The sequence below is a fragment of the Pseudomonas sp. B3(2017) genome (genome assembly GCF_002113595.1).
Classification (GTDB): domain Bacteria; phylum Pseudomonadota; class Gammaproteobacteria; order Pseudomonadales; family Pseudomonadaceae; genus Aquipseudomonas; species Aquipseudomonas ekonensis.
Window position 1 is genome coordinate 1 of record NZ_NEIU01000027.1, and the last position, 54,956, is coordinate 54,956.

The window sequence follows — 54,956 nt, forward strand, 5'->3', positions numbered from 1 at the left end:
CATGTACGCTGGTGTTGCCATGGGAGGTGCTCCTTGCGGATTGAGTTAGGGTGCCCGGGAGGCGGAATCGCCCGGTGGGTGCCTGACTGTTATCAAGGAGCGTGCCAGAAATGAAAAACCCATATAAATCAGTGTTTTATATGGGTTTCTCTAGATGGTGTCCGATCAGGCCGGCGAAATCCTTGGGAAAGTGCGCAAGAAGTTGCGCAGTGCTGCGCAACTTCTTGCGCACTCGGCTGGAGGCCGCGTCGCTTAAGGCTTCCAGCGTGCCGTGTCAGACGTTTTGCGGAATGATTGCGCAACTTCTTGCGCAGCATGGCCACCTGACCTCAGAGACGTTTCAGACCCAGTGCCTCAGCGCACGCCTCCAGTGAACGCCGCTGGGTGTCGGCATACAGCGCCAGTTCATCGATGGTCGTGCGGCCCAGCGCCTGCTCGAAGGCCTGACGGTTCGAGTGTTCGCCGTAATGCGCCTGCGCCGCATCCCCCAGGTTCGACTGAAAGATCCCCGCCGCGCTCACCGGCAGGAAATCTTCGTACACCAGCGGCTCCGCTTTCACATGGCCGTCGCGCAGCAGTTGGGCCAGCGAAGCCTCGCCGGGACGCTCCGCCAAGCCCTGTTCGGTGGCGAAATAGCGGAAGTAGGCCAGTTCCTGTTCCCGCATGCCGTCGAGGCTGTCAGGAAATTCGCTGAAATGCTGGGTCATCAGCGCGTTGTAGCGTGCGGCATTGCCCTCGTTGGGGAAGTCGCCGAGCTCGTCCCGGGCGGCGTTCAGCAAGCGATCGTACAGGGCGCGGCCCTTGGGCGTCAGTGCGGCGCCGCGTTGCTCGATCTCGCCGAAGCGGGCGCTGTGGCTGCCATGGGTTTGCGCTTGGTCGGTGAAGGCGACCGGTTCGTCGAGGGCCTTGAAGCTGGTCTGGCGCAGCAGGATCGGGCACTGCCGGCGCGGCGGGCCTTCGACCACGGCTTTGGGGGTGATGCCGTGCAACGGCATCTGCGCCTGCACGATGTCGATGTCCAGGGTGCGCGGGGTCAGGTGGTTGATGTGCGGGCCTTTGAAGGCGACGACGTCGGCGATCAGGCGGTGCTGGGCACTGAGGGTCTGGTACTGCGCGGCGGTGACGGTGGCGCTGTGGTGCCAGCGAAAGGTCTCCAGCGCTTGCAGGACAAATGCCTCGGCCTCGGCTTCGGTGAGGCCGCCGGCGGTTTCCGCCTGTTCGATCAGGCGCAGGGCGGCCGGGGTGAAGATCGAGCGCCGATCCAGCACGGACTGGGCGAACGCCCGCAGTTCAGGATCCTCGATCAGTTCCAGGCGCAGCAGCGAGGTGAATACCCGGAACGGACTGACCTGCAACGCCGCCTCGTGCACCGCGCGAAACGCCGTGGAATGAACCGGCACCCCCGCCGGCGTCAGGTCGTAGTAGCCCACCGGCTGCATGCCCATCACCTGGAACAGGCGGGCGAGGGTGGCCAGTTCCGTGGCGGTGCCGACGCGGATCGCGCCGTGGCGCTCCATGTCCAGCCGCTGGATTTCGCCGGTGTCGGCCAGTTGCCGGGCAATGTGCGGATCCCGGGCGAGCACGTCGCGGTTGGTCTGTTCCACCAGTTCCATCAACGCGCCGTACAGCGGCACTTCTTCGCGGTACATGTCGGACATCGCCTTGGAGAAGCGTTGACGGATCAGGTCGGGGCTGACGAAAGGCTGCACGGTCATGAAAAAAATTCCTGGCACGGTCACGTAAAGGATGGAGGAAAAGATCGCAGCCTTCTCCTGCGCGGGCAAACGAAGAATCCTACGGACTTCATTCTGCCAACGACTGATCCACCAGTTCGATCCAGTGCTTCACCGGCGTGCGTCCGGCGCCGGCCAGATGGCTCTGGCAGCCGACATTGGCGGTGACGATCAGATCCGGGCGGCCGCTTTCCAGGGCGTTGAGGCGGTTGTCGCGCAGTTGCCGGGCGAGCGTCGGTTGGGTCAGCGAATAGGTGCCGGCCGAGCCGCAGCACAGGTGGCCGTCCGGCACCGCCGTGAGGTTGAAGCCCAGACGGGTCAGCAAGGCTTCCACGGCGCCGCCCAGTTTCAGCGCATGTTGCAGGGTGCAGGGGCAATGCACGGCGATGCGGCGTTGGCCGGCGCTGCACATCTGTTCTAGGGGCTCTTGCGCCAGGACCTGCACCAGATCCAGCGACCGTTCGCTGACCTGCCGGGCCTTGTCCGCGTAGGCCGGGTCGTGCGCCAGCAGATGCCCGTAATCCTTGATGAACGCGCCGCAGCCGCTGGCAGTCTGGACGATGGCCTCGGCGCCGCTCTCCAGGTGCGGCCACCAGGCGTCGATGTTGCGGCGGGCACGCTCCAGCCCCTTGGCCTGGGCATCGAGGTGGTAGTCGAGGGCGCCGCAGCAGCCGGCTTCGCTGACCGGGGTGACGCTGATGCCGAGCCGGTCGAGCACCCGGGCCGTCGCGTCGTTGGTGTTGGGCGACAACCCGGGCTGCACGCAACCTTCCAACAGCAGCACCCGACGCGGGTGGCGCGGGATCGGGCGCGTGCCGTTCGCCGAGGAAGGCGCCGGCAGCTTGTCCTCCAGAGGACGCGGCAGCAGCGGACGAAACGTGGCGCCGATCCTCAGCAAACCCTTGAACACGCCCGGATTGGGCGCCAGGGCCCGCAGGCTTTCGCGCAGCAGGCGCTGGCCCGGCGGGCGCGGCACGGCGCGGTCGACCATGGCCCGGCCGATGTCCAGCAGGTTGTGGTAGTCGACCCCGGATGGGCAGGTGGTCTCGCAGTTGCGGCACGACAGGCAGCGGTCCAGGTGCAGTTGGGTCTGCGCGGTCGGCGGTGCGCCTTCGAGCACTTGCTTGATCAGGTAGATGCGCCCGCGCGGGCCGTCCAGTTCGTCGCCCAGCAGTTGATAGGTCGGGCAGGTGGCGTTGCAGAAGCCGCAGTGCACGCAGGTGCGCAGGATCTTTTCCGCTTCGGCTGCCCGGGGCAGTTGCCGGGCCTGTTCGCTGAGGATGGTCTGCATGGTTAGAGCTCCGCGTACATCCGGCCGGGGTTGAACAGCCCTTGCGGGTCGAGTTGCGCCTTGAGCTGGCGGTGGTAGCGCATCAGCGCCGGGGCCAGCGGCTGAAACGGCGTGTCGCTGGCGCCATGGCTGAAGCAGGTGGCGTGGCCGCCGAGCTCATGGGCGATGCGCTGAACGTCGGTCGCATCGGACTTCAGCCAGCGCTGAGCGCCGGCCCAGTCGACCAGTTGCGCACCAGGCAGCGCCAGCGCTCCGGTGGTAGGGGGCAGCGAAAGGCGCCACAGCGGCGGGCCTTCGTCGAAAAAGCTGAGGCGCTGTTCGTTCAGGTCCGACCAGAAGGCCGAATCCAGCGGATCGCCGCCCAGCCGTTGATGGGCGGCGGACACCGAACCTTCACCGCCTTCAAGGCGCAGGTACAGCGCCACTCCGTCATGGCAGGCGCCGCTGATCGGCAGCGCTTGCCGGCCCCAGTCGACGAGGTTGGCCAAGGCCCGCGTGCAATCGATCTCCAGACGCAGGCTCAGGCACTGCCGGGGTGTGGGCAGCACCTTCAGCGAGACTTCGGTCAGCACGCCGAGGCAGCCGTGGCTGCCCGCCAGCAAACGGGAAAGGTCGTAACCGGCGACGTTCTTCATCACTTCGCCGCCGAAGCGCAGGTGCTGACCGAGGCCGGTGATGATCCGGGTGCCGAGGACGAAGTCGCGCACCGAGCCGGCCCAAGGGCGCCGCGGCCCCGACAGCCCCGTGGCGATCATGCCGCCGACCGTGGCGCAATCGCTGAAGGACGGCGGCTCGCAGGGCAGCATCTGCCCGGCGGCGTCGAGTGTCGCCAGCAGCTCATTCAGCGGCGTTCCGGCCCGCACGCTGACCACCAGTTCCGACGGTTCGTAGCGCACGATGCCCCGGTGGGCGCGGGTGTCGAGCACCTCGCCGGCCACTTCGCGTCCGAGAAACGCCTTGCTGTTGCCGCCCTGGATCTTCAGCGGCGTGGCGTCGGCCCTGGCCCGGTTGACCTGGTCCAGCAGCGCGTCGGCCGCATCCAGATCGGCCATCAGAAGCGCTCCAGGTCGGGAAACGGCAGTTGCCCGGCATGGATGTGCATCGCGCCGAATTCCGCGCAGCGGTGCAGGGTGGGGATGTTCTTGCCGGGGTTGAGCAGGCCGTGGGGGTCGAACGCCGCTTTGACGGCATGGAACGCGCTCAGTTCGTCGCTGTTGAACTGCGCGCACATCTGGTTGATTTTCTCGCGGCCGACCCCGTGCTCGCCGGTGATGCTGCCGCCCACCTGCACGCACAGTTCCAGGATCTTTGCGCCGAGGGCTTCGGCGCGCTCAAGCTCACCGGGCCGGTTGGCGTCGAACAGGATCAGCGGGTGCATGTTGCCGTCGCCGGCATGGAACACGTTGGCCACCCGCAGGCCGTACTCCGCGCCGAGCCGGGCGATGCCGTGCAGCACGCCGGGCAGTTCGCGGCGGGGGATGGTGCCGTCCATGCAGTAGTAGTCCGGCGACAGGCGCCCGATGGCCGGGAAGGCGTTCTTGCGTCCGGCCCAGAACTTCACCCGTTCGGCTTCGTCCCGCGCCTGGCGCACCTCGGTGGCGCCGGCCCGTTGCATTACCTCGCGCACCCGTTGGCAGTCGTCGTGCACATCGGCTTCGACGCCGTCCAGTTCGCACAGCAGGATCGCCTCGGCCTCCACCGGGTAGCCGGCGTGGATGAAGTCTTCGGCGGCGCGCAGGGCGAGGTTGTCCATCATTTCCAGGCCGCCGGGGATGATCCCGGCGGCGATGATGTCGGCGACCGCACGGCCGGCCTTTTCCACCGAGTCGAAGCTGGCCAGCAGCACCTTGGCCACCGGCGGTTTGGGCAGCAGTTTGACGGTGACTTCGGTGATGATCCCCAGCAGGCCTTCGGAGCCGGTGAACAGCGCCAAAAGGTCCAGGCCGGCGGAATCGAGGGCGTCGCTGCCTAGGGTCAGGCGTTCGCCCTCGACCGTGAGCACTTCCAGCTTGAGCAGGTTGTGCACGGTCAGGCCGTACTTGAGGCAGTGCACGCCGCCGGCGTTTTCCGCGACGTTGCCGCCGATGGAACAGGCGATCTGCGAGGACGGATCCGGCGCGTAGTACAGGCCGTACGGCGCGGCGGCCTGGGAGATCGCTAGGTTGCGCACGCCGGGCTGAACCCGCGCGGTGCGTGCGTCCGGGTCGAGGTGCAGGATCCGGTCGAAGCGCGCCATCACCAGCAGCACGCCCCGGTCGAGCGGCAGCGCGCCGCCGGACAGTCCGGTGCCGGCCCCGCGCGCCACCACCGGCACCCGCCGCTGGTGGCACAGTTTGAGCAACGCCTGCACCTGCTCCAGCCGACGGGGCAGGGCGACCAGCATCGGCGTGGTGCGGTAGGCGGAGAGGCCGTCGCACTCGTAGGGCTTGAGCTCTTCTTCGCGCCACAGCAGATCCAGGTCCGGCAGGGCCTGCCGCAAGGCCTTGAGCAGTTCGCCCTTGTCGACATCGGGCAGGGGGCCGTCGAGACGCTCGTCGTAGAGGATGTTCATCGCAGGGTGCCCAGGAACTCCCGGTACAGCCGCGCCGTGTTCGCCGGCTGTTCGACCATCGGCATGTGCCCGACGCCGTCCCACACGTCGACCCGCAGGTTGGCGATGCCCTTGCTCCACACCGGCACGCTGCTGACGTCGATCAGCCGGTCCTTGCGGCCCCAGAGCAGCAGCGCCGGGCATTTGATGTCGGGCAGTTTCGGCTCCATGGGCGGGCTGGCGCGGAAGTCGCGGAAGATCTCTTCCAGTTCGTCGCGCTGGTTCTCGTAGCGCTGGGCGATGGCGTCCAGCACCAGCCCCGGCACCCAGGGCGGCGACGCCATGGTCATGGCGTAGAAGCGTCGGAACTCCTCGCGGGAGTTGATCAGGAACGGGTTGTGGCCCCGGGCCAGGTGCCGCTCCATGTCGCTGGCCTCCGGCGCGGTGACGCCGGCGGGGTCGACCAGCGCCACCGAGGCGATGCGCTCGGGGTAGGTCGCCGCCAGCCACGCGGCGATGTAGCCGCCCATCGAGTTGCCGATCACGTGCACTTTCTCCACGCCGCAGACGTCCAGCAGCTGGATCATCCGCTTGGCCTGCACCGGGATGTCGTAGCCGCCGCCGGCCTTGAAGCCGGTTTCGCCGTGGCCCGCAATGTCCGGGACGATCACCCGGTACTGGCTGACGAAATGCCGGGCGAAGCGCAGCCACAGGTTCTTGTCGGCGCTGAAGCCGTGCAGCATCAGGATCGCGCTGGACGCCTCGTAGGGCCCGCCTTGCCAGGTCGATACGCTCATTTCGGCGATGGGCACCTCAATCTTGTGCAAGCGGTACAGCTTGGCCTCGGCGGCCGTGCTCAGGTCGTAGAGCCAATGGCCGACCGCCGGGTAGCTCAACCAGCTCCAGGCCACGAAAACCGCGAGAGCGACAAAGAGCACAAGCATCGGACGTCTTCCTTATACGTGTTCAGGACAGAATGTGGTCGGCCGGCTTCAGCGACCGCGTCAGGCGGTGGTAGCTGAAGCTGAACCCCGGAAACATCGCGATCACATGACCGCTCCTGCTTTGGTACCAGCTGTGGCAGCCGCCGGTTTTCCAGACCGTGCGCTCCATTTCCCGGTGGATCATCTGAGTGTAGGTACGTTCTGCCTCGGGGCGGACTTCGATGCTGCGCAGGCCCCGGGCCTTGAGGGTGCGGATGCAGTCGAGGATGTAGTTCATCTGCGATTCGATGATGAACAGCGCCGAGGTGTGGCCGATCCCGGTGTTGGGGCCGGTGACGATGAACAGGTTGGGGAAGTCCGGCAGGCTGGTGCCCAGGTAGGCGCGCGGGTACTGCGCCCAGACGTCGCGCAGCCGGACGCCGTTCTTGCCGCTGACCGGGTAGGAAATCACCCCGTCGGTGGCGTCGTAGCCGGTGGACCAGACGATCAGGTCCACGTCGATGTGCTGGCCGTCGGTGGTGACGATGCCGGTTTCGTCGAGGGCGGCGATGCCCTGTTCGCGGCTGTGCAGGGTCACGTTCGCGCGGGTCAGCGCGGGGTAGTAGGTGCTGGAGAGCAGCACCCGTTTGCAGCCGATGGTGAAGTCCGGGGTGAGGCGCTGGCGCAGGTCCGGATCGGCCACCTGGCGCTTGAGGAAATTCAGGGCCTGGCGCTGCACCAGGTGGATCGCCGGCTTGGAGTACTTGAAGGCGATCACCCGGGTTTCGAACTGCCAGTAGATCAACCAGCGCAGCAGCTTGTAGGCCGGTTTGAGGCCCAGCAGCCAACGCTGGAAGCGGCCGAAGGTGCGGTCGGCCCGCGGCAGCACCCAGTGCGGCGTGCGCTGGAACACATGCAGTTGCGCCACCTCCGGGGCAATCGCCGGAATCACCTGCGCTGCGCTGGCGCCGCTGCCGACGATCGCTACCCGTTTGCCCCGGTAGTCGTAGGCGTGATCCCAGTTGTTCGTGTGAAAGCTCTTGCCCCGGAAGCGTTCCGCGCCCGGAAAGTGCGGGATGACCGGCTGGCTCAGCGGCCCGGTGGCATTGATCAGGAACTGTGCGTGGAACGTTCCTTTGGCGACGGTGTGCACGGCCCAGCGCTTTTGCGCGTCGTCCCATTCGATGCGCTCGACGTTCGCGCCCAGCTCCACCCGCTCGCGCAGGCCGAACCGCTGCGCCACGTGTTCGGTGTAGCGGTGCAGTTCGGCTTGCCCCGCGAACATCTGCGTCCAGGGGTAGGGCGCGAACGACAGCGAATACAGCGGCGACGGCACGTCCACCGCCGCGCCGGGGTAGGTGTTCTGGCACCAGGTGCCGCCGAAGAAGTCCCGCCGTTCCAGCAAGCGAAAATCGTCGATGCCGGCCTTGAGCAGATTCACCGCGGCGCACTGGCCGCCAAAACCGCTGCCGATGATCAACACTTGATAGGTCTGCATGCGCCTCCTTCTTATAGTCGTTTTTCCGTTTTCCTCCTTTCATGTATAGCCAATCATTTGCCCGGTGTCGGGCCCGGGCAGTGCGATCGGTGGCCCGCTGGCCGGTGATGGCTAATTGAGGGTGCCCTGTTAGACTCTCAGCACATCCGTCTTCCGATGCGCGCAGTAGAGGCCCCTATGGAAAAAGCGGGAGGTCAGGGAAGAAAAGGACTGTCGTTGGCCAGGAGGCTGCATACGTCGCGAACCCTCGGGCTGGCGCTGGGGCTCCTGTGTGTGGGGGCGGCGATGCATCCGCTCGGTCCACCGCCCTGGGTCTGGGCGCTGATGCTGTTCAACGGGTTGTTGTGGCCGCACCTGGCCTTTCAATGGGCCCGCCGGGCCCGCGTGCCTTACCATGCCGAACACCGCAACCTGCTGATCGACGCGTTTCTCGGCGGCTTCTGGGTCGCCGCCATGCAGTTCAACCCTTTGCCCAGCGCCACCACCGTCTCGATGATGGCGATGAACAACGTCGCCATCGGCGGGCTGCGCTTTCTGCTGGCGGGACTGGCGGCGCAACTGTTGGGGATCGGCGTCGGGCTGGTGGTGTTCGCGCCGGCGTTCGTGCCGCCGACCACGCCGCTGCAACTGTATGCGTGCCTGCCGCTGCTGATGCTGTATCCGCTGGCTTTGGGCTGGATCTGCTTTCGCCAGGCCTACACCCTGGGCCTGCACAAGCGCGAGCTGCTGGCCCTGAGCCGTACCGACAGCCTGACCGGGCTGCTCAACCACGGCGCCTGGAAAGACCGGCTGCAGATCGAGTTCCAACGCTGCAAGAGCCTGCAGAAGGGGGCGGCGATCGCCCTGATCGACATCGATCACTTCAAGGCCATCAACGACACCTACGGCCACGGGGCCGGCGACATCGTGCTGCGCCAACTGAGCAAGACCCTCAGGCAGAACCTGCGCAACGCCGATGTGGGCGGGCGCTACGGCGGCGACGAATTCTGCGTGATTCTGCCGGACATGCCGCTGTTCAACGCCGCCCAGGCCATGGAGACCTTGCGCGAGCGCTTTTCCTTTCTGGCGTATGAGCAGAACCCGGCGTTGAAAGTCAGCCTGAGCATCGGGCTGGCGGCGTTCGACCCGTCCCACGCCGAGGCCACCCAATGGCTCGACGACGCCGACCGGGCGCTCTACGAGGCCAAGAGCGGCGGGCGCAACCGGGTGATGTGCTACAGCGACGGCAAGCACCGGCGCGAAGCGCTCGGTTCGGTCTGAAGGGGCGGGCAAGCGGCTGCCCCCGCCTTGGGGAGTGTTGAAGAACAGCGAGACGGCAGTCCTTGCGGACTGCCGTCGGGCGAAGGGTGGCTTGCGCTGGCCTTACTTTTGTTGAGGCAAGTTCCAGAACTGCTTGATTTCGTGGATGTTGCCCACGTTGTAGCGCGGCATGAAGCTGGCGCACGGGGATTGGGCTGCGGTCTTGACCGGCGTGTTGATCAGCTCGGTGCCGGCGCGCAGCAGTGGTGTTTGGGTCCAGTTTTCGAGTGGCGTGTTCATACAGATTTCCTTTCTGGTTGAGCGGACGCAGAGTGCAGTCCGCGTTGGAGCAAGGACAGCAGGTTCTCAAAGACCGCTGTTTCCTGCGTGGCGATGCCGGGGTAGGTCGGCACCAGGTTCTCGTCGAAGCACCAGGCTTCTTCGGTTTTTGTCGTCTGCCGAGGATGAATGATCAGGCTCAGCGAGGCGGACATCGTTTCGGGTGGAAGCTGGCGGTGAATGTCATACAGCGGCGACATGTGCAGAACATGGCCGGGTGCAAGTTTCACGCTGCGCTCGTCCCCCAATGAGGGTTTTACGCCGGCTTTCAATGGCGTGCGGTCAAGGATTGCGCGCAATGTCGTTGTATAGCCGTCACCGCTGTAGCCGACCGCATACATTTCAAAGTCATGCGAATGGTAAAGGTCATAAATGAATGTCTGTTTTTCATCCGTTGATATGACCGGTGACCAGAATCCGAGGCGCAGCGTATATAAGTCGTTGTAGTGCAATACAAACGCATAAGGGCTGTAAAGGGTGTTGCGCGTGCTGAAACCGTTTTGCTGAATGGTGTTGTAGAGATGCTCGCTCAAGAGTGTCCGGTTTGTCGCAAGTTGTTTGAGGTCTTCGATGATGCTCGACTTGTCGACACTGGGGTCGTAATTCGCCATACGCTCGATGAATGTCTGCAGTTTCATGCGGCTTCGCTCCGTCGTTCGAGCAATTGGTCGAGACGTGGGTTGTTCAGTTTCCTCAATAGCGGCACATATCGCCGGGCTGTGTCTTGAGCGTGCTGATCGATGATCTGAAACGCTTTCCACGCAACGGCCGGGTGGTAGTGGTGGATCAGCTCTTCGGCCACCCTGACGGCCTCCGGATCCTGTGCCGCCTCAAGCAGTTCGAGGCTGACCAGGTAGCGCGCGGCGCTGTCGTCGTGGGGGAACCAGGCGACCTTGCGTAGCGAGGACCGGTCAAACACGCTGATGTCGGCGCTGCGAACGGGCAGGTTGATGCTGCCGACCAGCACGGGCGTAGGGCCCTCGGACGGGACGCACTCATACAGGGTATGTCGGCCGTCGATGAGCAATGGATCGCGATCCGTGACGGTCACGCGCCTGGCGAGACTCAGCCGGTCGCCTTCGATGCCGTACAGCTGGACAGAGAAAGGCTCAGAGTGGACGGGAAAGAGGATGCTGTGTCCCGGCACTGAATAAAGAACGGTCGAACTGGTGCTGCTCAGGGTTCTGACGCTGATGTTCGCGTCATCGGTGCAGTGCAATGTCAGCGTTTGGGTGTACGGATTGACGTTGTCGAGAATGGTTGCCCGCTGCTGTTGTTTGGCAGAGGTCTTGATGTTGCTGTAGAGATGGTTGGAAAGTTCTTGGATTTCTATTGTCAGGTTTAGGTTCTTTATTGCTTCGGCTAATTCTGCAGGGGCCGAATTGTAGTGTTTGAGCAGGTTGATCATGGTGGCGTTTTTAGGTTTGTTTATATGCCGCCATTCTCTTGTTGAGGTGTTGTTTGTGCAATGTTTGGGTTGTTATCGGATGTTTGGAGTTGTTGTCTTTTATGTAAGCCCAAGGCTGCATTGACCCTGCCCGGCGACATTGCGTCGACCGGTCGGATCAAACAGTGCGTTTCAAATCTTGAAGAAGTTACTCCTTGACGCTCATGTATTCCTTCGCCCAGAGGATGTAGTCCTCAGGCTGCGTATAGGTGTGCGTCAGTTCGGTGGCGCTCAGGTCCGAGGCCTGGGTGAAGATCTGCCGCTGTTCGCGCAGGCTGTCGTAGGTCGCCTTGATGGCCGCGAAGTAGGCGCCGTGGCCGTCGATGGCTACGCGCACGCCCAGTTCGGCCAGGCGTTTGTCGTCGCGCAGCGCCGGGTTGCCGTAGGTGACCAGCATCAGCGGCACGCTCAGGTGCTCGGCGATCTGTTCCAGTTGGTCGAAGTCCTGCACGCCGACCATGCAGATGCCGTCGGCACCGGCGGCCTGGTATTGCTTGGTGCGGCTGATGATTTCCTGGTTGGGCAGGATGCCGGCGTTGGTGCGGGCGATGATGGCCATTTCCGAATCGACCCGGGCCTCCAGGGCCGCGCGGATCTTGCCGACGCCTTCGGCGACCGAGATCAGGTCGGTGGACTTGCGGCCGAACTGGGCCGGCAGCAGGGTGTCTTCGATGGTCAGGGCGGCGACGCCGGCGCGCTCCAGCTCGACGATGGTGCGCATCACGTTGAGGGCATTGCCGTAGCCGTGGTCGGCGTCGGCGATCACCGGCAACTGGGCGACGCGGCCGATGCGGGTGGCCTGTTCGGTGAATTCGCTCAGGGTGATCAGGGCGAAGTCCGGCGCGCCCAGCACCTGCAGGGACGCCACCGAGCCGCCGAGGATCCCCACTTCGAAGCCCAGGTCGGCCGCGATGCGGGCGGACATCGGGTCGAACACGGAAGCGGTGTGGTAGCAGGCGCCTGAGGCCAGCAGCTGACGGAAGTTACGGCGCAAATCTTGATGGGAAAGCCTGGACATACTGATTCCACCAATACAAGGGAATGGAAAGGCTTGAGCAAAGGTGTCAACGCCGAAGAATCAAGAGGCTATCACGCGAATGGGTCAAGGATCATGACGAATTTGCAAGGCGGGAGAAAGCGCACCGCAGCGGGAGCAAGCGCCCTCGCCGCTAAGGGTCAGGCTGCGGCGGCCTGCTGTTGTTGGTTGGGCAGCAGCACCGCCCGCACCGAGTCGCCCGGCTGCAATTGCAGGCGCTTGGCAGTGAGGCGGTCGACCACCAGGCTGCCGCCGACCCGGCGGGCCTGGGCGGCGGTGATGCGGCAGTTCTCCAGACGGCGGTTGTGGATCAGCCACTGGGGCGCCTGGTCGTCCGGCGTGCCGAGGGCCAGGGTCAGCTCCAGGCTTTCGCGCACCGTGCGGATGCTGTGGACGGGGGCTTCGATCACCGGACCGCCGTCGAAGATGTCGATGTAGCCTTTGTGGATGAAGCCCTCGGCCTGAAGGATCTTCAGCGCCGGCTCCGTGGTGGGGTGCGGCTGGCCGATGACCGCCTGGGCCTGCTCGGTGAGCATGCAGGTGTACAGCGGCTGGCGCGGCATCAGTTCGGCGATGAAGGACTTGTTGCCCAGCCCCGACAGGTGATCGGCGTGGCTGAAGTCCATCTGGAAAAAGTGCCGTCCCAGGCTGTCCCAGAACGGTGAGCAACCCATCTCGTCGGCGCTGCCGCGCAGTTCGGCGATCATCTTTTCGCCGAACAGGTGCGGAAACTCGGCGACGAACAGCAACCGCCCCAGCGACAGCAGGCGGCCGTTGCTGCCGTGGCGCTGGTCATGGCCCAAGAACAGCGAGCACAGTTCCGATTGGCCGGTCAGTTCATTGTTGAGGAACAGCGTCGGGATCTGACGCTGGATGCCCAGATCCGGTGCCGAACTGACGGTCAGCCCCACCCTGTAGTTGTACCAAGGCTCGCGCAGGCCGATGGCGCCGGTCAGGGCGCTGACGCCGACCACGCGCTGTTCGTCGTCCTCGAGCACGAACAGGTAGTCCGCGTCGGCCCGCTCGACCTGCCCGCAGAAGGCGCGCCGGGCCCAGCGCACCCGGTGGGCCAGACGGTCTTCATTGGCCGGCAGGGTGGTGAACCCCGGACCGGCCTGGCGCACCAGCGCCATCAAGGCCGGCAGGTCGCTGACGTGAACCGGGCGGACAATCATGCTGCAACTCCTTCTGCGCGCCTGCTGGGACGCTGGTTCGGGGCAAGGTTCACAGTGCGGTCACCCGCACGCTGTCGCCATCGGTGACGCCCAGTGCCGCACACAACTGCGGGGTGAGGGCCAGCGGCTGTCCCGGTCGGTCGTCCAGTTCGGCCACCACCGCGCGGAATCCCTTCAGGGCGTCGTTGCAGACCAGGCAATGGCCCCGGGCGTCGATCTGCGCCTGACGCCGCACCGTGACGGCCCGGCTCTGGCCGATCGAGCGAATGTTCGCGGTGCGGGCGTACAGGGTGGGGCCGGCGTCGAACAGGTCGATGTAGCTGTTGGTCTCGAAGCCTTCGCGCTCAAGGATGTCGAACGCTTCCTGGCCGTCGGGGTGCACCCGGCCGATGCAGTCTTGCGCGGCCTGGGGCAGCATCGGCACGTAGATCGGGTACTGCGGCATCAGTTCGGCCAGGAACGTGCGGTTCTGCAGGCCGCACAGGCGTTCGGCCTCGGCGTAGGGCAGGTCGAAGAAGTGCTTGCCCAGGGCGTCCCAGAAGGGCGAACGCTGCTGGTCGTCGCTGTAGCCGACGATTTCGGTGATCACCGCGTCGGCGAAGCGCCGGCCGTGGATGGCGATGAACAGCAGCCGTGCCCGCGACAGCAGTTCGGAGTGGGGCGAGCGCACCAGCGCGGCGTCGATGTGAAAGCCGCGCAGCAGGGTGTGGCTGTTCAGGTCCTGGCACAACGACAGCGCCGGCACGCCGTGCTCGATGTTCAGTTCCCGCGAGGCGCTGGTGAAGTGGCGGTTGCGCAGGCTGTAGAACGGGCCGTCGCAGCCGGCGGTGGCGACGATTTCCGAGCAGCCGACCAGCCGGCCCTGTTCCTGGTCTTCCAGCACGAAGAAATAGTTCTCCGAGCCTTGGGCCTGCGTCTCGCTGTCGAACGAGGCGCAGGAGCTGGCGATCCTTTCGCGCAGGCGGTCGCTGTCGTCCGGCAAGGAGGTGACGCCCACGAGGCTGTCGCGGGCCAGCTGTTGCAGGTGGGGCAGGTCGGTTGGCTCGACTGGGCGTAAGACCAGCATGGATGCACTCCTGTATCGAACGGTTCGGCGTCATCGCCGAACCTGACTATCACTGTCGGTTTCCACGCGTTAAATCGGCGGTCGCCTGATTCTTTGTCAGACGCCGCTCTTTTTCTTGTCAGCCATTGCTCGGGTCAGGCAGGGCGGTGCCGGCGCCGAGGCGGTTCAGGAAAAACAGGTACACCAGGCCCAGCGCGATCCAGATCAGGCCGAGTTTCTGCGCATCGACGCCCATGTTGTACATGATGGCCGCGACGATCCCGAAGCCGATCACCGGGCAGATCAGGTGACGCACCACCTGCCCGGACTTCTGCCGGCGCCAGTAGTGGTTGATGACGGTCAGGTGCAGCAGCATGAAGCCGCTCAAGGCGCCGAAGTTGACCAGCGACGTCAGCGTGTCCACCGAATCGATGAACAGGTAGCAGATCACCAGCGACAGCACGGCCACCAGGTAAATGCTCAGGTAGGGCGTGTTGTGGGTCGGATGGACCTTGGCCAGCACCTTCGGCAGCTTGCCGTCGCGGGCCATGCCGAACAGCAGGCGCGACACCGCTGCCTGCGAGGTGATGGCGACCGCCACGCCCCAGGCCAGTGCGGTGGCGACGCCGGTCAGGGTCGCCAGCCAGCTGCCGGCGGCGATTTCGGCGATCTCGTAGAACGCGGTGTCGGCGGACTTGAAGCCCATGCCGGCGGCCAGGTCGGTGGCGATCCAGGTCTGCACGACGAAGATCGCGCCCATCACCACCAGGGTGATCAGCGCGGCCTTGCCGACGCTGCGGCCCGGGTCGCCCTTGATCTCTTCGGCCAGGGTGGAGATCGCATCGAAGCCCAGGAACGACAGCACCGCGATCGACACCGCCTGCATCAGCAGGGCGAAGTTGAACGTCTGCGGGTGGTACAGCGGCGCCAGGGTCAGTTGGCCGTTGCCGGCGCCGTTGTGCAGGGCGTTCCAGGCATAGAACAGGAAGATGCCCAGCACCGCCAGCTGCGCCAGCAGGAACAGGATGTTCATGCGTGCGGTGAAGGTGATGCCGCGCAGGTTGACGAAGGTCGCGCTGACCAGGAACGCCAGGATGAATCCGACCTTGGGAACCTCAGGGTAGAGATGGTTCAGGGCCATGGCCGCGTAGACGTACAGCAGCGGCGGGATCAGCAGGTAGTCGAGCAGCATCAGCCAGCCGGCGAGGAACCCCACGTGCGGGTTAAGGCCCCGCTGCGCGTAGGAATACACCGAACCTGCAACCGGAAAGGCCCGGGCCATGCTGCCGTAGCTCAGCGCGGTGAACACCATCGCCACCATGCCGATGATGTAGGCCAGCGGCACCATCCCCGGCGCTTCGGCGTTGACGTAGCCGTACACGCCGAACGGGGCGATGGGGATCATGAAGATCATCCCGTACACCACCAGGTCGGTCAGCGTCAGGCTACGTTTCAACTCCTGCTTGTAGCCGAACTGTTCTATTTCCATGAAGCTCAACTCCTTGTCAGCCAATCGTTCGATTTTTAGTTGTTATGTCGGTCCATCGTTTACGGCAACAGCAAAAAGACTACAGCAGAGGGGCCAGATAACCGGCCCAGCGCGCCACCGCGTCGGGGCTGCGCAGCAGGTCGTTGCGCACCTCGATCAGCACTGACTCCAGGCCCCGGGCATCGCCGTGCACCGGCACGGTCATGTCGCCCAGCGGGTCGACCCGGTAGGGCTGGTTGCCCGCCACCTTCAGCGGGTGCTTGCCCAGGCCATCGAGCAGACGGTGGGCGTAGGCCTTGGCATGGCCGAACAGCACGCCCGCCTCCAGCTCGCGGGGCTGGCCGTAGTACACCGGGGTGAAACTGTGGATTCCCACCACCCGCACCGGACGGCCGGCGGCCAGGCGGGTGTCGATCAATTGCTGCAACCGCGAATGAAAGGGCTTGAACAACGTCTGACGGCGGTACTCGCGGGTGGTTTCATCCAGGTCGCGGTTGCCCGGCACCTGATAGATCTCGCTCTGCGCCGGAATGCTGTCCGGCGCGTGCCGGGGCCGGTTGAGGTCGATCAAGAGCCGCGAATAGTTGGCGCTCAGCAGCGTCGCGCCCAATTGCTCCGACAGCCGCTCGGCCAGCGCCAGCGCGCCGATGTCCCAGGCGATGTGCTCGCAGGCGGCGGCCTCATCCAGGCCCAGGTCGTTCAGGGCCTCGGGGATGTAGCGGCTGGCGTGCTCGCACACCAGGATCAGCGGGTGCGTCGAGTCTTCGCGGCTCAGGTTGTAGACCGGTCGGGTATACAACCCAAGCTCGGCAGGTTCAGTACAGGCGTGCATAGTGCTCACACAGGTCAGCGGGCGAGAGCTGTTCCGTCAGCGCCAGTTCCTCGGTCTTAAGGGCGAAATACGTATCGAGCAGCGGCGCCGGCAGGGCCAGCGCCAGCGCTTGACTGTTGCGCAGGCAATCCAGTGCCTGGGCCAGCGAGCCGGGCAGGGCGACGATGCCCCGCTCCTTGCGTTGTTCGTCGTTGAGTGAATCGGGAATTTCGTCGGTGACCGCGTTCAGCGCCAACTTGCGCTCGATGCCCAAGCGCCCGGCGATCAGCAGGGCGGCCATCGCCAGATGCGGCGAGGCGGTGGCGTCCATGGCGCGGAACTCCAGGTTGAATTGCTTGGCCACAGGCTTGTCGCCCAGCGTCACCGTCGGGCAGATCCGCAGCGCCGCTTCGCGGTTGCGCTGGCCGAGGCAGGCGTAGGACGCGCTCCAGTGGTGCGGCTGCAGGCGCTCGTAGGAGACCGGCGTCGGCGCGGTCAACGCGCACAGCGCCGGCAGGTAATGCAGCACGCCTGCCGCCCAGTGCTGGCCGAGGGTCGACAGGCCGTTGCTGGTGCCGGCGTCGTAGAGCACCGGCCGGCCTTCGAGGTCGAGCAGGCTGAGGTGCAGGTGCACGCCGTTGCACACGGCGTCGGCGGCGGTCTTGGGCGCGAAGCTGACGTCCAGCCCCATCTGCCGGGCGATCTCGCGGGTGATCTCGCGCACGTTCACTGCGCGGTCCGCCGCCGCCACGCCCAGGGCCGGGCGGCAGGTGATCTCGTACTGGTGCTTGCCGTATTCGGGCAGGAACATCTCCGGCTCGACCTGCCCGGCGCGCAGCGCACTGAGCAGCCAGCCGCCGAATTCGGCGCCCTGGCGCTGGGATTCGAGGGAGAAGGCCAGGTGTTCGGCAAAGCCTGCGTGCAGGTTGAATTCGTGCTCGAACGCGGCATTGATCTGCAGGCCGAGCCCGTCGCGGTAGCGTTCGACCTCATCGCGCAGCAGGGTGCGCGGACAAGCACCCCATGCTTGGCCGTCGGTTTCGCGGATGTCGCAGTGGATGAAGTCCAGCGCCGGGGCCGCCGCGTCCGGGCCGTTGCCGACGGTGACGCGGCTGGTCAGGTCAGGAATCAGCCGCAGGTCGCCGTAGGCGCCCCAGGGGTTGGTGCTGGCGATGATGTCCTGCGGGGTCAGCGCGCTGTTGGCCGGCACCCAGCCGCAACCGGCGGCGCGGTAATGTTCCAGCTCATCGGTGGGGAAGGAGCGTCCCCGGGTGATGCCGGTCAGGTCGGTGGTGACCAGGGTGGTCATCGGCAGTGGCGACAGGCGTTCGCTCATGGCTGCATCTCCCGCAGGCGGCCCAGCACGGTCTGGGTGTCGGTGATCCAGCAGTAGCCCTTGATCGCGTTCAGGCAGGCCTCGTGCCGCTCGGCGGAGTAGGTGGCGCAGGCGTCTTCCACCAGGGTCACCAGGTAGCCGCGGTCGGCGGCGTCGCGCACGGCCATGTCGACGCACTGGTCGGTGACGATGCCGGCGACGATCAGGTGGCGGGTCTCGAGGTTGCGCAGCACATAGTCGATGTTGGTCGAGTTGAAGACCCCGGACGAGGTCTTGGGCAGCACGATTTCGTTTTCCGAAGGCGTCAGTTCAGCGATGACCCGGGCCTGGGCGCTGCCCTTGGGCAGGTGCATGTCCGACAGTTTGTGGTCCAGCGATCGGTCGCGGCCGTCGGCGGTCAGGCTTTCGATGATCGTGTGCAGCACGTTCTGCCGCGCCCGGCGAAAGGCGTTGAGCAGCATCTGCTGGTTGGGCACCACCTGCGCGCGGGTACGGTTGAGGAAGTACGCGGCGTCCGGGCCTTCGAGGTGCGGGTCGAACTGCGGTTCGAGCCAGGCCCGCTGCATGTCCACCAACAGCAGTGCGGTGTGGCCCGTGACGAACGGCAGATCCCGTGGCGAGCGGTGGGGAAGGCTGAACATCCTTATTTATCCTCCAGCAGGTGGGTGTCGAAGTCGTTGCGCATGGCGTCGATGCCCTCCAGGCGTTCGGCCAGGTTCGGGCAGCGCGGGGTCAGGCTGGCGATCAGCGCTTCGACCTGCGCCAGCGCCGGCACCATGGTGTCGAACGGCGAGGCGGACTCGACCGGGGCGCTGATGATCATGTCGGCCAGTTCCCGCAGCGGCGAGGCGTAGATGTCGGTGAACAGCACCACCCGGGCGTTGTTGTGCTTGGCCGCGCTGGCCACGCGCAGGGCCTGGGTCTGGTAGCGGCGGTAGTCGAACACCAGCACCACGTCCTGGCGTTGCAGGTCGAACAGCCGGTCCGGCAGTTGGGCGTTGTCTTCCAGCGCGAAGCAGCCGGGGCGCAGCAGGCGCAGGTGATTGAGCAGGTAGTTGGCCATCAGGCTGCTGAAGCGTCCGCCGAAGCAGTGCACCTGATGGCGCGTATCGAGCAGCCAGTCCGCCAGGATCCGCACGTCTTCGGGTTGGGTCAGGGCCTGGGTCTCGACCAGCAGCCCGTGGCTGTGGGTCAGGTAGTGGCTCCAGGGGTCGTCGCTCTTGTGCTGCGAACGCGGCTGCAGCAGGGTGCGCGGCGAGCGCAGGCGATGATCCATGTCGCTGAGGAGCGCGTCCTGGAAGTCGGCGTAGCCGCCGAAACCGAGCTTTTTCACCAACCGCACGATGGTCGGGTCGCTGACGCCGGCGTGTTCGGCCAGGCGTGCCATCGGCCCCAGGCCATTGCGCGGGTACTGATCCAGCAGCGCACGCACGACTTTGCGCTCCGAGGGCGTCAGGTCGAGGCCGGGATCGGTGATCAGGTCTCTGAGAGGGGGCATCCGGGCTCCTGCTGGATGGGGGTGTAGAATTTGTTTCACAATCCGTTAAAACAGTATTTATGTAACTCACGTTACATGTCTAGTGAATTTTCAGCGTATGTCTGCAAGCACCCAAACGGGGCAAGATGCCCGGGCCGTAAGGGCTAGGCGAGTTTCTTTCTCGCTTGTAGGCCATTGCCCATTCTCGTGTCAGACATTGTCGCTTCGTGGCGGTAGACTCCTTCATCCCGCACCCCGCGAACCTTTTGTTTACGGCACAATGGCCGTCATCGTGGCGTTCAACTGTTCTCGCATTCTCTTCCTCACCGAGTGATTTACCGTGCTGGCCATCCGCCTGACCCTGGTTTGCCACGCGCGAACCGTCGCACAAAAACTGGCGCGTTTTCCTACGGATGAGCCGATCGAGCAAAGGACGCTGGCCGACGCCGCGCTGGCAGCCCGGCTCGACGCCCCGTACCGGTTGGTCTGCGGCCCCGAGTTGCGCACCCGTCAGACCGCCGAAGCGTTTGGCCGTGAAGCACAAGTCGATGAGGCGTTGCGCGATTGCGACTGGGGGCGCTGGCAGGGGCAATCGATCAAGGCGCTGCAGCAGAACGAACCCGAGGCGCTGCACGCCTGGCTGGAGGATCCGGGGGCCGCGCCCCATGGCGGGGAATCGGTGACGCAGTTGGGCGAGCGGGTGGCGGCCTGGCTGGCCGCTCTGCAATCCCGCCCCGGCCACACCGTGGCGATCACCCATCCGTTTGTGATCCGTGCGGCGCTGGCCCACGTGGTTCAGATCCAGGCCTCCCAGTGCATCGATGTCGAGCCGCTGGCCCTGGTCGATCTGCGTTTCGCCGGCCGCTGGCGGCTACGCTTGCCCGGCATCGACCTGGGAGGAGCCCTTTGATGAAACGTTTGCTGGTCATCGGCATCGGCGCCGGCCATCCGGACTACATCACGATGCAGGCCGTGAAGGCGCTCAACCGGGTGGATGTGTTCTTTCTCATGGACAAGGGCCAGGCCAAGGGTTCGCTGATCGACCTGCGCCGCGAAATCTGTGAGCGCTACATCACCGATCCTGCGTACCGTTTCGTCGAAGCCCACAGCCCTGAGCGTGAACGCGGGGATGTGGACTACACCGCCAGCGTCGAGGATCTGAACCGTGCCAAGCAGGCGTCTTTCGAACGACTGATCAACGAAGAATTGGCTGACGGCCAGTGCGGCGGTTTTCTGGTGTGGGGCGATCCGGCGCTGTACGACAGCACGATCCGCATCCTGCAGGCAATTGTGCTGTCGGGCCGATGTGTGTTCGAGTTCGAGGTGATCCCCGGCATTACCAGTGTCCAGGCGCTGGCGGCGCAGCACAGGGTGCCGTTGAACGGCATCGGCCGCTCGGTCGAAATCACCACGGGACGGCGCCTGGCGGCGGGGCAGGTGAGCAATGCGGACACTGTGGTGGTGATGCTGGATGCGCAGGACGCGTACCGTCAGGTGGCGGATCCGCAGACGGAGATTTTCTGGGGGGCCTATCTGGGGACGCCGGACGAGATCCTCATCAGCGGCCGGCTCCAGGACGTCGCCGATGAGATCGGGCGGGTGCGCCAGGCGGCGCGGGCGGAGCACGGGTGGATCATGGACACCTACCTGCTGCGCAAGCCTTGAGGCCGGCCCAGCCGGCATCAAGGCCTCAGGACAGTGTCCGCACCTCGCGCCCGAACCGCTCGCGGTACACCGACGGCGGCACGCCCACCACGCTGCGGAACGCCACGCGAAAGCTTTCCACCGAGCGGTAGCCGCAGCGCAGGGCGATCTGCTCGGTGTTCTGCCCGCTGCTCTCCAGCAGTTCCCGCGCCCGGGCCAGCCGCTCGTGCTGCAGCCAGGCCTTGGGCGACTGGCCGCTGGCCTCGGTAAAGCGCCGCAGGAAGGTGCGCTCGCTCATCGCCGCCTCGCTGGCCAGGTCGCGCACTTCCAAAGGTTCATGCAACCGCTCGCGGGCCCATTGCATCACCCGCGACAGGTCGCTGCGCGGTGTCGGGCTGACCGGGGCGGGAATGAACTGGGCCTGGCCGCCGGTGCGCTGCGGCGACATCACCAGGCGCCGCGCCACCGAGTTGGCGACCTGGGTGCCGAAGTCGCGGGCCACCAGATGCAGGCAGGCGTCGATGCCCGCCGCACTGCCGGCCGAGGTGATCAACTGTCCGGCGTCGACGTACAGCACGTCCGGGTCGACCTCGATGGCCGGAAAGCGCTCGGCCAGTTCCGCCGTGTAGCGCCAGTGGGTGGTGGCGCCATGCCCGTCGAGCAGGCCGCTGGCCGCCAGCACAAACACCCCGGAGCAGATCGACAGCAGCCGCGCGCCGCGGGCGTGGGCCTGGCGCAGCGCAGTCAGTAAGGCCTCAGGCACCGGGGCGCTGCGGTCGCGCCAGCCGGGGATGATCACCGTGCGCGCCTGCTCCAGCAGTTCCAGGCCGCCGTCGGCCAGCACCCGGATGCCGCCCATGGCCCGCATCGGGCCCGGGTCGACGGCGGCGATGCAGTGCTCGTACCACGGGAAATCGAACTCCGGCCGGGCCAGGCCGAAGATCTCGACGGCGATGCCGAATTCGAAAGTGCAGAGGCCATCGTAGGCGAGGATGGCGACCCGGCCGGGCGAATCAGTCATTTGGCGGAAAATTCCCGATGAGTGTCTTGTGCGCCACTGTAGCGGCAAGCGACGCCCCGATAAAGTCTGTTCACACCCACAGACGCAGGAGCTTTCCCCATGACCAGCCTGGTTCGCCAAATCCCGGCCGCTTCCTCGGCCATCGCCTTGATGCATTTCAGCAACCGTCTGACGTTCGAAACCGATTGCTCCGACGTCTTCAGCAGCCAGGAGGCCGGCGAAACGGACTTCGTGCTGGTGGATGTGCGCGGGCCGCTGGCCTTTGAGCGCGGGCATGTGCCCGGAGCGGTCAACCTCCCTGGACGTCTGCTGACCGCCGAGAGCCTGGCCGGCTACCCGAAGGACACCTTGTTCGTCGTCTACTGCGCCGGCCCGCACTGCAACGGCGCCAACAAGGCGGCGGTGAAGCTGGCGGCGCTGGGGTATCCGGTCAAGGAGATGATCGGCGGCGTCACCGGTTGGCTGGACGAGGGGTTCCAATTGAGCGTGGCGATGCAGCGTCCGGCGAGCGCCGCGATCGGGTGCGAATGCTGATCCCGGCCTGAAGGACGAACGTCCGTTGTGGTGAGGGAACCGGTTCCCTCACCACAATAGCCCTCGATCCTGGTGAGATTGAGGGTTTGTCCTACAGTCCTTGCACTGTGATGGCGCACACCTTTCCCACCTGCCAGGCACTCGCCGATTTTCTGTAAGTATTTGTCGCTTAAACACAATTTGCCCCGTGCGAGCCGCCATAGACTGCCGGCCACTTCGGATTCTTTGCCATCACTGGCAAGGCCGAACCCTGACAATCGAAAGCTGCCAATAAAAGCCTCCGCACACGGGAGAAATAAATGAAAAAGCTGATTATGTTCGGTGCCCTGGCACTGTCGATGCTGTCCCTGACCGCCGTGGCCGACGAGGCCAAGCCGATCCGCATCGGCATTGAAGCCGGTTACCCTCCGTTCTCGATGAAAACCCCCGACGGCAAGCTGGCCGGTTTCGACGTGGACATCGGCGACGCGCTGTGCGAACAGATGAAAGTCAAATGCACCTGGGTCGAGCAGGAGTTCGACGGCCTGATCCCGGCGCTGAAAGTGAAGAAGATCGACGCGATCCTGTCGTCCATGACCATCACCGACGACCGCAAGAAAAACGTCGACTTCACCATCAAGTACTACCACACCCCGGCGCGCTTCGTGATGAAGTCGGGCTCCGGCGTCAAGGATCCGCTGACCGAGCTCAAGGGCAAGAAAGTCGGCGTGCTGCGCGCCAGCACCCACGACCGCTACGCCACCGACGTGCTGGTGCCGGCCGGCATCGAGCTGGTGCGCTACGGCTCGCAGCAAGAGGCCAACCTGGACATGGTGTCCGGCCGCATCGACGCCATGCTGGCCGACTCGGTCAACCTCAGCGACGGTTTCCTGAAGACCGACGCCGGCAAAGGCTTCGAGTTCGTCGGCCCGACCTATGAAGACGCCAAGTACTTCGGCGGCGGCGCCGGCATCGCAGTGCGTAAGGGCGACACGGAGCTGGCGGAAAAATTCAACACCGCCATCAACGAGATCCGCGCCAACGGCAAGTACAAGCAAGTGCAGGACAAGTACTTCGACTTTGACGTGTACGGCCATTAATACGCTGTAGAAGAGTGGCCTGCGCCTCGGCGGGGCCACTTTTTTCGTTTTCGCGATTGCAAGAAACCCTTGCGGGAGCGAGCCTGCCCGCGATTGCCCACGGACATGACCGGCCGCCATCGCGGGCAGGCTCGCTCCCACAGGCGTTTACCGCCGCTTCGAGATTCAGGAGTTCCCCATGCAACGCATCGATCACCAGTTGCCCTGGAGCCATCTGGGCAGTGAACGTTCCCTCAGCGTGTTCCGCTTCGGCGCAGGCCCGCGCAAGGTGTACATCCAGGCCAGCCTGCACGCCGATGAATTGCCGGGCATGCGCACGGCCTGGGAGCTCAAGCAGCGCCTGGGCGCGCTGGAGCGCGAAGGGCGCCTGCAAGGTGTGATCGAGCTGGTGCCGGTGGCCAACCCCATCGGCCTGGACCAGCACCTGCAAAGCGCCCACATGGGCCGCTTCGAACTGGGCAGCGGCAAGAACTTCAACCGTGCGTTCGTCGAACTGAGCGCGCCGGTGGCGGCCCTGGTCGGCGAGCGTCTGGGCGATGACGCCGCCGCCAACATCGCGCTGATCCGCCAGACCATGGGCCAGGTGCTCGACGACCTGCCGGCCCCGGCCTCGCAGCTGGAAGCCTTGCACCGTCTGCTGCTGCGCCACGCCTGCGACGCCGACATCACCCTGGATCTGCATTGCGACTTCGAAGCGGCCATTCACCTGTATGCGTTGCCGCAGCACTGGCCGCAGTGGCAGTCCCTGGCCGCCCGCCTGAAGGCCGGCGTGGCGCTGCTGTGCGAGGACTCCGGCGGCAGCTCGTTCGATGAATCCTGCTCGTCGCCGTGGCTGCGCCTGGCGCGGGCGTTCCCCGAGGCGGCGATTCCGCCGGCCAACCTGGCGACCACCCTGGAGCTGGGCAGCATGGGCGACACCCGGGTCGAACAGGCCCAGGCCAACTGCGAGGCGATCCTGGGCTTCCTGGCAGAGCAAGGCTTCATCGGCGGCGAATGGCCACCGGCGCCGCAGGAATGCTGTGAAGGCATGCCGTTCGAAGGCACCCAATACCTGTTCGCGCCGCACCATGGCGTGGTGAGCTTCCTGCGGGACGCGGGGGAGTGGGTCGAGCGGGGAGACGCCCTGTTCGAAGTGGTCGACCCGCTGAACGACCGGGTCACCACCGTGCGCGCCGGCACCAGCGGCGTGCTGTTCGCCCTCGACCGCGGGCGCTACACCCAGCCGGGGATCTGGCAGGCGAAAGTGGCCGGGCGCGAGCCGATCCGGGCCGGGAAGCTGATCAACGACTGAGTGTGTGTTTGACTCAAGGGCCTCATCGCGAGCAGGCTCGCTCCCACAGTCGACCGCGTTCCCCTGTGGGAGCGAGCCTGCTCGCGATAGCGGTTTTGGTTGCGACACAGAATGCGGATCATGCCAGGCTCTGCCCCTGATACGGCCCACCGCCAAGGACGCCCCATGCTCAAGACGCTAGCCCTGTTTGCCCTCCTGGCCTGCGGCACCGCCCAGGCCCAGACCACGCTGCAGACCGATCTGCCGCTCAATTACCTGGCCCAGGTCCACCCGGATGCCGAACCGCGTCCGCTGGTGGTTTTCCTGCACGGCTACGGCAGCAACGAGGCGGATCTGATCGGCATGAAGTTTCAGCTGCCGGCGCAGTACAACTACCTGTCGGTGCAGGCGCCGATGGCGCTGGGGGAAGGGCGTTTCCAGTGGTTTCGCAAGAAGGGCGAAGGGGCCTACAACGGCGAGCCCGATGACCTGAAGGCCAGCGGGCAGAAACTGCGGGCCTTCGTGACGGCTGCGGCGCAGAAATACCACGCCGAGCCGAACAAGGTGTACCTGGTCGGCTTTAGCCAGGGCGCGATGATGAGTTACGAAGTGGGCTTGCGCCAGCCCGCAGTGGTGGGCGGATTCGCCGCATTGAGCGGGCGCTTGTTGCCGGTGCTCAAGGCCGAACTCGAAGCCGCCGGGCCACCGGCTCCGGTGCAGGTCTTCATCGGCCACGGCACCGCCGACGACCGTGTGCCCTATCGCGACGGCACCCAGGCCGATGCATTGCTGAAGCGCTTGGGCTACGCGCCGCAGTTCCACGCCTACCCCGGTGTGGGCCACAGCATCGGCGCGGCGGAACTGCGGGATTTGAGCGCCTGGCTGCAGGGGCTCAATCCCTGACGGTCACTTCTCCTTGAGGATCGCGTTGACCAGTGTTTCGTGGCCGCTCTTGTCGCTGGCCCGGGAAATCACCTGAACCAGCGCCATCCGGGTGCCGGAGCCGGCCATCAGCGTGGTGTTGAGGGTCTGGCCGCCGCCCTGGGTGGCGGTGCTGTCCACCTGGCGCAGGCCCAGGCCGTTGCCCTTGCGGGTGATGCTTTTCTCACTGAGCTTGTTGAAGTCCGGCAACGCCTTGCGCTGGCCTTCGATGAAGTCCGTCACGGTGGCGTCGAGGAACGCGCTGTCGTTGTCCTTGACGTTGTTGCCTTCGGGAATCTGGTTCTCTGCGGCGATGACCACCGTGCGGGTAGCCTGGTTGGTGTACATCGTGCCCTTGGCGCCGGTCGGGCCCGGCGGCAGCGGGTCGGCGACGAACCCCTTGGGCAGCGTGAAGGTGAGCTTGCCGTCGAGCATCGAGACCTTTTCGCCGGCGGGCTTGTCCTTGGGTTTGGCGGCAGCCTGAGCGTTGAACGCTCCAAAGGCTGTGACGGCCGCCAGCAGTAAAACGGCGGCTTTCTTAAGAGGCAACGACATTCTGATCTCCAAGGATGGTCACGTGTGGCGCGGATCATCCCATGGCTGGCGCTTGATACTCCAGTGCGGGGCGGGCGAGTGCCCGTCCATCGGAACTGTAATTTCTGTCAGGTGCACGGAAGTCTGTCGGGCCTGAAGAATGGCGCGTAGCTGATCGAACGGCGATCGGCATTGGAGTCACGGACATGGCCAACGAAAAAATCATCATCAGCACCATCAAGCAGGAAGGGTTTTTCCAGACTGTCTACGGCACTACGCCCAAGACGGCCGCACAGGATCTGCAGGCCTCCTACAAAAACGCTTCGGGCCAATGGATCCCGATGGGGAGTGCACAGAAGTACGACACCCGGGATTTTCAGATCAATCTGACCAATCCTCCGGCCAAGGGGAAGTTCGATGTGAAGGTTTGCCCCAAGGATGCTCCTTCAAGCCCGGAGTGTTCAGATCCGTACCCTTATGATTTTGTCGACTTCGGCAACTGGTGAGGGTCAAGCCGAGTCCTGATAGGGATGTGTTTCAGGCTCCCATTCCAGCGATGGGCGCCTGGGCTTGAGTCAAGGCCGGTCGGCCAATCCGGCGTGCTTATGGTTCGCGCTTGTCACAAGTTGTCGAGTCACCAGCAGCATGGCCAGAGAGACGGCGACTCCCATCGCAAACCCCCACCAGCCCAACCTCGGCAGCGTCAATGCCAGCACCAGGCAAAACGCCGAGAACGAATACATCCCCGTCGCCGTCGCCCGCAGCAGCGCGGCGGTGAACGCCGGGCCGCGGGTCTGCTGGGAGAACACCGCCAGCAGGCCGCTCCAGCGTTCGCCCACGGTGCTGGCCAGCAGGGTCACCACCAGCGTCAGCGCCGCGCCGGCGACCATCCGCCAGATCAACCGATCCGATTTCGGCGCCGGGCCGCCCACCACCGGGTGCACGTCGGGGAACAGGCGTGGCGCCGCCAGCAACGCCGTCGCAGCGGCCGCCACCGAGAACGGCAGCGACGGCGGGATCAGCGACAGCGCCACCGCCAGCAGCGCCCAGACGCTGAGGGAAACCGCCAGCGCCCATGGCCAGTTCGCCCGTTGCGCGACCTGAGCGTAGGTGACGCAGAACGCAATCATCGCAAGCATGGCCGACAGCGCCGCCACCGCCGATTGCGCGGCGAACGCCAGGCCCTGCTCAAGGGCGAGGAACAGCAGGATCGGCCCGACCACCACCGGCAACCCCGACAGCCAACCGGCCACACTTGGCCCCCAGCGCTTGCCGGCCAGGGAAATCAGCAGCAGGAAACCGGGGATCAGCAACAGTTTGAGGATCAGCACGCGAAGGGCTCCGTCGGGTGAGAGGGGCCACGGTAGCATCGCGGCGAGGGGATTGCTTCAGGAAAATACAATTTTTGTATACAAAAATACGCCCCCCGAAAACTCGGCACATCGTCCCTTGGGCACGGCGGGCGAAACGTCTAAGCTGCGAGCCTTTCCCACTTGTTTCTGGATGTGTGCGTGAAATTCAGTCTGCCCAAGGTCGGCACCGCGCCGTTCTGCCCGCCGGAAGTGGCCGGCAGCGTCGCGGTCGATCCGAGTGCTTCATTCTTCAAGCGTGTGCTGCGCTTCGCCGGCCCCGGACTGCTGGTGTCCATCGGCTACATGGATCCGGGCAACTGGGCGACGGCCATCGAGGCGGGGTCGCGGTTCGGCTACAGCCTGCTGTTCGTGGTGCTGCTGACGAGCCTGGCGGGGATGGTCGTCCAGTGCCTGTGTTCGCGCCTGGGCATCGCCACCGGGCGGGATCTGGCGCAATTGTCCCGTGAGCGCTACAGCACCAGCACGGCACGGCTGCAATGGGGGCTGGCGGAGATTTCGATCATCGCCACCGACCTGGCCGAAGTGTTGGGCTGTGCGCTGGCATTTCATTTGCTGCTGGGGTGCTCGCTGAGCGTCGGCATCGCCCTCACGGCGTTCGACACGCTGCTGGTGCTGGCCTTGCAGAACCGGGGCTTCCGGCGGCTGGAGGCGATCATGCTGGTGCTGGTGGGCACCATCGGCGTGTGCTTTTTCGTGGAGTTGTTGCTGATCAAGCCGTATTGGCCGGACGTCGCCCAAGGCTTCAAGCCGTCGCTGTCGGCCATCGGCGAGGCGGCGCCGCTGTATCTGGCGATCGGCATCCTCGGCGCCACGGTGATGCCGCATAACCTGTACCTGCACACATCCATCGTGCAGACGCGGCTGATCGGCAAGGACCTGGCCAGCCAGCAGGACGCGGTGAAACTGGCGCGCATCGACACCATCGGCTCGTTGGCGCTGGCGCTGCTGGTCAACGCAGCGATCCTGATTCTCGCGGCGGCGGCGTTTCACCAGTCCGGGCACACCGACGTCACGGACATCCAGGACGCCTATCACCTGCTGGATCCGCTGGTGGGCGGGGCGCTGGCCAGCGTGCTGTTCGGTGTGGCGCTGCTGGCGTCCGGGCAGAGTTCGACGTTCACCGGCACCATCGCCGGCCAGGTGATCATGGAAGGGTTCCTGAACCTGCGGATCCCCTGCTGGCAGCGGCGCCTGATCACCCGGGGGCTGGCGCTGATCCCGGCGTTCATCGGCGTGTGGCTGATGGGCGACGGCGCGGTGGGCAAGCTCTTGGTGCTGAGCCAGGTGGTGCTGAGCCTGCAACTGCCGTTCGCCTTGTACCCGCTGATCCGCATGACCAACGACCGACAGCTGATGGGGCCGTTCGTGAACCGGTTGCCGACCCGGGTGTTGGCGTGGGGGTTGTTTGCGGTGATCAGCGGGGCCAACAGTTGGCTGATCCTGCAGCTGGTTGCTTGACCTTCACTGTTGCAGGGGCTGCACCATCCCCATCGCGGGCAAGCCAGCTCCCACAGGGGCCGGCGGCGTTCGCGGCATTGGCGGGCCACCGCAAGATTCTGTGGGAGCCAGCCTGCTGGTGATGAGGTCGGCACACCCGACATCCTCATTGCCTGACATGCCGCCATCGCTGGCAAGCCAGCTCCCACAAAGGTCAGCGGCGTTCACAGAAATGGCAGCCCAACGCAGAATCCTGTGGGAGGTAGCTTGCTAGCGATGAGGCCAGCACAGCCGACATCCTCGTTGCCTGACATGCCGCCATCGCTGGCAAGCCAGCTCCCACAAAGGTCGGCGGCGTTCGCAGAAATGGCAGCCCAACGCAGAATCCTGTGGGAGCCAGCCTGCTGGCGATGAGGTCGGCACACCCGACATCTTCATTGCCTGATATGCCGCCATCGCTTGCAGGCAAGCTCCTACAGGGGCCGGCGGTGTACGCAGAAATGGCAGATCATCGCAAAAACCTGTGGGAGCCAGCTTGCTGGCGATGGCGGTGGGTCAGTCACCGACGATGTTGAACGGTTTCCCCTGAGCCCAGGCAAAAAAGAACCCGGCACGACGCAAGCCGTGCCGGGTTTGTTGCCAGAGGGCGACGGATGTCGTGGATCCGCCGACCGCTGATGAACGCTTTTGGCTTACGCCCGTTCCAGCGCCAGCGCCACACCTTGGCCGCCGCCGATGCACAGGGTCGCCAGACCTTTCTTCGCATCGCGCTTGAGCATTTCGTGCAGCAGGGTCACCAGCACGCGGCAGCCCGATGCGCCGATCGGGTGGCCGAGGGCGATGGCGCCGCCGTTGACGTTGACCTTGGCCAGATCCCATTGCAGGTCCTTGGCCACCGCCAGCGATTGGGCCGCGAACGCTTCGTTGGCTTCGATCAGGTCCAACTGATCCAGCGACCAGCCGGCCTTGTCGAGGCAGCGGCGGGTGGCCGAGACCGGGCCGATGCCCATGATCGCCGGGTCGACGCCCGCGTTGGCGTAGGCCGCGATTTTCGCCAGCACCGGCAGGCCCAGGGCCTTGGCCTTTTCGGCGCTCATCAGGATCACGGCGGCGGCGCCGTCGTTGAGCGACGATGCGTTGCCGGCGGTGACGCTGCCGTCCTTCTTGAAGGCCGGGCGCAGTTTGGCCAGGGATTCGGCGGTGGTGTCGCCGCGCGGTTGCTCATCGGTCTTGAACGCCACCGGGTCGCCTTTGCGCTGGGGGATCAGGATCGGGGTGATCTCATCGACGAAGCGGCCGGCCTCGATGGCTGCAGCGGCTTTCTGCTGCGAAGCGGCGGCGAAGGCGTCCTGCTGCTCGCGGCTGATGCCGTACTTGTCCACCAGGTTTTCGGCGGTGATGCCCATATGGTAGTCGTTGAAGGCGTCCCACAGGCCATCGCTGATCATGGTGTCGACGATCTGGGCATGGCCCATGCGCAGGCCGGTGCGGGCGCCGGGCATTACGTAGTTGGCCAGGCTCATGTTCTCCTGGCCGCCGGCGATGATCACGTCGGCGTCGCCGCAGCGGATCGCCTGGGCGCCCAGGTGCAGGGCCTTGAGGCCCGAGCCGCAGACCTTGTTCAGGGTCATGGCCGGCACGGCGTGGGGCAGGCCGGCCTTGATCGCGGCCTGGCGCGCCGGGTTCTGGCCGGCGCCGGCGGTCAGCACCTGGCCCATGATCACTTCATCGACCTGGGCACCGTCCAGACCGGTCTGCTCAAGCAGCTGGCGGATGACCGCCGCGCCCAGATCCACGGCGGGGACGGTGGCCAGCGCCCCCTGGAAACTGCCGATCGCGGTGCGCGTGGCGGCAACAATGACGACGTCTTGCATTTTCGAATTCCTCACTCGGCAGCGAACTGCATTTCCGGTACGTGATCCGGGACGATCAGTTTACCAGCGGTTTTGGCGACGATTTCCTCGACGCTGACGCCAGGTGCGCGTTCCTTGAGGACAAAAGCGCCATTTTCGATTTCAAGGTAGGCGAGGTCGGTCAGGACGCGCTTGATGCACCCGGCGCCGGTCAGCGGCAGGCTGCACTGGCTCAGCAACTTGGACTCACCGTCCTTGGAGGCGTGGGTCATGATGACGATGATGTTGTCGGCGCCGGCCACCAGATCCATCGCGCCGCCCATGCCCTTGACCAGTTTGCCGGGGATCATCCACGAGGCGATGTTGCCTTGCACGTCCACTTCGAACGCGCCGAGCACGGTCAGGTCGACGTGACCGCCGCGAATCATCGCGAAGGACTCGGCCGAGGAAAAGATCGACGCGCCGATCCGCGCGGTCACGGTCTGTTTGCCGGCGTTGATCATGTCGGCATCGATGGTGTCTTCAGTCGGGAAAGGGCCCATCCCGAGCAGGCCGTTTTCCGATTGCAGCATGACTTCCATGCCTTCGGGGATGTAGTTGGCGACCAGGGTCGGGATGCCGATGCCGAGGTTCACGTAGAAGCCGTCCTGCATTTCGCGGGCGACGCGTTGAGCCATTTGTTCGCGGGTAAGTGCCATGTTCTTGTTCTCCGTCAGCCTGAGTTATTTGCGGATGGTGCGCTGTTCGATGCGTTTTTCGAACGTGCCGCAAATGACCCGGTCGACGTAGATGCCGGGGGTGTGGATCTGCGACGGATCCAGCTCGCCGGGTTCGACGATCTCTTCGACCTCGACCACGGTGATCTTGCCGGCGGTGGCGGCCAGCGGGTTGAAGTTCTGGGCGGTGTGGCGGTAGATGACGTTGCCGAAGTGGTCGGCCTTCCAGCCTTTGACGATGGCGAAGTCGCCGGTGATGGACTCTTCCATCAGGTATTTGCGGCCGTGGAACTCACGCACTTCCTTGCCTTCGGCCACTGGGGTGCCGACGCCGGTGGCGGTGAAGAAGGCCGGGATGCCCGCGCCGCCGGCGCGCATTTTCTCGGCCAGGGTGCCTTGCGGAGTGAGGACGACTTCGATGTCGCCGTTGAGCAGCTGTTCCTCGAACAGTTTGTTCTCGCCGACGTAGGAGGCCACCACCTTGCGGATCTGCCGGTCCACCAGCAGCACACCGAGGCCGAAGCCGTCGACGCCGCAGTTGTTGGAGACGACGGTGAGGTCGCGGGTGCCCTTGCGCTTGATCTCGGCGATCAGGTTTTCGGGGATGCCGCAGAGGCCGAAGCCGCCGGAAATCACGGTCATGCCGTCCTTGAGGCCGGCCAGAGCCTCCTCGTAGGAGTACACGCGCTTGTCGAAACCTGCCATAGGCACCTCTTTTATTGTTGGTAGGCGGCTGGCTAGCCGAATGGTTGGAGTGTCTCGCCGGACGATATATTTGTTAAGTTGATTTTTAGGGTGGATTGATTGATAAAACTCAATTAATCACCGTCCCCGTCTTGCAGCTTAACGCTTGCGGCTTACAACTGGAGCAACGCGACCATGACCGTCAAACAGATCCGCGCCTTCCTCGCCGTGGCCCAGAGCCTGAGTTTCGCCGTGGCCTGCGAGCGCCTGCACCTGTCGCAGTCGGCGCTGAGCCTGACCATCAAAGCGCTGGAAGAGGGGCTGGGCGGACGCCTGTTCAGCCGCAACACCCGCAACGTGGCGTTGACTCCGGAGGGCGAATCCCTGCTGCCGCTGGCCCGGCGCCTGATCGCCGACTGGGACAACGCCGAAGACGAAATGCGCCAACGCTTCAGCCTGCAACGGGGGCGGGTGACGCTGGCGGCGATGCCGTCGTTCGCCGGCAACCTGCTGCCGCCGATCCTGAAGAATTTTCGCGCGCGTTACCCGAACGTCAATGTCACGGTCAACGACGTGGTCAACGAACAGGTGCTGGAGATGGTGCGCGACCGTCAGGTGGAACTCGGGGTGGCGTTCGAGCCGATGCAGAGCACGTCGTTGAGCTTCACGCCGCTGTACACCGACCGCTTCGTGGCGGTGGTGCCCCAGGATTCGCCGTGGGCCGGGCGCCAGGAAATCGACTGGCTGACCTTGCTTGAGCAACCGTTCATCACGTTGCAGCGACCGTCCACGGTGCGGGTGATGCTTGAGGAGCACTTGCAGGCCCGGGGCATGAAACTCCCGGTGGAGTTCGAAAGCCATCAACTGGCGACGGTCGGAAGGATGGTCGCCAGCGGCCTGGGCGTCAGCGCCGTGCCGGCCCTGTGCGCGGTGCAGATGCAGGAACTGGGCGCGTGCTGCCTGACCTTGCGCGAACCGGTGGTGGAGCGGGCCATCGGTGTGCTGACCGAGCCGGGCAACGAACTGTCGGCGGCGGCGCAGGCACTGTTCGATATCCTGCGCCAGGAAAACCTCGGCCAGCGCCTGGGCCCTGCGGAGCCTTGAAGGACGCCATCGCCAGCAGGCTGGCTCCCACAAAAGCCGTCATGGGGCCAGGCATTTCGCCAAGCGGGGCAACAACACTTCGCACGAACCTTCGATCTTCAGGTCCAGCCATTCATCCGCCCGGGTCTTGCCCAGGTTGATCGCGATCAGCGGCTTGCCCCGGTCGGCGATCGCCCGGCACAGGCGAAAGGCCGAAAACGCCATCAGGGACGATCCGATCACCAGCATCCCGGCCGCCCGTTCCACCGCCGCCATGGCTTGCGCCGCCGTGGGCTGGGCGACGTTCTCGCCGAAGAACACCACGTCCGGCTTCATCCGTTCGCCGTCGCAATGGGGGCAGCGGGGCATCTGGAACCGTGCCTCGAAGGCCGGGTCGAGCAGGGTGTCGCCATCCGGCGCCTGCACCGCATCGACGCCGGCAAGGTAAGGGTTCTGCGTTTCCATCCACTGCTGGACCGAGTCCCGTTCGCTGCGCCGGCCGCAGTCCAGACAGAGCACCCGGTGCAGGCTGCCGTGCAGTTCGATCACGTCGCGGCTGCCGGCGCGGTCGTGCAGGGTGTCGACGTTCTGGGTGATGACCCCGTTGATGAGGCCGCGCTCCTGCAGGTCGGCCAACGCCTCGTGGGCCACGTTCGGCCGGGCCTGGCGCACCCGGGGCCAGCCGAGCATGGCCCGGGCCCAGTAGCGGCGGCGGGATTCGGGGGCGGCGAGAAACTCCTGATACATCATCGGCTGGCGGCCACGGCGCACGCCGTCGCTGTCGCGGTAGTCGGGGATGCCGGACGGGGTGCTGATGCCGGCGCCGGTGAGCACCACGAAGTCGCCGCCGGCCATGGCTTCCAGCAAATGGGTGAAGGCGTCGGGGTTGGAACGGTCGGGACAGGAACGGTCGGTCATGACCGAAGCTCCGCAGGCAGAAGGTGCATGCAGATTAGCACCTGCCATGGCCAGGGGGCTTGCTCCCGCCGGATTGCGCAGCAGGCCTCTGTGTTTTGGGGCCTGCGCACCGTCGGGAGCACGCTCCCTTACCCCGCCGCGTTACTTGCGTGCCTCCAGAATCAGGTTGAACGGCGTCTGCGTGGCCCGCCGAAACTGCTTGAAGCCCGCCTCGCTGAACACCTTGCGCAAACGCAGCTCGCCGGCCTGCGCGCCGAGCCCGAGGCCGACTTCCTGGGACAACGAGTTCGGGGTGCAGATGAACGTCGAGGCGGCGTAGAACAACCGGCCGACCGGGTTGATGTTGTCGTCCAGCGTATCGTTGGCGAACGGCTCGACCAGCAGGACCGTGCCGTCGTCCTTCAACGAGTCATACGCGTGACGCGCCGCGCCGACCGGGTCGCCCATGTCATGCAGGCAGTCGAAGTAGCAGATCAGGTCGTAGTCGTCGCCGGGAAAACTTTTCGCCGTGCCCTGGAAGAACCGTGCCCGGCTGCTGACCCCGCCTTCTTCGGCGCGTTGGGTGGCGACGGTCACCGAGGGCGCGTGGTAGTCGAAACCGACGAAGCGCGAATTGGGGTAGGCCTGGGCCATGATCACCGTGGAGGCGCCATGGCCGCAGCCGACGTCGGCGACTTTGGCGCCTTCCTCAAGCTTGGCCACCACGCCGTCCAGCGCCGGCAGCCACTCGGCGATCAGGTGCCCCTTGTAGCCTGGGCGGAAGAACCGCTCGGTGCCGGTGAACATGCACGGGTGGTGGTCGCCCCAGGGCAGGGCGCCGTTGCCGCGCATGGCTTTGACCAGTTTGTCCTTGTCGTGGAAAAACGACGCGACCACCCCGAGGCCGCCGGCGACATACACCGGCGAATCTTCGATGGCCAAGGCCAGGGCCTGTTCTTCGGGAAGTCGGAATTTTCCGTCCAGGTGTTCCATGTAGCCGGAGGCGGCGTGGGCGCTGAGCCATTCGCGCACCAGGCGGGTGTTGCAGGCGGTCTTTTCGGCGAGGGTTTCCGGGCTGATCGGCTGGCTGTCGGCCATCGCCCGGTACAGGCCGAGCTCTTCGCCGACGATGACATTGGCCAGCATCGCCGCGCCGCCCATGTCGTTGACCAGTTTGCCCATGAACTCGTTGAGTCTGGCCTCGTCCATCACAGGTGCTCCTGTTGCAGGATCACGCTCCGGCGGCTGTGCGGGCGTCGAGGCGATCGCCACCGGGCGGTGGTCATGGAATCGGGCGCAAGCGGCGCCCTGCGGCCCCCTCGACTGGGTAATGTTTGAGTCTAGTCCCGTGATGGCAAAACACTCACCCCGAACCGATGGCGGACATCGGATTTCTGCCCCGGGACCCACCGCCGGCGTGTATCCCAGTGTGTATGGCCCCGTTCGCGATACAAAACCGTCGACCTTCACCCGGCCGGCCACACAGCCGCGATACAGCCAGGGCGCCTACTGGACAGGTCAGCCGCCATCTCCGGCGGCGCCTCAACCGAGACCTTGCCCATGCAGACTCAACATCCCACCGTACCGCCCCGTGTCGGGCTCGGCCTGCGCCGTGGCCTGATCAAAGACCTGCGATCCGCCCGCACCGGCGATTTCGACTTCCTTGAGGTCGCGCCGGAAAACTGGATCGGCGTCGGCGGCGCCCATGGCGCGGCGTTGCGCGAACTGGCTGAGCGCTATCCGCTGTCGTGTCACGGCCTGTCGCTGTCCCTGGGCGGCCCGGCGCCCCTGGACACCGGTTTCCTGCACGAGGTGCGCGCGTTCCTCGACCGCTACGACGTGCCGCTGTACAGCGAACACCTGAGCTACTGCAGCGACGACGGCCACCTCTACGACCTGCTGCCGCTGCCGTTCACCGAAGAGGCGGTGCACCACGTCGCCGCACGGATCCGCCAGGCCCAGGACATCCTCGGCCGGCGGCTGGCGGTGGAAAACGTTTCCTATTACGCCGCCCCCCGGCAGGACATGGACGAAGCGACCTTCACCAACGCCGTGCTGCGCGAGGCCGACTGCGACCTGCTGCTGGACGTCAACAACGTTTACGTGAACTCGGTCAACCACGGGTTCGACCCGCTGACCCTGCTGAATGCCATCGAGCCGGGCAGGGTGGTCGGCATGCACGTGGCCGGGCATTTCGATGAGTCCGACACGCTGAAGATCGACACCCACGGCGCCCCGGTGAAACCGGTGGTGTGGGCGCTGCTGGCCAAAGCCTATGCCCGTTTCGGTGCGCGGCCGACCTTGCTTGAACGGGACTTCAACTTCCCGGCGTTCTCCGACCTGGTGGCTGAGTTGCGGACCATCCGCCGCCTGCAAGCCGAAGGAGGTCAGCATGGACAGCCTTGAGCGGCAACAACTGGCCTTGACCCGCTACCTGCGGGATCCGGACAACCAGTCGCCTCCGCCCGGCATGAAGGCGGCGCGGGTCGAGGTGTACCGCGACCTGGTGTTCAACAATGTTTCGCAGTTGCTGGGCGGCACCTTTCCGGTGCTGATCCGGATCATCGGCCAGGACGCCTGGCGCACATTGGTCCGCGGCTTTCTGCGGGATCACCGCGCGCAGACGCCGAAGTTCGGTGAAATCGCCGAAGCGTTCGTCGGCTACCTCGCCGATCGCGCGGACGAGCCGGGCGAAGGCCAGTGGCCGGGGTTCCTGGTGGAACTGGCCCATTACGAATGGGTGGAGATGGTGTTGCAGCAGTCCGATGCGCAGCCCTTGCCGCCGAGCGACGGCGCCTCGTTGCTGACCCGGCCGTTGCAGGTGTCGCCACTTGCCTGGCCGCTGGCCTACGCTTGGCCGGTGCAGAAGCTGGGGCCGGATCATCGACCGGCCACGCCGCCCGCCGAGCCGACCCTGTTGCTGGTCAGGCGCACGGCAGACTTCAGCGTGAGGTTTTCCGAGCTGAGCCCGTTGGCCTGGCGTCTGCTGCAACGGATCGGCGAATGGCCGCAGATGATCGGGGCCGAACACCTCGGGGCGCTGGCGGCCGAAGCCGGGTTGCCTGTGACTACGGCGTTTCTGGACAGCGGACAGGCGCTGCTGCGCCAGTTGCATGACGACGGTGTGGTGGGGAACTGATTCATTCCTCGGTCGGCAGCCACCGGGGCGGACACGGGTGCAGGCGATAGAAACGCTGCAACTGGGCCTTGTCCCGTTCGAACCAGTCGCTCAACCATTGGCTGTATTGCGACTGCGCCGCCGTCTGCAAAGCCGGATGCCGGAGACAGTCGGATATTGCTTGCGCAGCCTGCATGCCTGTCATCAGGGCCTTGAGCACGCCGTGGGAGGAGGCCGGGTCGAGCTGGCTGGCCGCGTCGCCGGCAATGAAGTAGCCGCTGCCGGCGGGGGCGGCGCTGATGCGCCACGTCACGTCGGCGCTGCGGGGGCGCCCCCGGGGCGGCAGGTTCCGCAGCGGTTCGGGCAATGCGCAAGGCGGGTGATCCCCCCTCGTCAGGCGTTGCGCTTCGAATGTCTGCCGTGCCCAGTGCAGCGTTTGTTCCTCCACCTGCGCCAGCCATGTCCAGCCGTCGGTGTCGGCCAGCAGGTGCGGTGTCTGCGAATAGGGTGCAATGTGCCCGTCGAGGTAGCCGAAGCGGACCTGCAACGGTGGTGAGCAACGGCGCAGCGGTAGCTGCAGTCGACGGCCGAGCCAGCCCGACGCTCCGCTGGCGTCGAGCACGTACGAGGCAAACAGGGGGCCGGTGTCGGTGTCCACGCCGATCACGCGGTGTTGGTGGATGAGCACCCGTCGCGCCCGACAAGGCTGACGAACCGTCACTCCCAGCGCCGCAGCCCTTTGCAGCAGCGCCATGTCCAGCCGGGCTCGGGCGATCTGGAAGCCGCGCCACGGGCCGTTGTCGTCGCCGCCGAAGCCGATGTATTGCGGCGGTGCGTTCCACTGCACCCAATGCCCGTGGAAGCGCATGGCATCCATGCCGCACAACCGTTCAGCCACACCCAGTTGTTGCAGCAACGGCTCGATGCCCGGATGCAGACTTTCGCCGGGGCGGAAGCGGGGAAAGGCGTGTCGCTCGATCAGGGCGACCTGCCATCCGCGCTGCGCACAGCCGATGGCCGCCGCGGATCCTGCGGGGCCACCGCCGACCACCACCACATCAAAGCGGTTCAAGCACAAGTCGCCAGGGGGCGCCGTCGGTCTTCAGCAGCATCGCTGCGACGCTGACGAAGAGGCTCACCTGCTCCTGCACCTCGACGTCCCGCCGCTTGAAGTCGCCAGCCGGGGTGGAGACGTCGCCGCGTCGGTACATCCGGTAGCGATGCACCCAGCCGTCCAGTGCGGTGCCGGCCTGTCGCTCCGCCAGGTCCAGCTCCGGATCGGGCCGCAGCACGCTCTGGAACGAAAGCACCGGCCAACGGTTGCGCTCGGCGTCGTTCTGGCCTGCACCGAGTGCGTTGTAGACGCGGTACATCGACAGCACCCGGTTCTGGTAGGCCTGCTGATCCACGGCGCCGGTCTGCTGCAGGGAAAACCGGTTGTCGAGGGCGACCTGCGTGTAGTCGCTGTATTCGTAGGCGCGGTAGCGGGCCAATGTCCGCCCCTGATCCTGTATCAGTTGCGGCCGTTGCTGGTGATCCCAGGCGACGGCCCCCTGACCGGTTTCCCCGTCGGTCAGCGGAATGATGCTGTGCAAGGTTCTGCGGGGTTCAAAGGTCTGTGCCGAATCCGGTGCGGTGCCTGGCCAGAACGAGCCCAGCGCCGCGCAGATGCGTATGTCTTCCGTGAACGGGCTGGCCATCTGGTAACCGGCCAGCACATTGATCCAGCTGTCGTCTGGCATCCGCTGACGGATCCAGCCGGTCTCCCAACCCGGGCCGAACACACCGGCTGCGCCGTCGGGCAATGAGGTCGGTCGGGCGATGGCCGGTTGCAGGTCGCCGGAGGGGGGAACGCCGGCGTTGCGCAGTTGTGCCACGATTGCCGTCACGCTGCGGTCGTCTGGCGAAAACGGTTGGTCCTTGAGCGCCAGGTTGGCGCAATAGCGGACGTTCGACAGGGCTTGCAACCGGGCGTGCCAGATGTCGGGGTCGGGTATTACAGGTTCGTGGTTCACCCACGTCAGCAACCGTCGCTGGGTGCACAAAGGGAAGAAATCCGGTGGGCCGATCACGGAGTAGGCCGCCACCGACGGCATCTGGGTGTTCAACGGCAAGCAATGCGCACGCACCCAACCGTCAGCCGTACCGTCGTGATAGTGCAGGGTCCGGTAACCGCCGCGGTCGACCAGCTCGCCCACGCCTTCCCGGTCGTTCAGATCCTCGATGCTGCCGTCCTCATTGAGCTTGTGGCGGCCATGCACCATGCCGGCGGTTCCGGCCGGCATCTGAAAGGCAAGGGGCTGGCCGTCGAGGCAGGCCGGCTCGACCAGGCGTGGCCTGACCTGCGGCAGCAAGAGCCCTGGCCCCCGATCCGCCGGGTCTGCCCAATACGCCAGGCCCTCGCTGATGACGAACGGCGGTTGGCTGATTTCCGGCTCCTGCCAACCGGTGCCGGCATGACGCAGGTGTATGTGCCGCAGCTTTTCGTTGATCTGGTGGTTGTCCAGCCGCAGCGTCAGCTCCATGCCGGCGATGCATTCGGGGCCCTCGAACAGTTTGTGCAGCGGCACCCAGAAATCCAGGCCGTCGTCGATGTCCTCCTGCAAGTCCAACGGACCGAACCGTTCGGCGTCGCCTTTGAGCTGCACGGCGACATAGGCGCTGTAGCGCACGGGCATGACCCGGATGCCGTAGGCGTCATCGTCCACCCAAGGCAAATGGCTCCGCAGGCGGGTGTCGTACCGGGCGGCGGCGGTGCCGACACGGGCGATGCCGGTGCGGGAAAAGCACAGGTCGGCGTGTACGCCGTGCACCGTATCGACGGCGCAACGGTATTCGCAGGCAAACACGGCTACGGCGAGAGGCGCTCCCCGGGCCCTTTGCCGGAGCTCGTCGAGTGTGGGAGGGCGGATGCCGAAGACCAGGTCGAGCAGCGTTTCGATCTCAGCCGGGGAGGGAAACAGTTGCAACGGCTGGCCGGTTGCATCGAGCGTGACCCGCGCTGAGGCCAAGGCATGGAAGAGCAGGCTGCGCGAGGGTTCTCCTGGCTCGATGGCCCGGAAGCCTGCCATTGAAAAATCCTCGAAGCCCGGCAGGGTCCTATCGATGGTCAGCGGTTTGAGCAGCTCGACGTCAAGCGGCACCGCCGACAGGTCCAGCCCGTGTGCCCGCATCAGTGACTGCCACCCGCCGGGCGCCAGGCGTTTGCAGGTCTGTTCTACGTTTTCCAGCAGTGTCATGGCGGTCGGTCTCGGTCGGAGCGCATGTGATGCCACCACACAGTAAATGTCGGCGTCCGGCGACTGTCAGACCTGACAGTCACGACCGACGGTCGCCGGAGGACGTCTGCTTCATCGCTCGGCTGTTCAGCGAGCATGTGGCGATACACGCAACGATAGAGGGGTCGCCCAGGGGCAACAATCGGCCGATTCTACCGGCGTTGTAGCCGCCGGCATCGCGCAATGTAGGCCGTGACGTCGGCTTGCCGGCGGTTCTTAAACAGAAATCAACCTTGCAGGGGCAATCGCAGCTCGGCGCACAGTCCGCCGCCTTCTCGGTTGCTCAGGTTCAGCGAACCGCCCAAAGCCATCGCCAATTGCTGGGCGATGGCCAGGCCCAGGCCGGTGCCGCCGGTGCTGCGGTTGCGCGAGTTCTCCACGCGGTAGAACGGCTCCATCACCTGGGCCAGTTCCTCTTCGGCGATGCCGGGGCCGCGGTCCATGACTTTCACCGAAAGTTTGCCGTCCTGCCGCTCGACCCACAGTTCGGCGGCGCCGGCGAACTTCAAGGCGTTGTCGGTGAGGTTGACCAGCACCCGGCGCAAGGCGTGGGGGCGGGTGTCGATCACCGCGTCGCTCTTGCCGCCCAGTTGTACGTCCTTGCCCATGTCCTGGTAGTCGAACACCAGGCTGTCGAGGAACGAGTCCAGGTGGGTGCGCCGGCTCTCTTCGGTGGAACCGTGGATGCTGCGGGCGTAGGCCACGCCCTCGCGCACCAGGTGCTCCATCTCGCCGAGGTCGTTCCACAGTTTGTCTTTCTCGGCGGAGTCGTCCATGAACTCGGCCCGCAGTTTCATCCGCGTGATCGGGGTCTGCAGGTCGTGGGAAATCGCCGCGAGCAGTTGCATGCGCTCCTTCAGGTAGGCGGCGATGCGCGCCTGCATCGCATTGAACGCACGGGCCGCGTAGGCCACTTCGTTGGGGCCCTTTTCGTCCAGGTTGATCGGGTGGGCGTTGGGGTCGAGGGTCTCCACCGCATTGGCCAGGCGGGTGAGGGGGCGGATCGCGATGCGCACCGCCAGCCAGGTGCAGACCAGCATCAGGGCCAGTTGGCCGATCAGCACCACCGGCAGCCAGGGTGAGAGCGGCGCCATCGACGGCCACACGTCGATGGTCACCGGGCTGCCGTCGCCCAGGCGCAGGTGGCCCTGGAAGTGTTTCCTGGGGCCCGGGATGTCGGTGAACGTCAGCGGGTAGGCCTCGCCGATGGCGTCGGTGATGGACGTGACCGCCACCGGCACATCGCCTGCGCCGATCGGGGTGCCGGGTTCGCCCTCGCTGAGCAGGTAACCGTAGTTGGGCCGGGCCAGGCGCTTGAGCCAGGCCGGGCGCTCCTCGGCCGGCAGGCGGTCGAGGATCGCGATGGAGGTCGAGACGTCGGTCTCCAGGTTGCCGAGCATGGTGTGCTTGGCGCTTTCGTAGCGCTCGTAGTACTGCGCGCCGAACGACAGCGCCTGGGCGAGGATCAGCCCGATCAGGAAAATCAGCGACAACCGGGAGGCGAGGGTGCGCGGCCAGCGCAGGGCAAGGTTCATGCAGGGGCTCCGAGGACTTCGACCGGCAAGGAGAACACATAGCCTTCGCTGCGCACGGTCTTGATGTAGGCCGGTTCGCGGGCGTCGTCCAGCAGGCGCTGGCGCAGGCGGCTGACCAGCAGGTCGATGGACCGGTCGAACAGGTCGGCCTCGCGGCCCTGGGTCAGGTTGAGCAACTGGTCGCGGCTGAGCACCCGCTGCGGATGGTCGAGGAACACCCGCAGCAGGCGGTATTCGGCGCCGCTCAGGGCGACCAGGGTGCCGTCCTTGTCCAGCAGGTGGCGGGCCGAGGTGTCCAGCTGCCAACGGCCGAACGCCAGCAGGCGGCCGGTTTCGGTGACCACCAGGTTGGGCGGCAGCATGCGCGTGCGGCGCAGCACGGCGTTGATCCGCGCCAGCAGTTCGCGGGCGGCGAAAGGCTTGGTCAAGTAATCGTCGGCGCCCATCTCCAGGCCCAGGATGCGGTCGGTCTCGTCGTTGCGCGCAGTGAGCATCAGGATCGGCGTGGCCTTGTGCTTGCCGGCGCGCAGCTCGCGGCACAGCAGCAGGCCATCGTCGCCGGGCATCATGATGTCGAGCACGATCAGATCCACGGTGTTGGCTTCCAGGAAGCTGCGCATCTGCCGGCCGTCCGCGACCACGGTGGTGCGCAGGCCGTTCTTCTTCAGGTAATTGCCGACCAGCTCGCGGATCTCGCGGTCGTCGTCGACGATCAGGATGTGATCGACATGATCCATGGGGCCAAACCTCAATCAAAGGGGATGACGCGCAGTCTATCGAGCCCCGAGGGGCCCGCCTGCCTGGGTTTGTATTGCAGTGTATCTGCCGCGCAGGCGGATACAGGCTGACGCAAAAAGCGGATTTTTTCAGGGTTTTGTATCGCTGTGTATCCCCGGCCTGCACAGATACACAGCCATGGATACGCAGCCGTTTGCCGACACAAGCGCGATACCTCGCCAACGTTCAATGAGCTCCATCGAGGCACGGCACAGACGCCGGGCCCGGACAACGAATCATCCATTGACGCCCGAGGAAAACGCCATGAACGCCAAGACCAAGACCATCGCTGCCGCTTGCCTGTTCGCCGCCCTGAACATCTGCACCCTGTCGGCCCGCGCCGAGGCCGATGTCGCTGCGCAAACCTACACCTACGGCACGCATCTGGACATCCAGAAAGTGATTTCCCTCAAGGAAAGCAACCCAGGGAGCTGCGGCATCGTCGACGCCCGCATGACCTACCTCGACTCGGCCGGCCAGACCCGTGTGCTCGATTACAGCAAGTTCGGCGACGGCTGCCACAACGAAAACTGATTGCCCACTTTCATAAAAGGATCAACGCCATGAACAACGTATCGCGCTTTCTGACCGCTTTCGCCTTTGCCTTCGCCGGTGTCGCCGCCCACGCCAGCGCTGCCGTGGAGCAGCACAGCTGCGGCAACGGCACCTGCTTCCAACTGACGCCGCTGGCCAAGCAAGGCCTCGCTTCCGACGGCTCCAGCCATACGCCGCTGGGCCAACTGGTGGCCGCCGACGGTTCCAGTCGCACGCCGCAGGGGCAACTGGTGGCTGCCGACGGTTCCAGCCGCACGCCGCAGGGCCAACTGGTGGCTGCCGACGGCTCCAGCCGCACGCCGCAGGGTCAACTGGTGGCCGCCGACGGCTCCAGCCGCACGCCGCAGGGTCAACTGGTGGCCGAGAACGGCGCCAGCCGCACACCCCAGAGCCAATGGCTGGACAGCCAGAACGCCTGACCGCCACAGAACCTGGAACACTTCCGACATCAAGGTGACTCCCATGCTTCTCATCGCTTTTCTGGGCGGCCTGCTGACCGTCCTCAGCCCCTGCATCCTGCCGGTGGTGCCGTTCCTGTTCGCCGGTGCCCACCGCAGCCGCTCCTCGATCCTGCTGACCCTCGGCGGCATGGCCCTGACCTTCGCGCTGGTCTCCAGCCTGGCGGTGGTCAGCAGTGAGTGGGTGATCCAGGCCAGCAACACCGGCCGCCACATCGCGCTGTTCGTGATGGTGCTGTTCGCTCTGTCGCTGATCTCGGCCCGGGTCGGCGACTGGCTGTCGCGTCCCTTCGTCCTGCTCGGCAACCGCCTCGATCCGGACGCCCGGAAGAAGGCCGGGCCCATGGGATCGATCATGCTCGGCGTCGCCACCGGTCTGCTGTGGGCGCCCTGCGCCGGGCCGATCCTGGGCGTGATCCTCACCGGTGCCATGCTGCAAGGCGCCAACGCCCAGACCAGCCTGTTGCTGCTGGCCTACGGCGCGGGCAGTGCGCTGTCGCTGGGTACCTTGATCTTCGCCGGACGCGGGCTGGTCAACCGGCTCAAGCCGTCGATCCCGTTCACCGGCTGGTTGCGCCGCGGTGCCGGCGTGGCGGTGCTGGCCACCGCCGCCGTGATCGCCACCGGCGCCGACAAGCCCCTGCTGGCCAGCACGTCGTCCGAAGGTGTGGCGTCGGTCGAGAAGGGCGTGCTGGAGAACGTGCCGAAGGTGGTCGACTATTTCATCAGCAAAGTGCGGGCGGACTCGCTGATGGAGGAGGCAGGCAAGGGTACGATGCCGTCCCTGTCCGGCGCCGTGCAGTGGCTGAACTCGCCGCCGCTGACGGCCGAATCCCTGCGCGGCAAAGTGGTGCTGGTGGACTTCTGGACCTACGACTGCATCAACTGCCAGCACACCCTGCCGTACGTCAAGGCGTGGGAAGCGAAGTACGGCAAGGACGGCCTGGTGGTGATCGGCGTGCACACGCCGGAATACGGCTACGAGCGGATCATCGACAACGTCAAGGATCAAGTGAAGAAGCTCGGCATCACCTACCCGGTGGCCATCGACAACGACTACGCGATCTGGCGGCATTTCGACAACCAGTACTGGCCGGCGCATTACCTGATCGACGCCAAGGGGCAAGTGCGCTACACCCACTTCGGCGAAGGCCGCTACGAGGCCCAGGAACAGATGATCCGGCAATTGCTGGAAGAGGCGAAAGCGCCGGCCGCATGAGCCGCGCAGACCGACGGCCCGGCGGCGAAAGCCCCGGGCCGTTTTCCGTGGTCGCGGTTGTGTTTCGACGCCTTTACAAAATCCCGCCGCTCATCGGCAAAGCCCCGGTTTTGCGGGCTCTCCGGACGATTGGCAAGGACGCCGGCCGCCCCCGGCGCGATAGTGGTCGGGTTGCGCCACTGCCGGCGCAAGCACCGATGAGAAGCAAGCGAGGTTGCCATGCCGAAGTTTGTGATTGAACGCGAGATTCCAGGGGCCGGAAAGCTCTCGCCGCAAGAACTCAAATCCGTTTCGCAGACGTCCTGCCAGGTGTTGCGTGAGTTGGGGCCGCAGGTGCAGTGGCTGCACAGCTACGTCACCGGCGACAAGATCTACTGCGTGTACATCGCCCCCAACGAAGAGCTGGTTCGCGAGCACGCCAGGCTGGGCGGATTCCCCGCCAACAGCGTGTCGCAGGTGACGAGCATCATCGACCCGACCACGGCCGAATGAGCCGGGCCACCGTCAGCGGAGCTGCGCATCATGAGTACCCCCATTGATCTCTCTGCCCTGAAGGAACGCCAGAAAGTCGCCTGGGCCAGCGGCGACTACGCCGTGATCGGCACCACCTTGCAGATCGTCGGCGAAAACCTCGCCGAGGCCTGCGACCTGCGCTGCGACGAAGAAGTGCTGGACGTCGCCGCCGGCAACGGCAACGCGACCCTGGCGGCGGCACGGCGCGGCGCGTTGGTGACGTCCACCGACTACGTCGCGGCGCTGCTCGAACGCGGCCAGGACCGGGCTCGCGCCGAGCATTTGGACGTGACCTTTCAGGTGGCGGACGCCGAAGCGCTGCCGTTCGCCGACAGCAGTTTCGACGCGGTGCTGTCGACCTTCGGCGTGATGTTCGCACCGGACCAGGACAAGGCGGCCAGCGAACTGGCGCGGGTCTGCCGACGGGGCGGGCGGATCGGTCTGGCCAACTGGACCCCGGAAGGGTTCGTCGGCCAGATGTTCAAGACCCTGGGCCGGCACCTGCCGCCGCCGGCCGGCGCCCAGCCGCCTTCGAACTGGGGGACGGAAGCCTGGCTGCACGCCCGGTTCGACGATCGCCATTTTGCGGTTCAGGTGACGCGGCGCCACTTCAACTTCCGCTACCGCTCGGCGGCGCACTTCATCGACATTTTCCGCCACTGGTACGGACCGGTGCACAAAGCCTTCGCCGCGCTGCCGCCGGAAAGCGGCCTGGCGCTGGAAAACGATCTGGCCCAATTGCTCAACAGCCTGAACCGGGGCGGGGACAAATCGCTGGTGGTGCCGAGCGAGTATCTGGAGGTGGTCATCGCCAAACGCTGAGGCCTGCTCCTGCAAGTGCGGCGCTGCGACGGGTGCCGGTAGAGCCGATGCCTGCATCGAGGCGCCATTGCTATCGCTGGCAAGCCAGCTCCCACAGGGCCTGCGGTTGTCCGCCGTTGATGCGAACACCCGGGATACTGTGGTAGAGCCGATGCCTGCATCGAAGCGGCCATTGTTTTCGCTGGCAAGCCAGCTCCCACAGGGACTGCGGTTGTCCGCCGTTGATGCGAACACCCGGGATACTGTGGGAGCTGGCTTGCCAGCGATAGCGGCGGGACAGGCAACGAAGGGCTCGCGAACGCTCAGCTGACCTGCGCCCCCCGCGCCACCAGCAGTTCGCGCAACACCGAACGGTGGCAGTGCGCTTCTTTCTCGCAATAGCAGCCAAGGGCGAACGACGTCTGGTGCGACAGCGCCGCCAGCAGATCCAGCATCTGGCTCGCCGCCGGCTGTTTCATCTCGGCCTTGAACTTGCGCACGAACGCGGCCCAGGCCTTGGCGTCCTCGGCGTGCAGCGCTTCGGCCACCAGGTCGGCGCTGGGCGAGAGCAGCGGTTGCCACACATCATAGAAATCACGGCGGGCGAACTCGGCCTTGGGCACCCCGCGCGGCGGGCGGCGCACGGTGCCCAGGCGCAGGCCTTCTTCGGGGGCGCGGGGCGAGCCCAGGCGCACGATACGGATCGGCATGGGAAACCTCTATTTCAGGTGAGCGCCGTCGAACCACTCCAGCGCCGTGCGCCAGACGCAGATGCCGAGGAAGTACGCCGACATCAGCAGCCACAGCCCCATCACGAACGGATTGATCACCGGATGGTTGAGCACCAGCGACAGGCTGCACAGCAACCAGATGGCCGTCACCGCGATGTTGATCGGCATGAACCGGCGCACGCGGAACGGGTGCAGGAACTTCATCCGGGTGACGGTCAGCAGCGCCAGGCCGATCACCGTCAGCAGGGTGAGCCACGGCCCCGGCGCGATGATGTACAGGCACAGGGCGACCACGTTCCAGGCGGCGGGGAAGCCGACGAAGTAGTTGTCCTTGCTCTTCATGTTGACGTTGCAGAAGCAGAACAGCGACGACACCAGGATCAGCGACACCGTCAGCAGCAGGGTGTAGTCGGGCAGGGGAATGTAGCGGTAGATGAACAGCGCGGGGATGAACACGTACGTCAGGTAATCGATCACCAGGTCGAGGATCGAGCCGTCGAAGCTCGGCAGCACCGACTGCACGTTGACCTTGCGCGCGAGCGCCCCGTCCAGCCCGTCGACGATCAGCGCCACGCCCAGCCACATCAGGCAATGGGTCGGCTGGTTCTCCAACAGCGCGAGGGTGGCCAGGAAAGCGGTGACCACGCCGGTCGCGGTGAATCCATGGGCGCCCCAGGCCTTGAGCCTGGCGATGTGGACGGTCGATATCACGGGGCGTTCTCCAGAAAGTGAGGCGGGCCGGGTCAGGGTTGCAGGTATCGACCGGTGGCGCCGGGATAAGGTTCACCCTCAATGAATCTTAGCTGGCCGCGGAAAAAGGATGCCGGAGAAATCGCCGTCCGGCCCCGCGCTTCAGCCAAACGGTGCTGGCGCTGCGGCAGCGCAGGGCTATCGTTGCCAGACGCATTCACGCCGTCCGGAGGACACCGTCATGAACACCAGCGATTTGCTTGAACAACTGCTGCGGGGCCAGGCCTCTGCGGGACAACAAAGCGGTGCTTCGGCCAGCGACGGGCTGGGCGGCCTCGGCGGCCTGCTCGGCGGGTTGCTGGGAGGCGGCAACAGCGCAGGCGGAGCGCCCGCCGGCGGGTTGGGCGGACTGGGCGGGCTGCTGGGCGGCCTGCTGGGCGGCGGAGCGCTGGGCGGTGGCGCTCAGGGCCGCTCCGGCGGCACCAACTACGCGGCGCTGGCTTCGCTCGGGATGATGGCGTTCCAGGCGTACCAGGCCTGGCAACGCAGCCAGGCCAGCGCCGCTCCGCAACAGGCGCCGCAGACCGCGGACATGCTCTCCGGCCCGCAGGTCGAGGAACACAGCCACGCGGTGCTGCGTGCGCTGATCGCCGCGGCCAAGGCCGACGGGCGCATCGACGAATCGGAAAAGCACCTGATCAGCAGCGAAATCGGCCGCCACACCGATGATCCGCAACTGCAGGCATGGCTCGACGCCGAGGTGGCCAAACCGCTGGATCCTGCGGAGGTGGCGCAGTCGGCCCAGGGCGATCCGGCGATGGCCGCCGAGATGTACCTGGCCAGCGTGATGCTGGTGGACGACCAGCAGGAGGCCGAACGCAATTACCTGGACGAGCTGGCGGCGGCGCTGGGGATCGACCCCGATCTGCAGGTGCACCTGGAGCAGCAGGCCAAGGGCGGCGCCTGACCGGGGCGGCCGTCAAGCGTCGCGCAGCAGGTCGTGGGCGTTGAGCAGGGCGAAGGCGATTTCCGGGTGGCGCTCCAGCCCCCGGCGGATGGCAGCGGGGATCGACTGACGGGTCTTGCGGCACAGGCCGGGCAATTCATCGATGTCGATGGCGATGCCGCGCATCGTACGCACTTCGTTGAACCCCGGCGAGATGCTCACGCGGATGCCCAGTTGCTCGAACATCCGGCCTTGCAGGCGTTCGAGGTCGGCCAGGCTCTGCAGGTTTTCCAGGCGTTCGAGCAAGCGCTTTTCCTCCTGGCGGGTCAGCATCAGGATGCGCACATCCGCGCCGGGATTCTCCAGCAGTGGATCGCGCCCGCAATTGCAGGCGCCGGGAGGGCAGGGGGAGCGGATCGGTGCGCAAATCGTCATGGCCTCCATCATAGAGGCCGTCCGACGGTTTTGCCCATGCCCGCCCGCCTGCCGTCCATCGGCAGGGCTAAAGGGTGGCGACTACGGTCGGCCACCGCTGTCGGGGATGTTGGCCTACTGCGACAGGCCTTCGTAATGGGCCAGGATGGCGTTGGCCAGTTCTTCGTCGCTGGCCGTAAGGCCTGGGTTGTCCTGGCGCACCTGCTGCAGCACCGATTCCAGGTACACGCCCCGGATGGCGCCGCCGCTGGCGACGAAGGCGGACAGGTCGTCACGGGCCGGAATCACCAGCTTGTGGTCCTTGAAGGTCGAGTAGAGCGATGCGGAGATCCCCGCCGAAGTGGCGACGTCGCCCGCGTCCACGCGGGCCAGGGCCGAGCCGAAGGGCAGGCAGAGGATGAGGGACGAAACGAGCACTAAGTGGCGCATGGCGGTGTACCTCCAACAGCAAGCGGCTAAATGGACTTACCACATAATGTGAGAGGTGCGCGGCGGTGCGGGAGTTCCGTGCCGGAGGGCGGACGGCGGGGCGTAGACACACGCCGAGACGTTCCGGTGCGGCAGGCCGGCGGAAATAGGCTTAACTCAAACGTTGACGATTCAATTGGCGGCGTGACCAGGGAGGAAACCACGGTGTCGATCAAACTGCGCTTGATGCTGCTGATAGCGACCAGCCTGGTGACGGCGCTGATCGTCAGTCTGGTGAGCTATGTGGGGAACGGGCGGATGTCCGCCGCGTTCGACGACAGCGCGGTGAGCATGTCCGCGCTGCGCAACCACCTGGAAGCCGACATGATGCACGACGCCCTGCGCGCCGACGTGTTCTCGGCGATGCTCACGGGCCTTGGCAAAAGCACCAGCACCGCGGAGGAGGTGCGCCAGTCGGTCAACGAGCACGCGGCGCATTTTCGCGAGGTGCTGGGCGAGAACCTCAAGCTGCCGGTCAACCCGACGATCCGCGCTGCGCTCGAACAGATCAAACCGAGCCTGGACACCTACATCGGCGCGGGCGAACGGATCGTCGGCCTGGCGCTGGACAACCCCGAGGCGGCGCAGCAGGAACTGGGCACGTTCAACACGGCGTTCAGCCAGCTGGAGGAGCGCATGGCCGCCCTCAGCGAACTGATCGAGAGCAACACCCGTCAGACCGGCGAAGGCACCGCCGCAGCGATCCGCAGCGCCAACGTCGCCCTCGGCGCCGTGCTGCTGGCCAGCCTGTTGCTGTTGTTGGCCGAGGGCCGCTGGGTGTACCTGGGCATCACCGGGCCCCTGAGGGCCGCCAGCCGCATCGCCGAGAGCATCGCCCACGGCAACCTCAGCGAACCGATCGCCGAGCCCGCCGGCCGGGACGAAGCCAGCGGCCTGATCCGCACCCTGGGCACCATGCAGCGCGACCTGCGCGACATGATCGACGTGGTGCGGCGCAATGCCCACGGCGTCAGCGGCATGAGCGAGCAGTTGAGCCACGGCTGCCACCAGGTCGCCGACAGCAGCCAGCAGCAGAGCGCCGCCGCCGGCACCATGGCCGCCGCCGCAGGCCAGATGACCGCCAGCATCGAAGAGATCACCCGCCACGCCGAGCGGGCCCTGAACATGGCGAGCCAGGCCGAGACCTTGGCCAAGAACGGCGGGCAGGTGATCCACCAAGTGGTCAGCGACATGGACGACATCGCCCGTTCGGCCAAGCGCTCGGCCCAGGTCATCCGGACGCTGGACCAGGAGTCGGAAGGGATCTTCAACATCATCCAGGTGATCAAGAGCATTGCCGACCAGACCAACCTGCTGGCGCTCAACGCCGCCATCGAAGCCGCTCGGGCGGGCGAGCAGGGCCGCGGTTTCGCGGTGGTCGCCGACGAGGTGCGCAGCCTCGCCGCCCGTACCAGCGCCTCGACCCAGGAAATCGCCGCCATGGTCGAGCGTATTCAGAGCAGCACCCGGGAGGCGGTCAGCAGCATGGAGGCCGGCGTGGCCCAGGTCGACAAGGGCATGGCGGTCACGGCCGATGTCGAGCGCGCCATCCGCGAGATCCTCGAGGCCACCCTCAACACCACGCAACTGGTCAACGACATCACCCGCACCATCGGCGAGCAGAGCCAGGCCAGCAACGAAATCGCCCATCAGGTGGAAATGATCGCCGGAATGTCCGAGGGCAACAGCAAGGTGATCGGCGAGACGGCGGGCACCACCGATGAACTGTCGAGCCTGGCGGGGCGTTTGGCGCAGTCGGTGGACCGGTTCCGGCTGTGATGGCGCAGAGCCGGTTAATGCCGTGTTACATATTGGCCGATCACCCCCAAACCCTCTGGGAGCGGGCCTGATGGCGATCAGCCCGCTCCAAACCACCCCGCAAATGGCTGAAAGGCTTCAGTCGGAGCCCGGCCCACCGTCATGTTCCGCCCCGCGCGGCCGATAACGGGCCAGGCGCAAAGAGACCGCCAAGTCGGGAACAGACGCGCGGGTTGGCCCTGACGTGATATTCTTCGCGCCAACTTGGTTTGACCTCATTCGGTTCGGCCCGCCATTCGCGGGCCGGCGGAATCACTGTCGCTCAAGTAGCTGAAGCCAATAATGATAAGAAGTCAGTTCAGAAGGGACATATAACTGAGGCCGATGTCGCATGTCGGCCTTGTGTGCCCACCCGTCAATTTTGAAGTGTGCCGGAACCCGCGCCGCTGGCCTGAGCGTCGCGAACAAGGGGCCCCACACGCACAACAGCGGCGGGCGGAAGGCGTTTTATCATAGGTGCAACAGATGTTTAAGAAAGTGAACACGGCCTTGCTGGGGCTGGCTTTGTCGATGGGGCTGTCGTCCGCCTACGCGGAAGAAGCGAAGAAAGTGGACGTGCTGCTGATCGGCGGCGGCATCATGAGCACCACCCTGGGTGTGTGGCTCAACGAGCTGGAGCCGGGCTGGTCGATGGAGATGGTCGAGCGCCTCGACGGCGTCGCCCTGGAAAGCTCCAACGGCTGGAACAACGCCGGTACCGGTCACTCTGCGCTGGCCGAGCTGAACTACACCCCGGAAGACGAGAACGGCAAGGTGTCGATCCCGAAAGCCGTCGAGATCAACGAAGCGTTCCAGGTGTCCCGTCAGTTCTGGGCCTGGCAGGTTCGCCAGGGCGTCCTGAAGAACCCTCGCTCGTTCATCAACACCACGCCGCACATGAGCTTCGTGTGGGGTGACGACAACATCAAGTTCCTGAAGAAACGCTACGAAGCCCTGCAGGCGAGCCCGCTGTTCGCCGGCATGCAGTACTCCGAAGATCCTGAAGTGATCAAGAAGTGGGTTCCGCTGATGATGGAAGGGCGTGACCCGAACCAGAAGATCGCGGCCACCTGGAGCCCGCTGGGCACCGACATGAACTTCGGCGAGATCACCCGCCAGTTCGCCGGCTACCTGCAGACCAAGCCGAACTTCGACCTGAAGCTGTCGAGCGAAGTGCAGGACATCACCAAGAACGCCGACGGCAGCTGGCGCGTCAGCTACAAGAACCTGAAGGACGGCACCAAGACCGAGACCGACGCCAAGTTCGTGTTCATCGGCGCCGGCGGCGGTGCCTTGCACCTGCTGCAGAAGTCCGGCATCGAAGAGGCCAAGGAATACGCCGGCTTCCCGGTGGGCGGTTCGTTCCTGGTGACCGAGAACCCGGCCATCGCCGAGCAGCACCTGGCCAAGGCCTACGGCAAGGCGTCCGTCGGCGCGCCGCCGATGTCCGTTCCGCACCTGGACACCCGTGTCCTGGACGGCAAGCGCGTCATCCTGTTCGGGCCGTTCGCGACCTTCAGCACCAAGTTCCTGAAGGAAGGTTCGTACCTGGACCTGCTGACCAGCACCACCACCCACAACATCTGGCCTATGACCAAGGTCGGCATCAAGGAATACCCGCTGGTCGAGTACCTCGCCGGCCAACTGATGCTGTCGGATGAAGACCGCCTGAACGCGCTGAAGGAATACTTCCCGAACGCCAAGGCCGAAGACTGGCGCCTGTGGCAGGCCGGCCAGCGCGTGCAGATCATCAAGCGTGACGAGCAGGCCGGTGGCGTGCTGAAGCTGGGCACCGAGATCGTCGCTTCGCAGGACGGCACCATCGCCGGCCTGCTGGGCGCATCGCCAGGCGCCTCGACCGCTGCACCGATCATGCTGAGCGTGCTGCAGAAGGTCTTCAAGGACAAGGTCGCCACCCCTGAGTGGCAAGCCAAGCTGCACCAGATCGTTCCAAGCTACGGCACCCAGTTGAACAGCGATCCGGCCAAAGTGGCCGAAGAGTGGGCCTACACCGCCAAAGTCCTGGAACTGCCGACCCCACCGGTCATCGGCCAGGCCGCCCCGGCGGCGGACGCTGCGGCCGACAAGGCCAAGGCACCGAAGGAAAACGCTTCGCGTGACATGGCGCTGTAACCAGTCGCCAGATTGGGAAAGCCCACTGAACCGGTGACGGTCAGTGGGCTTTTTTGTGCCTGGTGCCTTGCCTGGGGCGAGGCGATGGATCAGGCTCTGGCCGCCGCCAGGTAAGCCCCAAGCCGCCGCCCCATTTCCTCTCCCAGCGCCTGCAGCGCGCTCATCGGCCGCACCATCACTTCGAACTCGACGATTTTCCCCTGCTCATCGAAACGGATCATGTCGATGCCCTTGAGCTCCTTGTTCCCCACTTTGGCGCTGAACTCCAGCACCACGTTCAGCCCGTCGGCCGTCGCCAGTTCCCGGTGGTAGGCGAAGTCCTCGAACACCGTGCTCACGGTGTTGAGGATCATGGCGACCACGGGGCCGCCCGGATAGGGCGTGTGGGCCATCGGCGAGCGGAACACCGCCTTGGGGTCGAGCAGCTCGGGCAGCGCGGAGAGGTCGCCGGTGCGGATCATCGCGTGCCAGCGGTCCAGGGATCGGGCGGCGTTGGGGTGCAGGTTGAGGTCGGCCATCGTTCACTCCTGTCTGTTGTTGTTCTTCGAAAGGCGCCCATGACTCTAGATCAACAAGCGGGAATGGGCACCTTTGTGTGCTGCGCTGAATGTAGGGGCATCGCGCAAGCGGATCAGATGTCCATCTGATCCGCTTTTTCTTGCGCAATCTGCCTCTGTAACCCAAACAGACACACGCTCAAAATAGCCCGGCAGTTCGGTCATCCGCGGCGGCCTTCATCCCGAAGCGCCCGGTGCACCGCAAACCTGGCATTGAGGAGAGCAACATGGCGAAGATGGCGATTTTCCTGGGTGGGTTTCTGACGCTGACCATTCTGATCGGTGTGCTGGCGACCATCTCTCCGGTTTGAGGCCGAAGGAAGGGGCTGAATTCTCCGATCACCAGCAGCACGTCCACGCCTTTTTGAGGGCAATGCACCTCCAGTGCACGTTGCTGCCCCGCGAGGTATCCAGGTTTTCGTACAGGAAAGCGCTCTTGCGACCCTGCCGGATCCTGTAGACGTAGTCGACGAGAATCGGCTGACCCCGAAGCAGCGAAACGGAATGATGGGCACCTTCCACGAGTTCCG

Annotated in this window: 54 protein-coding genes and 1 pseudogene; 21 read left to right on the top strand and 34 right to left on the bottom strand. The window is 65.5% G+C overall.

The features are described from left to right. Positions 1-329: 329 nt before the first annotated feature. The 6 genes from CAG33_RS26170 to CAG33_RS26195 all read right to left on the bottom strand — a co-directional run bounded on the left by CAG33_RS26170 (position 330) and on the right by CAG33_RS26195 (position 7,975). On the bottom strand, positions 330-1,715 hold the full coding sequence (locus CAG33_RS26170) for a VOC family protein (protein WP_085586671.1): 1,386 nt from the start codon (positions 1,713-1,715) through the stop codon (positions 330-332). 88 nt (positions 1,716-1,803) lie between these two features. Next, positions 1,804-3,024, bottom strand: coding sequence for a glycolate oxidase subunit GlcF (gene glcF, locus CAG33_RS26175; RefSeq protein ID WP_085641084.1), 1,221 nt, complete (start codon positions 3,022-3,024; stop codon positions 1,804-1,806). A 2-nt stretch (positions 3,025-3,026) separates the two neighbouring features. Beyond that, positions 3,027-4,076: a glycolate oxidase subunit GlcE gene (gene glcE, locus CAG33_RS26180; RefSeq protein ID WP_085641086.1), complete on the bottom strand. Its 1,050-nt coding sequence runs from the start codon at positions 4,074-4,076 to the stop codon at positions 3,027-3,029. Next, positions 4,076-5,575: a glycolate oxidase subunit GlcD gene (glcD, locus tag CAG33_RS26185; protein ID WP_085641088.1), complete on the bottom strand. Its 1,500-nt coding sequence runs from the start codon at positions 5,573-5,575 to the stop codon at positions 4,076-4,078. The genes glcE and glcD overlap by 1 nt, the downstream gene beginning before the upstream one ends. Further along, positions 5,572-6,498 carry an alpha/beta fold hydrolase gene (locus CAG33_RS26190; RefSeq protein WP_085641090.1) on the bottom strand — a complete coding sequence of 309 codons (927 nt, stop codon included), beginning with the start codon at positions 6,496-6,498 and terminating at the stop codon, positions 5,572-5,574. Before CAG33_RS26190 ends, glcD begins: the two co-directional genes overlap by 4 nt. Before the next feature lie 22 nt (positions 6,499-6,520). Continuing rightward, positions 6,521-7,975 carry an NAD(P)/FAD-dependent oxidoreductase gene (locus CAG33_RS26195; protein ID WP_085586676.1) on the bottom strand — a complete coding sequence of 485 codons (1,455 nt, stop codon included), beginning with the start codon at positions 7,973-7,975 and terminating at the stop codon, positions 6,521-6,523. Between the two features lie 177 nt (positions 7,976-8,152). Between CAG33_RS26195 and CAG33_RS26200 the strand changes: the two genes are divergently transcribed. Continuing rightward, the gene (locus CAG33_RS26200) at positions 8,153-9,235 is read left to right on the top strand and encodes a diguanylate cyclase (protein WP_085633863.1); all 1,083 of its coding nucleotides are present in this window, start codon (positions 8,153-8,155) and stop codon (positions 9,233-9,235) included. Positions 9,236-9,337: 102 nt separating this feature from the next. On the opposite strand, the gene CAG33_RS28620 is transcribed toward CAG33_RS26200, so the two are convergent. The 11 genes from CAG33_RS28620 to CAG33_RS26250 all read right to left on the bottom strand — a co-directional run bounded on the left by CAG33_RS28620 (position 9,338) and on the right by CAG33_RS26250 (position 19,390). Beyond that, the gene (locus CAG33_RS28620) at positions 9,338-9,514 is read right to left on the bottom strand and encodes a hypothetical protein (protein ID WP_170930082.1); all 177 of its coding nucleotides are present in this window, start codon (positions 9,512-9,514) and stop codon (positions 9,338-9,340) included. Beyond that, complete coding sequence (locus CAG33_RS26205; protein ID WP_085641092.1) at positions 9,511-10,191, bottom strand: transposase; 681 nt, start codon at positions 10,189-10,191, stop codon at positions 9,511-9,513. The genes CAG33_RS28620 and CAG33_RS26205 overlap by 4 nt, the downstream gene beginning before the upstream one ends. Then, positions 10,188-10,961: a hypothetical protein gene (locus tag CAG33_RS26210; protein WP_085586679.1), complete on the bottom strand. Its 774-nt coding sequence runs from the start codon at positions 10,959-10,961 to the stop codon at positions 10,188-10,190. The genes CAG33_RS26205 and CAG33_RS26210 overlap by 4 nt, the downstream gene beginning before the upstream one ends. Positions 10,962-11,148: 187 nt before the next feature. Next, positions 11,149-12,018, bottom strand: coding sequence for an oxaloacetate decarboxylase (locus tag CAG33_RS26215; RefSeq protein WP_085586680.1), 870 nt, complete (start codon positions 12,016-12,018; stop codon positions 11,149-11,151). A gap of 158 nt (positions 12,019-12,176) precedes the next feature. Continuing rightward, positions 12,177-13,211 (bottom strand): arginine N-succinyltransferase, encoded by a 1,035-nt coding sequence (astA, locus tag CAG33_RS26220; protein WP_085586681.1) that lies wholly within the window; start codon positions 13,209-13,211, stop codon positions 12,177-12,179. Between the two features lie 49 nt (positions 13,212-13,260). Next, entirely contained in the window at positions 13,261-14,277 is a 1,017-nt protein-coding gene (locus CAG33_RS26225) for an arginine N-succinyltransferase (RefSeq protein WP_085586682.1), read from the bottom strand. A gap of 118 nt (positions 14,278-14,395) precedes the next feature. Then, positions 14,396-15,745, bottom strand: coding sequence for an APC family permease (locus CAG33_RS26230; RefSeq protein WP_085633869.1), 1,350 nt, complete (start codon positions 15,743-15,745; stop codon positions 14,396-14,398). A 79-nt stretch (positions 15,746-15,824) separates the two neighbouring features. Further along, a complete protein-coding gene (locus tag CAG33_RS26235) occupies positions 15,825-16,577 on the bottom strand; it encodes an N-formylglutamate amidohydrolase (RefSeq protein ID WP_085641094.1) in 753 nt (250 codons plus the stop codon). Further along, complete coding sequence (locus tag CAG33_RS26240; protein ID WP_085586685.1) at positions 16,561-17,892, bottom strand: glutamine synthetase family protein; 1,332 nt, start codon at positions 17,890-17,892, stop codon at positions 16,561-16,563. The genes CAG33_RS26235 and CAG33_RS26240 overlap by 17 nt, the downstream gene beginning before the upstream one ends. Continuing rightward, the gene (locus CAG33_RS26245; RefSeq protein ID WP_085633873.1) at positions 17,889-18,533 is read right to left on the bottom strand and encodes an isochorismatase family cysteine hydrolase; all 645 of its coding nucleotides are present in this window, start codon (positions 18,531-18,533) and stop codon (positions 17,889-17,891) included. The genes CAG33_RS26240 and CAG33_RS26245 overlap by 4 nt, the downstream gene beginning before the upstream one ends. 2 nt (positions 18,534-18,535) lie before the next feature. Beyond that, complete coding sequence (locus tag CAG33_RS26250; RefSeq protein WP_085586687.1) at positions 18,536-19,390, bottom strand: MurR/RpiR family transcriptional regulator; 855 nt, start codon at positions 19,388-19,390, stop codon at positions 18,536-18,538. A 319-nt stretch (positions 19,391-19,709) separates the two neighbouring features. Between CAG33_RS26250 and CAG33_RS26255 the strand changes: the two genes are divergently transcribed. After that, the gene (locus CAG33_RS26255; RefSeq protein WP_085641096.1) at positions 19,710-20,279 is read left to right on the top strand and encodes a histidine phosphatase family protein; all 570 of its coding nucleotides are present in this window, start codon (positions 19,710-19,712) and stop codon (positions 20,277-20,279) included. After that, positions 20,279-21,034 carry a precorrin-6A synthase (deacetylating) gene (cobF, locus tag CAG33_RS26260; protein WP_085586689.1) on the top strand — a complete coding sequence of 252 codons (756 nt, stop codon included), beginning with the start codon at positions 20,279-20,281 and terminating at the stop codon, positions 21,032-21,034. Before CAG33_RS26255 ends, cobF begins: the two co-directional genes overlap by 1 nt. A gap of 25 nt (positions 21,035-21,059) precedes the next feature. On the opposite strand, the gene ftrA is transcribed toward cobF, so the two are convergent. Further along, complete coding sequence (gene ftrA / locus CAG33_RS26265) at positions 21,060-22,034, bottom strand: transcriptional regulator FtrA (RefSeq protein WP_085586690.1); 975 nt, start codon at positions 22,032-22,034, stop codon at positions 21,060-21,062. Between the two features lie 99 nt (positions 22,035-22,133). Here ftrA and CAG33_RS26270 point away from each other — a divergent pair, with 99 nt between their 5' ends. The 4 genes from CAG33_RS26270 to CAG33_RS26285 all read left to right on the top strand — a co-directional run bounded on the left by CAG33_RS26270 (position 22,134) and on the right by CAG33_RS26285 (position 25,820). Beyond that, entirely contained in the window at positions 22,134-22,568 is a 435-nt protein-coding gene (locus CAG33_RS26270) for a rhodanese-like domain-containing protein (RefSeq protein ID WP_085586691.1), read from the top strand. A 299-nt stretch (positions 22,569-22,867) separates the two neighbouring features. Continuing rightward, entirely contained in the window at positions 22,868-23,647 is a 780-nt protein-coding gene (locus tag CAG33_RS26275; RefSeq protein ID WP_085641098.1) for an ABC transporter substrate-binding protein, read from the top strand. Between the two features lie 178 nt (positions 23,648-23,825). Further along, positions 23,826-24,938: a succinylglutamate desuccinylase/aspartoacylase family protein gene (locus tag CAG33_RS26280; RefSeq protein ID WP_085633879.1), complete on the top strand. Its 1,113-nt coding sequence runs from the start codon at positions 23,826-23,828 to the stop codon at positions 24,936-24,938. Positions 24,939-25,103: 165 nt separating this feature from the next. Next, the gene (locus CAG33_RS26285; RefSeq protein ID WP_085586694.1) at positions 25,104-25,820 is read left to right on the top strand and encodes an alpha/beta hydrolase; all 717 of its coding nucleotides are present in this window, start codon (positions 25,104-25,106) and stop codon (positions 25,818-25,820) included. A gap of 3 nt (positions 25,821-25,823) precedes the next feature. Here the strand turns inward: CAG33_RS26285 and CAG33_RS26290 are convergent, their stop codons facing one another. After that, a complete protein-coding gene (locus CAG33_RS26290) occupies positions 25,824-26,393 on the bottom strand; it encodes a hypothetical protein (protein WP_085586695.1) in 570 nt (189 codons plus the stop codon). Between the two features lie 185 nt (positions 26,394-26,578). On the opposite strand from CAG33_RS26290, the gene CAG33_RS26295 reads away from it, so the two are divergent. After that, the gene (locus CAG33_RS26295; protein WP_085586696.1) at positions 26,579-26,878 is read left to right on the top strand and encodes a hypothetical protein; all 300 of its coding nucleotides are present in this window, start codon (positions 26,579-26,581) and stop codon (positions 26,876-26,878) included. Between the two features lie 69 nt (positions 26,879-26,947). Here the strand turns inward: CAG33_RS26295 and CAG33_RS26300 are convergent, their stop codons facing one another. Beyond that, positions 26,948-27,703 carry a hypothetical protein gene (locus CAG33_RS26300; protein ID WP_085641100.1) on the bottom strand — a complete coding sequence of 252 codons (756 nt, stop codon included), beginning with the start codon at positions 27,701-27,703 and terminating at the stop codon, positions 26,948-26,950. A 180-nt stretch (positions 27,704-27,883) separates the two neighbouring features. Between CAG33_RS26300 and CAG33_RS26305 the strand changes: the two genes are divergently transcribed. Beyond that, positions 27,884-29,203 carry an Nramp family divalent metal transporter gene (locus tag CAG33_RS26305; protein ID WP_085641102.1) on the top strand — a complete coding sequence of 440 codons (1,320 nt, stop codon included), beginning with the start codon at positions 27,884-27,886 and terminating at the stop codon, positions 29,201-29,203. Positions 29,204-29,874: 671 nt separating this feature from the next. Here CAG33_RS26305 and CAG33_RS26310 read toward each other — a convergent pair. From CAG33_RS26310 to CAG33_RS26320, 3 genes are read right to left on the bottom strand one after another with little or no spacing between them, the layout of a single operon-like run. Beyond that, positions 29,875-31,056, bottom strand: coding sequence for an acetyl-CoA C-acetyltransferase (locus tag CAG33_RS26310; protein ID WP_085641104.1), 1,182 nt, complete (start codon positions 31,054-31,056; stop codon positions 29,875-29,877). A gap of 11 nt (positions 31,057-31,067) precedes the next feature. Continuing rightward, positions 31,068-31,733: a CoA transferase subunit B gene (locus CAG33_RS26315; protein WP_085586700.1), complete on the bottom strand. Its 666-nt coding sequence runs from the start codon at positions 31,731-31,733 to the stop codon at positions 31,068-31,070. Positions 31,734-31,757: 24 nt separating this feature from the next. Beyond that, complete coding sequence (locus CAG33_RS26320) at positions 31,758-32,456, bottom strand: CoA transferase subunit A (RefSeq protein ID WP_085641106.1); 699 nt, start codon at positions 32,454-32,456, stop codon at positions 31,758-31,760. A gap of 174 nt (positions 32,457-32,630) precedes the next feature. Here CAG33_RS26320 and CAG33_RS26325 point away from each other — a divergent pair, with 174 nt between their 5' ends. After that, a complete protein-coding gene (locus CAG33_RS26325) occupies positions 32,631-33,539 on the top strand; it encodes a LysR family transcriptional regulator (protein ID WP_085641108.1) in 909 nt (302 codons plus the stop codon). A gap of 39 nt (positions 33,540-33,578) precedes the next feature. On the opposite strand, the gene CAG33_RS26330 is transcribed toward CAG33_RS26325, so the two are convergent. Both CAG33_RS26330 and CAG33_RS26335 read right to left on the bottom strand, forming a co-directional pair. After that, entirely contained in the window at positions 33,579-34,373 is a 795-nt protein-coding gene (locus CAG33_RS26330) for an NAD-dependent protein deacetylase (RefSeq protein WP_139831409.1), read from the bottom strand. A gap of 204 nt (positions 34,374-34,577) precedes the next feature. Continuing rightward, positions 34,578-35,624 (bottom strand): class I SAM-dependent methyltransferase, encoded by a 1,047-nt coding sequence (locus CAG33_RS26335; RefSeq protein WP_085633885.1) that lies wholly within the window; start codon positions 35,622-35,624, stop codon positions 34,578-34,580. Between the two features lie 351 nt (positions 35,625-35,975). On the opposite strand from CAG33_RS26335, the gene CAG33_RS26340 reads away from it, so the two are divergent. Then, positions 35,976-36,821, top strand: a complete 846-nt coding sequence (locus tag CAG33_RS26340) for a DUF692 domain-containing protein (protein WP_085586705.1) — start codon at positions 35,976-35,978, stop codon at positions 36,819-36,821. Beyond that, positions 36,808-37,554 (top strand): DUF2063 domain-containing protein, encoded by a 747-nt coding sequence (locus CAG33_RS26345; protein WP_085586706.1) that lies wholly within the window; start codon positions 36,808-36,810, stop codon positions 37,552-37,554. The genes CAG33_RS26340 and CAG33_RS26345 overlap by 14 nt, the downstream gene beginning before the upstream one ends. Before the next feature lies 1 nt (position 37,555). Here the strand turns inward: CAG33_RS26345 and CAG33_RS26350 are convergent, their stop codons facing one another. The 4 genes from CAG33_RS26350 to CAG33_RS26365 form a co-directional block, all read right to left on the bottom strand. Beyond that, entirely contained in the window at positions 37,556-38,605 is a 1,050-nt protein-coding gene (locus CAG33_RS26350) for an NAD(P)/FAD-dependent oxidoreductase (protein ID WP_085641110.1), read from the bottom strand. After that, positions 38,592-40,772: a hypothetical protein gene (locus tag CAG33_RS26355; protein WP_085641112.1), complete on the bottom strand. Its 2,181-nt coding sequence runs from the start codon at positions 40,770-40,772 to the stop codon at positions 38,592-38,594. Before CAG33_RS26355 ends, CAG33_RS26350 begins: the two co-directional genes overlap by 14 nt. A gap of 266 nt (positions 40,773-41,038) precedes the next feature. Beyond that, complete coding sequence (locus tag CAG33_RS26360; protein ID WP_085586709.1) at positions 41,039-42,346, bottom strand: HAMP domain-containing sensor histidine kinase; 1,308 nt, start codon at positions 42,344-42,346, stop codon at positions 41,039-41,041. Then, positions 42,343-43,083, bottom strand: coding sequence for a response regulator (locus CAG33_RS26365; protein ID WP_085586710.1), 741 nt, complete (start codon positions 43,081-43,083; stop codon positions 42,343-42,345). Before CAG33_RS26365 ends, CAG33_RS26360 begins: the two co-directional genes overlap by 4 nt. Positions 43,084-43,387: 304 nt before the next feature. Here CAG33_RS26365 and CAG33_RS26370 point away from each other — a divergent pair, with 304 nt between their 5' ends. From CAG33_RS26370 to CAG33_RS26390, 5 genes are all read left to right on the top strand, one after another. Continuing rightward, entirely contained in the window at positions 43,388-43,657 is a 270-nt protein-coding gene (locus tag CAG33_RS26370) for a DUF2790 domain-containing protein (protein WP_085586711.1), read from the top strand. Positions 43,658-43,686: 29 nt separating this feature from the next. Then, complete coding sequence (locus CAG33_RS26375; protein ID WP_085586712.1) at positions 43,687-44,097, top strand: hypothetical protein; 411 nt, start codon at positions 43,687-43,689, stop codon at positions 44,095-44,097. 43 nt (positions 44,098-44,140) lie between these two features. Beyond that, on the top strand, positions 44,141-45,355 hold the full coding sequence (locus tag CAG33_RS26380; protein WP_085633896.1) for a cytochrome c biogenesis protein DipZ: 1,215 nt from the start codon (positions 44,141-44,143) through the stop codon (positions 45,353-45,355). 219 nt (positions 45,356-45,574) lie between these two features. After that, positions 45,575-45,847 (top strand): DUF4242 domain-containing protein, encoded by a 273-nt coding sequence (locus CAG33_RS26385; protein ID WP_085586714.1) that lies wholly within the window; start codon positions 45,575-45,577, stop codon positions 45,845-45,847. Between the two features lie 30 nt (positions 45,848-45,877). Then, positions 45,878-46,690, top strand: a complete 813-nt coding sequence (locus CAG33_RS26390) for a class I SAM-dependent methyltransferase (RefSeq protein ID WP_085641114.1) — start codon at positions 45,878-45,880, stop codon at positions 46,688-46,690. A gap of 302 nt (positions 46,691-46,992) precedes the next feature. On the opposite strand, the gene CAG33_RS26395 is transcribed toward CAG33_RS26390, so the two are convergent. After that, positions 46,993-47,379, bottom strand: coding sequence for a DUF488 domain-containing protein (locus CAG33_RS26395; RefSeq protein WP_085641116.1), 387 nt, complete (start codon positions 47,377-47,379; stop codon positions 46,993-46,995). A gap of 9 nt (positions 47,380-47,388) precedes the next feature. Further along, the gene (gene pcsA, locus CAG33_RS26400; protein ID WP_085586717.1) at positions 47,389-48,111 is read right to left on the bottom strand and encodes a phosphatidylcholine synthase; all 723 of its coding nucleotides are present in this window, start codon (positions 48,109-48,111) and stop codon (positions 47,389-47,391) included. Positions 48,112-48,331: 220 nt separating this feature from the next. On the opposite strand from pcsA, the gene CAG33_RS26405 reads away from it, so the two are divergent. Next, positions 48,332-49,057: a tellurite resistance TerB family protein gene (locus tag CAG33_RS26405; RefSeq protein ID WP_085641118.1), complete on the top strand. Its 726-nt coding sequence runs from the start codon at positions 48,332-48,334 to the stop codon at positions 49,055-49,057. A gap of 12 nt (positions 49,058-49,069) precedes the next feature. Here the strand turns inward: CAG33_RS26405 and CAG33_RS26410 are convergent, their stop codons facing one another. Together CAG33_RS26410 and CAG33_RS26415 are read right to left on the bottom strand one after the other, a co-directional pair. Then, positions 49,070-49,471 carry a hypothetical protein gene (locus CAG33_RS26410; RefSeq protein ID WP_085586725.1) on the bottom strand — a complete coding sequence of 134 codons (402 nt, stop codon included), beginning with the start codon at positions 49,469-49,471 and terminating at the stop codon, positions 49,070-49,072. A gap of 114 nt (positions 49,472-49,585) precedes the next feature. Next, positions 49,586-49,900, bottom strand: coding sequence for a DUF2388 domain-containing protein (locus tag CAG33_RS26415; protein ID WP_085586719.1), 315 nt, complete (start codon positions 49,898-49,900; stop codon positions 49,586-49,588). A gap of 30 nt (positions 49,901-49,930) precedes the next feature. Between CAG33_RS26415 and CAG33_RS29155 the strand changes: the two are divergent. The 3 genes and pseudogenes from CAG33_RS29155 to mqo all read left to right on the top strand — a co-directional run. Next, positions 49,931-50,863 (top strand): annotated as a pseudogene (locus CAG33_RS29155) (MCP four helix bundle domain-containing protein); the annotation flags it as partial. A 129-nt stretch (positions 50,864-50,992) separates the two neighbouring features. Beyond that, positions 50,993-51,718 carry a methyl-accepting chemotaxis protein gene (locus CAG33_RS29160; protein WP_371856134.1) on the top strand — a complete coding sequence of 242 codons (726 nt, stop codon included), beginning with the start codon at positions 50,993-50,995 and terminating at the stop codon, positions 51,716-51,718. A gap of 504 nt (positions 51,719-52,222) precedes the next feature. Next, positions 52,223-53,869, top strand: a complete 1,647-nt coding sequence (gene mqo, locus CAG33_RS26425; RefSeq protein ID WP_085586721.1) for a malate dehydrogenase (quinone) — start codon at positions 52,223-52,225, stop codon at positions 53,867-53,869. An 89-nt stretch (positions 53,870-53,958) separates the two neighbouring features. Here the strand turns inward: mqo and CAG33_RS26430 are convergent, their stop codons facing one another. Beyond that, positions 53,959-54,387 carry a nuclear transport factor 2 family protein gene (locus CAG33_RS26430; RefSeq protein WP_085586722.1) on the bottom strand — a complete coding sequence of 143 codons (429 nt, stop codon included), beginning with the start codon at positions 54,385-54,387 and terminating at the stop codon, positions 53,959-53,961. Between the last annotated feature and the right edge of the window lie 569 nt (positions 54,388-54,956).

Excerpts from the sequence above, each read along its gene's own strand:
- CAG33_RS26365 (WP_085586710.1), bottom strand. The coding sequence starts at position 43,083 with ATGGATCATGTCGATCACATCCTGATCGTCGACGACGACCGCGAGATC.
- CAG33_RS26210 (WP_085586679.1), bottom strand. The coding sequence starts at position 10,961 with ATGATCAACCTGCTCAAACACTACAATTCGGCCCCTGCAGAATTAGCC.
- glcE (WP_085641086.1), bottom strand. The coding sequence starts at position 4,076 with ATGGCCGATCTGGATGCGGCCGACGCGCTGCTGGACCAGGTCAACCGG.
- CAG33_RS26225 (WP_085586682.1), bottom strand. The coding sequence starts at position 14,277 with ATGCTGGTCTTACGCCCAGTCGAGCCAACCGACCTGCCCCACCTGCAA.
- ftrA (WP_085586690.1), bottom strand. The coding sequence starts at position 22,034 with ATGACTGATTCGCCCGGCCGGGTCGCCATCCTCGCCTACGATGGCCTC.
- CAG33_RS26390 (WP_085641114.1), top strand. The coding sequence starts at position 45,878 with ATGAGTACCCCCATTGATCTCTCTGCCCTGAAGGAACGCCAGAAAGTC.
- CAG33_RS26190 (WP_085641090.1), bottom strand. The coding sequence starts at position 6,498 with ATGCTTGTGCTCTTTGTCGCTCTCGCGGTTTTCGTGGCCTGGAGCTGG.
- cobF (WP_085586689.1), top strand. The coding sequence starts at position 20,279 with ATGAAACGTTTGCTGGTCATCGGCATCGGCGCCGGCCATCCGGACTAC.
- CAG33_RS26275 (WP_085641098.1), top strand. The coding sequence starts at position 22,868 with ATGAAAAAGCTGATTATGTTCGGTGCCCTGGCACTGTCGATGCTGTCC.
- CAG33_RS26320 (WP_085641106.1), bottom strand. The coding sequence starts at position 32,456 with ATGGCAGGTTTCGACAAGCGCGTGTACTCCTACGAGGAGGCTCTGGCC.
- CAG33_RS26205 (WP_085641092.1), bottom strand. The coding sequence starts at position 10,191 with ATGAAACTGCAGACATTCATCGAGCGTATGGCGAATTACGACCCCAGT.
- CAG33_RS26285 (WP_085586694.1), top strand. The coding sequence starts at position 25,104 with ATGCTCAAGACGCTAGCCCTGTTTGCCCTCCTGGCCTGCGGCACCGCC.
- CAG33_RS26410 (WP_085586725.1), bottom strand. The coding sequence starts at position 49,471 with ATGACGATTTGCGCACCGATCCGCTCCCCCTGCCCTCCCGGCGCCTGC.
- CAG33_RS26245 (WP_085633873.1), bottom strand. The coding sequence starts at position 18,533 with ATGTTCAGCCTTCCCCACCGCTCGCCACGGGATCTGCCGTTCGTCACG.
- CAG33_RS26360 (WP_085586709.1), bottom strand. The coding sequence starts at position 42,346 with ATGAACCTTGCCCTGCGCTGGCCGCGCACCCTCGCCTCCCGGTTGTCG.
- CAG33_RS26340 (WP_085586705.1), top strand. The coding sequence starts at position 35,976 with ATGCAGACTCAACATCCCACCGTACCGCCCCGTGTCGGGCTCGGCCTG.
- CAG33_RS26250 (WP_085586687.1), bottom strand. The coding sequence starts at position 19,390 with ATGCCCCCTCTCAGAGACCTGATCACCGATCCCGGCCTCGACCTGACG.
- CAG33_RS26295 (WP_085586696.1), top strand. The coding sequence starts at position 26,579 with ATGGCCAACGAAAAAATCATCATCAGCACCATCAAGCAGGAAGGGTTT.
- CAG33_RS26200 (WP_085633863.1), top strand. The coding sequence starts at position 8,153 with ATGGAAAAAGCGGGAGGTCAGGGAAGAAAAGGACTGTCGTTGGCCAGG.
- CAG33_RS26345 (WP_085586706.1), top strand. The coding sequence starts at position 36,808 with ATGGACAGCCTTGAGCGGCAACAACTGGCCTTGACCCGCTACCTGCGG.
- CAG33_RS26280 (WP_085633879.1), top strand. The coding sequence starts at position 23,826 with ATGCAACGCATCGATCACCAGTTGCCCTGGAGCCATCTGGGCAGTGAA.
- CAG33_RS26330 (WP_139831409.1), bottom strand. The coding sequence starts at position 34,373 with ATGGCCGGCGGCGACTTCGTGGTGCTCACCGGCGCCGGCATCAGCACC.
- CAG33_RS26290 (WP_085586695.1), bottom strand. The coding sequence starts at position 26,393 with ATGTCGTTGCCTCTTAAGAAAGCCGCCGTTTTACTGCTGGCGGCCGTC.
- mqo (WP_085586721.1), top strand. The coding sequence starts at position 52,223 with ATGTTTAAGAAAGTGAACACGGCCTTGCTGGGGCTGGCTTTGTCGATG.
- astA (WP_085586681.1), bottom strand. The coding sequence starts at position 13,211 with ATGATTGTCCGCCCGGTTCACGTCAGCGACCTGCCGGCCTTGATGGCG.
- CAG33_RS26310 (WP_085641104.1), bottom strand. The coding sequence starts at position 31,056 with ATGCAAGACGTCGTCATTGTTGCCGCCACGCGCACCGCGATCGGCAGT.
- CAG33_RS26405 (WP_085641118.1), top strand. The coding sequence starts at position 48,332 with ATGAACACCAGCGATTTGCTTGAACAACTGCTGCGGGGCCAGGCCTCT.
- glcD (WP_085641088.1), bottom strand. The coding sequence starts at position 5,575 with ATGAACATCCTCTACGACGAGCGTCTCGACGGCCCCCTGCCCGATGTC.
- CAG33_RS28620 (WP_170930082.1), bottom strand. The coding sequence starts at position 9,514 with ATGAACACGCCACTCGAAAACTGGACCCAAACACCACTGCTGCGCGCC.
- CAG33_RS26325 (WP_085641108.1), top strand. The coding sequence starts at position 32,631 with ATGACCGTCAAACAGATCCGCGCCTTCCTCGCCGTGGCCCAGAGCCTG.
- glcF (WP_085641084.1), bottom strand. The coding sequence starts at position 3,024 with ATGCAGACCATCCTCAGCGAACAGGCCCGGCAACTGCCCCGGGCAGCC.
- CAG33_RS29160 (WP_371856134.1), top strand. The coding sequence starts at position 50,993 with ATGGCCGCCGCCGCAGGCCAGATGACCGCCAGCATCGAAGAGATCACC.
- CAG33_RS26240 (WP_085586685.1), bottom strand. The coding sequence starts at position 17,892 with ATGAGCGAACGCCTGTCGCCACTGCCGATGACCACCCTGGTCACCACC.
- CAG33_RS26370 (WP_085586711.1), top strand. The coding sequence starts at position 43,388 with ATGAACGCCAAGACCAAGACCATCGCTGCCGCTTGCCTGTTCGCCGCC.
- CAG33_RS26270 (WP_085586691.1), top strand. The coding sequence starts at position 22,134 with ATGACCAGCCTGGTTCGCCAAATCCCGGCCGCTTCCTCGGCCATCGCC.
- CAG33_RS26215 (WP_085586680.1), bottom strand. The coding sequence starts at position 12,018 with ATGTCCAGGCTTTCCCATCAAGATTTGCGCCGTAACTTCCGTCAGCTG.
- CAG33_RS26335 (WP_085633885.1), bottom strand. The coding sequence starts at position 35,624 with ATGGACGAGGCCAGACTCAACGAGTTCATGGGCAAACTGGTCAACGAC.
- CAG33_RS26430 (WP_085586722.1), bottom strand. The coding sequence starts at position 54,387 with ATGGCCGACCTCAACCTGCACCCCAACGCCGCCCGATCCCTGGACCGC.
- CAG33_RS26355 (WP_085641112.1), bottom strand. The coding sequence starts at position 40,772 with ATGACACTGCTGGAAAACGTAGAACAGACCTGCAAACGCCTGGCGCCC.
- CAG33_RS26315 (WP_085586700.1), bottom strand. The coding sequence starts at position 31,733 with ATGGCACTTACCCGCGAACAAATGGCTCAACGCGTCGCCCGCGAAATG.
- CAG33_RS26170 (WP_085586671.1), bottom strand. The coding sequence starts at position 1,715 with ATGACCGTGCAGCCTTTCGTCAGCCCCGACCTGATCCGTCAACGCTTC.
- CAG33_RS26230 (WP_085633869.1), bottom strand. The coding sequence starts at position 15,745 with ATGGAAATAGAACAGTTCGGCTACAAGCAGGAGTTGAAACGTAGCCTG.
- CAG33_RS26395 (WP_085641116.1), bottom strand. The coding sequence starts at position 47,379 with ATGCCGATCCGTATCGTGCGCCTGGGCTCGCCCCGCGCCCCCGAAGAA.
- CAG33_RS26375 (WP_085586712.1), top strand. The coding sequence starts at position 43,687 with ATGAACAACGTATCGCGCTTTCTGACCGCTTTCGCCTTTGCCTTCGCC.
- CAG33_RS26415 (WP_085586719.1), bottom strand. The coding sequence starts at position 49,900 with ATGCGCCACTTAGTGCTCGTTTCGTCCCTCATCCTCTGCCTGCCCTTC.
- CAG33_RS26235 (WP_085641094.1), bottom strand. The coding sequence starts at position 16,577 with ATGCACGCCTGTACTGAACCTGCCGAGCTTGGGTTGTATACCCGACCG.
- CAG33_RS26195 (WP_085586676.1), bottom strand. The coding sequence starts at position 7,975 with ATGCAGACCTATCAAGTGTTGATCATCGGCAGCGGTTTTGGCGGCCAG.
- CAG33_RS26385 (WP_085586714.1), top strand. The coding sequence starts at position 45,575 with ATGCCGAAGTTTGTGATTGAACGCGAGATTCCAGGGGCCGGAAAGCTC.
- CAG33_RS26380 (WP_085633896.1), top strand. The coding sequence starts at position 44,141 with ATGCTTCTCATCGCTTTTCTGGGCGGCCTGCTGACCGTCCTCAGCCCC.